The organism is Flavobacterium psychroterrae (genome assembly GCF_018380615.1).
In the GTDB taxonomy this organism is placed as follows: domain Bacteria; phylum Bacteroidota; class Bacteroidia; order Flavobacteriales; family Flavobacteriaceae; genus Flavobacterium; species Flavobacterium psychroterrae.
Window position 1 is genome coordinate 75,260 of sequence record NZ_JAGYVZ010000009.1, and the last position, 50,830, is coordinate 126,089.

General features: G+C 33.9%; 42 protein-coding genes and 2 riboswitches. Of the genes, 17 read left to right on the forward strand and 25 right to left on the reverse strand.

The window, feature by feature from the left end; translation table 11 throughout:
* Positions 1-706: 706 nt before the first annotated feature.
* From KHA90_RS11050 to KHA90_RS11085, 8 genes are all read right to left on the reverse strand, one after another.
* Complete coding sequence (locus tag KHA90_RS11050; RefSeq protein ID WP_213299271.1) at positions 707-2,101, reverse strand: aldehyde dehydrogenase family protein; 1,395 nt, start codon at positions 2,099-2,101, stop codon at positions 707-709.
* A gap of 139 nt (positions 2,102-2,240) precedes the next feature.
* Complete coding sequence (locus KHA90_RS11055; RefSeq protein WP_213299274.1) at positions 2,241-2,549, reverse strand: putative quinol monooxygenase; 309 nt, start codon at positions 2,547-2,549, stop codon at positions 2,241-2,243.
* A gap of 424 nt (positions 2,550-2,973) precedes the next feature.
* Positions 2,974-3,768 (reverse strand): type 1 glutamine amidotransferase domain-containing protein, encoded by a 795-nt coding sequence (locus KHA90_RS11060; protein ID WP_213299277.1) that lies wholly within the window; start codon positions 3,766-3,768, stop codon positions 2,974-2,976.
* Between the two features lie 128 nt (positions 3,769-3,896).
* Positions 3,897-4,466, reverse strand: coding sequence for a Crp/Fnr family transcriptional regulator (locus tag KHA90_RS11065; RefSeq protein WP_244860300.1), 570 nt, complete (start codon positions 4,464-4,466; stop codon positions 3,897-3,899).
* 386 nt (positions 4,467-4,852) lie between these two features.
* On the reverse strand, positions 4,853-7,135 hold the full coding sequence (locus KHA90_RS11070; RefSeq protein WP_213299279.1) for a T9SS type A sorting domain-containing protein: 2,283 nt from the start codon (positions 7,133-7,135) through the stop codon (positions 4,853-4,855).
* Positions 7,136-7,203: 68 nt separating this feature from the next.
* Complete coding sequence (locus KHA90_RS11075) at positions 7,204-8,418, reverse strand: cell surface protein (protein WP_213299282.1); 1,215 nt, start codon at positions 8,416-8,418, stop codon at positions 7,204-7,206.
* 70 nt (positions 8,419-8,488) lie between these two features.
* Positions 8,489-9,634 (reverse strand): YncE family protein, encoded by a 1,146-nt coding sequence (locus KHA90_RS11080; protein ID WP_213299285.1) that lies wholly within the window; start codon positions 9,632-9,634, stop codon positions 8,489-8,491.
* The gene (locus KHA90_RS11085) at positions 9,631-11,676 is read right to left on the reverse strand and encodes a TonB-dependent receptor (protein WP_213299288.1); all 2,046 of its coding nucleotides are present in this window, start codon (positions 11,674-11,676) and stop codon (positions 9,631-9,633) included. The genes KHA90_RS11080 and KHA90_RS11085 overlap by 4 nt, the downstream gene beginning before the upstream one ends.
* A 115-nt stretch (positions 11,677-11,791) precedes the next feature.
* Positions 11,792-11,997: riboswitch (cobalamin riboswitch) on the reverse strand.
* A gap of 463 nt (positions 11,998-12,460) precedes the next feature.
* Between KHA90_RS11085 and KHA90_RS11090 the strand changes: the two genes are divergently transcribed.
* On the forward strand, positions 12,461-13,381 hold the full coding sequence (locus KHA90_RS11090) for a phytanoyl-CoA dioxygenase family protein (protein WP_213299291.1): 921 nt from the start codon (positions 12,461-12,463) through the stop codon (positions 13,379-13,381).
* Positions 13,382-13,440: 59 nt separating this feature from the next.
* On the opposite strand, the gene KHA90_RS11095 is transcribed toward KHA90_RS11090, so the two are convergent.
* A complete protein-coding gene (locus KHA90_RS11095) occupies positions 13,441-14,469 on the reverse strand; it encodes a rod shape-determining protein (protein WP_213299294.1) in 1,029 nt (342 codons plus the stop codon).
* 281 nt (positions 14,470-14,750) lie between these two features.
* Between KHA90_RS11095 and KHA90_RS11100 the strand changes: the two genes are divergently transcribed.
* The 3 genes from KHA90_RS11100 (at position 14,751) to KHA90_RS11110 (ending at position 18,267) form a co-directional block, all read left to right on the forward strand.
* The gene (locus KHA90_RS11100; RefSeq protein WP_213299296.1) at positions 14,751-15,128 is read left to right on the forward strand and encodes a hypothetical protein; all 378 of its coding nucleotides are present in this window, start codon (positions 14,751-14,753) and stop codon (positions 15,126-15,128) included.
* 417 nt (positions 15,129-15,545) lie between these two features.
* Complete coding sequence (locus KHA90_RS11105) at positions 15,546-16,283, forward strand: hypothetical protein (RefSeq protein ID WP_213299299.1); 738 nt, start codon at positions 15,546-15,548, stop codon at positions 16,281-16,283.
* Between the two features lie 442 nt (positions 16,284-16,725).
* Entirely contained in the window at positions 16,726-18,267 is a 1,542-nt protein-coding gene (locus KHA90_RS11110) for a hypothetical protein (RefSeq protein ID WP_213299302.1), read from the forward strand.
* Between the two features lie 491 nt (positions 18,268-18,758).
* Here KHA90_RS11110 and KHA90_RS11115 read toward each other — a convergent pair whose 3' ends face one another.
* Both KHA90_RS11115 and KHA90_RS11120 read right to left on the reverse strand, forming a co-directional pair.
* Entirely contained in the window at positions 18,759-19,358 is a 600-nt protein-coding gene (locus KHA90_RS11115) for a murein L,D-transpeptidase catalytic domain-containing protein (RefSeq protein WP_213299305.1), read from the reverse strand.
* Positions 19,359-19,490: 132 nt separating this feature from the next.
* Positions 19,491-20,354 carry a LysR family transcriptional regulator gene (locus KHA90_RS11120; protein ID WP_213299307.1) on the reverse strand — a complete coding sequence of 288 codons (864 nt, stop codon included), beginning with the start codon at positions 20,352-20,354 and terminating at the stop codon, positions 19,491-19,493.
* An 89-nt stretch (positions 20,355-20,443) separates the two neighbouring features.
* On the opposite strand from KHA90_RS11120, the gene KHA90_RS11125 reads away from it, so the two are divergent.
* The 3 genes from KHA90_RS11125 to map all read left to right on the forward strand — a co-directional run bounded on the left by KHA90_RS11125 (position 20,444) and on the right by map (position 22,962).
* Positions 20,444-21,421 (forward strand): alpha/beta fold hydrolase, encoded by a 978-nt coding sequence (locus KHA90_RS11125; RefSeq protein WP_213299310.1) that lies wholly within the window; start codon positions 20,444-20,446, stop codon positions 21,419-21,421.
* A gap of 245 nt (positions 21,422-21,666) precedes the next feature.
* A complete protein-coding gene (locus KHA90_RS11130) occupies positions 21,667-22,029 on the forward strand; it encodes a nuclear transport factor 2 family protein (RefSeq protein ID WP_213299313.1) in 363 nt (120 codons plus the stop codon).
* A gap of 168 nt (positions 22,030-22,197) precedes the next feature.
* Positions 22,198-22,962, forward strand: a complete 765-nt coding sequence (gene map, locus KHA90_RS11135) for a type I methionyl aminopeptidase (protein ID WP_213299316.1) — start codon at positions 22,198-22,200, stop codon at positions 22,960-22,962.
* Positions 22,963-23,043: 81 nt separating this feature from the next.
* Here the strand turns inward: map and KHA90_RS11140 are convergent, their stop codons facing one another.
* On the reverse strand, positions 23,044-23,397 hold the full coding sequence (locus tag KHA90_RS11140; RefSeq protein WP_213299319.1) for a winged helix-turn-helix transcriptional regulator: 354 nt from the start codon (positions 23,395-23,397) through the stop codon (positions 23,044-23,046).
* A 103-nt stretch (positions 23,398-23,500) separates the two neighbouring features.
* Between KHA90_RS11140 and KHA90_RS11145 the strand changes: the two genes are divergently transcribed.
* Together KHA90_RS11145 and KHA90_RS11150 are read left to right on the forward strand one after the other, a co-directional pair.
* Positions 23,501-24,256 carry an SDR family NAD(P)-dependent oxidoreductase gene (locus KHA90_RS11145; RefSeq protein WP_213299322.1) on the forward strand — a complete coding sequence of 252 codons (756 nt, stop codon included), beginning with the start codon at positions 23,501-23,503 and terminating at the stop codon, positions 24,254-24,256.
* 32 nt (positions 24,257-24,288) lie between these two features.
* Positions 24,289-25,059, forward strand: coding sequence for an SDR family oxidoreductase (locus KHA90_RS11150; RefSeq protein WP_213299325.1), 771 nt, complete (start codon positions 24,289-24,291; stop codon positions 25,057-25,059).
* A gap of 168 nt (positions 25,060-25,227) precedes the next feature.
* On the opposite strand, the gene KHA90_RS11155 is transcribed toward KHA90_RS11150, so the two are convergent.
* Entirely contained in the window at positions 25,228-25,476 is a 249-nt protein-coding gene (locus tag KHA90_RS11155; RefSeq protein ID WP_213299327.1) for a hypothetical protein, read from the reverse strand.
* Between the two features lie 773 nt (positions 25,477-26,249).
* Between KHA90_RS11155 and KHA90_RS11160 the strand changes: the two genes are divergently transcribed.
* Positions 26,250-27,719, forward strand: a complete 1,470-nt coding sequence (locus tag KHA90_RS11160; RefSeq protein ID WP_213299330.1) for a glycoside hydrolase family 130 protein — start codon at positions 26,250-26,252, stop codon at positions 27,717-27,719.
* Positions 27,720-27,908: 189 nt separating this feature from the next.
* Here the strand turns inward: KHA90_RS11160 and KHA90_RS11165 are convergent, their stop codons facing one another.
* Positions 27,909-30,143: a DUF6055 domain-containing protein gene (locus KHA90_RS11165; protein WP_213299333.1), complete on the reverse strand. Its 2,235-nt coding sequence runs from the start codon at positions 30,141-30,143 to the stop codon at positions 27,909-27,911.
* A 387-nt stretch (positions 30,144-30,530) separates the two neighbouring features.
* Between KHA90_RS11165 and KHA90_RS11170 the strand changes: the two genes are divergently transcribed.
* A complete protein-coding gene (locus KHA90_RS11170; RefSeq protein ID WP_244860301.1) occupies positions 30,531-31,115 on the forward strand; it encodes a DinB family protein in 585 nt (194 codons plus the stop codon).
* Between the two features lie 36 nt (positions 31,116-31,151).
* On the opposite strand, the gene KHA90_RS11175 is transcribed toward KHA90_RS11170, so the two are convergent.
* Positions 31,152-31,991, reverse strand: coding sequence for an SDR family oxidoreductase (locus KHA90_RS11175; protein WP_213299336.1), 840 nt, complete (start codon positions 31,989-31,991; stop codon positions 31,152-31,154).
* Between the two features lie 60 nt (positions 31,992-32,051).
* Positions 32,052-32,435, reverse strand: coding sequence for a nuclear transport factor 2 family protein (locus tag KHA90_RS11180; RefSeq protein WP_213299339.1), 384 nt, complete (start codon positions 32,433-32,435; stop codon positions 32,052-32,054).
* A 205-nt stretch (positions 32,436-32,640) separates the two neighbouring features.
* Here KHA90_RS11180 and KHA90_RS11185 point away from each other — a divergent pair, with 205 nt between their 5' ends.
* A complete protein-coding gene (locus tag KHA90_RS11185) occupies positions 32,641-33,537 on the forward strand; it encodes a helix-turn-helix domain-containing protein (protein WP_213299341.1) in 897 nt (298 codons plus the stop codon).
* A 29-nt stretch (positions 33,538-33,566) separates the two neighbouring features.
* Positions 33,567-35,141, forward strand: a complete 1,575-nt coding sequence (locus KHA90_RS11190; protein WP_213299344.1) for a Na+/H+ antiporter — start codon at positions 33,567-33,569, stop codon at positions 35,139-35,141.
* 13 nt (positions 35,142-35,154) lie between these two features.
* Here the strand turns inward: KHA90_RS11190 and KHA90_RS11195 are convergent, their stop codons facing one another.
* A complete protein-coding gene (locus KHA90_RS11195; protein WP_213299347.1) occupies positions 35,155-35,901 on the reverse strand; it encodes an IclR family transcriptional regulator in 747 nt (248 codons plus the stop codon).
* Between the two features lie 71 nt (positions 35,902-35,972).
* Here KHA90_RS11195 and KHA90_RS11200 point away from each other — a divergent pair, with 71 nt between their 5' ends.
* From KHA90_RS11200 to KHA90_RS11210, 3 genes are all read left to right on the forward strand, one after another.
* On the forward strand, positions 35,973-36,923 hold the full coding sequence (locus tag KHA90_RS11200) for an aldo/keto reductase (protein ID WP_244860302.1): 951 nt from the start codon (positions 35,973-35,975) through the stop codon (positions 36,921-36,923).
* Positions 36,924-37,198: 275 nt separating this feature from the next.
* Positions 37,199-37,633, forward strand: a complete 435-nt coding sequence (locus tag KHA90_RS11205) for an META domain-containing protein (RefSeq protein ID WP_213299350.1) — start codon at positions 37,199-37,201, stop codon at positions 37,631-37,633.
* Positions 37,634-37,861: 228 nt separating this feature from the next.
* Positions 37,862-38,458 carry a hypothetical protein gene (locus KHA90_RS11210; RefSeq protein WP_213299353.1) on the forward strand — a complete coding sequence of 199 codons (597 nt, stop codon included), beginning with the start codon at positions 37,862-37,864 and terminating at the stop codon, positions 38,456-38,458.
* Between the two features lie 111 nt (positions 38,459-38,569).
* On the opposite strand, the gene KHA90_RS11215 is transcribed toward KHA90_RS11210, so the two are convergent.
* The 8 genes from KHA90_RS11215 to KHA90_RS11250 form a co-directional block, all read right to left on the reverse strand.
* Positions 38,570-39,619 carry a beta-ketoacyl-ACP synthase III gene (locus KHA90_RS11215; RefSeq protein ID WP_213299356.1) on the reverse strand — a complete coding sequence of 350 codons (1,050 nt, stop codon included), beginning with the start codon at positions 39,617-39,619 and terminating at the stop codon, positions 38,570-38,572.
* 235 nt (positions 39,620-39,854) lie between these two features.
* On the reverse strand, positions 39,855-40,301 hold the full coding sequence (locus tag KHA90_RS11220) for a VOC family protein (protein ID WP_244860303.1): 447 nt from the start codon (positions 40,299-40,301) through the stop codon (positions 39,855-39,857).
* 77 nt (positions 40,302-40,378) lie between these two features.
* Positions 40,379-41,881, reverse strand: a complete 1,503-nt coding sequence (locus KHA90_RS11225) for an aminotransferase class V-fold PLP-dependent enzyme (protein ID WP_213299359.1) — start codon at positions 41,879-41,881, stop codon at positions 40,379-40,381.
* Between the two features lie 361 nt (positions 41,882-42,242).
* A complete protein-coding gene (locus KHA90_RS11230) occupies positions 42,243-43,229 on the reverse strand; it encodes a TlpA disulfide reductase family protein (RefSeq protein WP_213299362.1) in 987 nt (328 codons plus the stop codon).
* A gap of 280 nt (positions 43,230-43,509) precedes the next feature.
* Positions 43,510-43,609: riboswitch (SAM riboswitch) on the reverse strand.
* Positions 43,610-44,094: 485 nt separating this feature from the next.
* Positions 44,095-45,510: a TolC family protein gene (locus KHA90_RS11235; protein ID WP_213299365.1), complete on the reverse strand. Its 1,416-nt coding sequence runs from the start codon at positions 45,508-45,510 to the stop codon at positions 44,095-44,097.
* Positions 45,491-46,843 carry an HlyD family secretion protein gene (locus KHA90_RS11240; RefSeq protein ID WP_213299368.1) on the reverse strand — a complete coding sequence of 451 codons (1,353 nt, stop codon included), beginning with the start codon at positions 46,841-46,843 and terminating at the stop codon, positions 45,491-45,493. Before KHA90_RS11240 ends, KHA90_RS11235 begins: the two co-directional genes overlap by 20 nt.
* 2 nt (positions 46,844-46,845) lie before the next feature.
* The gene (locus KHA90_RS11245; protein ID WP_213299370.1) at positions 46,846-48,501 is read right to left on the reverse strand and encodes a peptidase domain-containing ABC transporter; all 1,656 of its coding nucleotides are present in this window, start codon (positions 48,499-48,501) and stop codon (positions 46,846-46,848) included.
* 302 nt (positions 48,502-48,803) lie between these two features.
* Positions 48,804-49,208 carry a hypothetical protein gene (locus tag KHA90_RS11250; RefSeq protein ID WP_213299373.1) on the reverse strand — a complete coding sequence of 135 codons (405 nt, stop codon included), beginning with the start codon at positions 49,206-49,208 and terminating at the stop codon, positions 48,804-48,806.
* 456 nt (positions 49,209-49,664) lie between these two features.
* Here KHA90_RS11250 and KHA90_RS11255 point away from each other — a divergent pair, with 456 nt between their 5' ends.
* Positions 49,665-49,925: a hypothetical protein gene (locus KHA90_RS11255; protein WP_213299376.1), complete on the forward strand. Its 261-nt coding sequence runs from the start codon at positions 49,665-49,667 to the stop codon at positions 49,923-49,925.
* Positions 49,926-50,830: the final 905 nt, after the last annotated feature.

The window sequence follows — 50,830 nt, forward strand, 5'->3', positions numbered from 1 at the left end:
AGTGTTGAAAAACACAAAGTTCACAAAGCTTTGTGTTGATCTGGCTTTGTGAACTTTGTGTTTACTAACCCGCAATTTGAGACGAAATCTTTGTGTCCTTTGTGGTTAATTTTTTTGCGTCCTTTATGTTATATATACTGGGTGATTTTTACCGCAGAGAACGCAAAGTTTTTTATAGTAAAGCGTGTTGAAAAACACAAAGTTCACAAAGCTTTGTGTTGATCTAGCTTTGTGAACTTTGTGTTTACTAACCCGCAATTTGAGACGAAATCTTTGGGTCCTTTGTGGTTAATTTTTTTGCATCTTTCATGTTATATATACTAGGTGATTTTTAACGCAAAGAACGCAAAGTTTTTTATGGTAGAGGGCGTTGAAAAACACAAAGTTCGCAAAGCTTTATATTGATCTAGCTTTGTGAACTTTGTGTTTACTAACCCGCAATTTGAGACGAAATCTTTGTGTCCTTTGTGGTTATTTTTTTTGCGTCCTTTATGTTATATATACTGGGTGATTTTTACCGCAGAGAACGCAAAGTTTTTTATAGTAAAGGGTGTTGAAAAACACAAAGTTCACAAAGCTTTGTGTTGATCTAGCTTTGTGAACTTTGTGTTTATATTCATAACGCTTTGTAAAAAAACTTTGCGCTCTTTGCGGTAAAATTTTTGCGTGCTTTGCGGTAATTTTTTTTTTCGCTATTTAATTAAATTTATAAAGATTTACTTTTAAAAACAGTTAACTTTTCTCTGGTCATTTCGTTTATGGTATAGGATATTCCGCCCATTCCTAAGCCTGAAGCGTCTCTTCCGCCAAAGGGCATCCAATCTACCCGAAACGCTGTATTATCATTAATCATAACAGCGGTTGCGTTTAGTTTTTTGGCTGTTTCTAAGGCAATATCAAGGTTTTTTGTAAAAACAGCTGCTTGAAAATGAACTTCTAATGCATTTGCTTTTTTAATTGCTTCGTTGCGATTTGTAAAGGGATAAATACATACAACGGGACCAAAAATTTCATGTGTTGAAACTTTAGAATCTTCTGATGGATTGAACAAAATTGTGGGCTGGAACGTAGTATCCGAAATTCTTTTTCCGCCAGTTATTATTTTTGCTCCTTCTGCAACGGCTTCATTTACCCATTCTTCGACCCGATTGACTTCTTTGGGAGAAATAAGCGAACCTACATCTGTGGTTTTATCAAACGGATTACCGACGATTAATTTTTTTGTTGCTTCAGATAATTTTTCAATAAAACGATCGCAGATTTCCTGATTCACATACACTTTCTGTACGGAAACACAAACTTGTCCTGCGTGATAAAAACCACCTTTTACAAGATCCGGAATCATTTCGCTAAAATCAGCGTCACTTTCTACAATTACCGGTGCTGCTCCGCCATGTTCTAACGCGCATCTTGTTCCGGGAGCTAATTTACTTTTTAAGTACCATCCTACTTTGGCTGAGCCAATGAACGATAAAAAGTGAACTCGTGGATCTGTAACCAGTAATTCTGAAGTTTCATTGTCGCATAACACAACCTGTAACCATCCGGAAGGTAATCCGGCTTCTTTTAAAATATCGGCTAAAGCCAAACCTGATAAAGGAGTTGCACTCGCAGGTTTAAAGATTACAGGACAACCGGCAGCAATTGCGGTAACCACCTGATGAACTGCTAAATTTAACGGATGATTAAACGCGCTAACCGCAGCAACAATTCCAATAGGTTCTTTTGAAGTAAAGGCAATCCTGTTTAATGAAGCTTCGGTAAGTCCCATTGGGATTTGTTCTCCTTTTATTTGCGAGATATGTTCTGCTGCTAATTTTACGCCTTTAATCGCTCTGAGTATTTCTGCTTTTGAATCCTTATAGGGTTTTCCGCCTTCGCTTATCGCGATATGAATAAGTTCCTCGCTTTTATCGTTCATTATAAAAGCTGCTTTTTCGAGTATTTCAATTCTTTTGTAAGCAGGAATCCAATTGGCTTGATCTTCAAATAAATTGTGAGCGGTTTGAAGTACTTTTTCAATATCACTTTTATCAATCATCGGAAGTTCTTTTACTACGCTTTGATCAAATGGGAATATTATTTTTGTGGTCTTTTCCATAATGCTTTTCTTTTTATCAGCTTAAAATCATGATATTAAAGTTGTATTGAAGTCATTTTTTCATGATTTGTCCTTTAAATTTAGGCAAATTATTAATGACTACAATATCCTGTTAACACAATATTGAGTATTTACTTTTTTAGAAAAAATCAACAGGCGTTGTCAAAACAATTTCTCTGGTGTCTAATAAAGGAACAATTTTTCCTAAAACGATATCTTTAAAATAGTCAGAATTTCTGTGATCTTCTATCGCTTTTTCATTGGTATATCCTTCAAATACTACTATTGTATTTAAATCTGAATGACCTTGATGAATTTTATAAAACAAATTGCCTTCTTCTTTTATACTTTCGTCGTGAACCGTTTTTAGTAAATTTAAAACGTTTTCAGCCTGACCTTCTTTTACTTTCCATGTTGCAAAAACATGTATTGGATTTTGATTTTTCATTTTGATTTTTTTATTGGGATTTATTATTTTAACACAATCTTTGTTATTCCGATTTAAAAATAAATCTTTTTGATACGGGATTTGGTTTTTATTTCTCGCAGATTTTGCAGATTAAGCAGATTTTATTTGTCAAGATTGGGTTCTGATTGCGAATGATGGATTAAAATCCATCCCTACAATATATTTTGTTCCTACGGAACTTCTTAAAAAAAATCAAGAAGAATGATTTATATTGTAGCAATGGATTTTAATTTATTGAAACGAATAAAAATTAGTTTTTAAAAATCCGGAAGACAAAAATGCGCTACTAGTTTAAGATTATATTATTATTTTTTTATTCTCTCGCAAAGACGCTAAGATGCAAAGAAAAAACCTATGTAACTTTGCCCCTTTGCCCATTTGCCCCTTTGAACCTTTTTAAAAATTACTTTTTAGCAGCTTCTAAGATAACAATCATTTTTTCGGCAACACCTTTTGCAGAAGCAGGGTTTTGTCCTGTTACTAAATTACCGTCTGCAATACTGTGATCTGACCAAATTGCTGCTGCGTGAAATTTTGCTCCTTGTTTTGTCAATGCACTTTCAAGTAAAAACGGCACATCTGCAATAGCGTAACCTCTTTCTTCTTCATCTGTAAACGAGGTGATGTTTTTACCGTTTACTAAATAAGATCCGTTGCTTAATTTTACATTTAGTAAGGAAACCGGACCGTGACAAACTGCTCCTACAACTGCATTGCGTTCGTACGTTTCTTTAATCACTTTTTTAAGTAATTTATTTTCCGGCATATCCACCATTGGTGCTAATCCGCCTGGTACAAAAATGGCATCGTATTTACTTACCTCAACATTCGATAATTTAACGGCTTTTTGCATGGCTTCCCATCCTTTTCCGGTTAGAAACGCAAGGTTATCCGGATCATTTGCTAAGTTAAGCGCATCTAAATATGGTGTATCTCCTGTTAAACTTGCAAAATCTATTTGGTAATTTGCTTTTTCAAATTCGGCATAAGGATGTGCTACTTCTGGAAGAAAAGTTCCTGTTCTTCTGTTGTTTGGTCCAATTGCATTGGCATTTGATACGATAATTAAAATTCTCTTGTTCATTTTAGTTTCATTTTTAAGGGTTGTTTTTTCTTTTACTACTGTGTTTTCCTTTTTATTTTGTCCATAAGAAGAAAAAAAGGCAAGTGCCAATGTGGCGATCATAAGTTTTTTCATTGCTATAAATTTTAAGTGGTTATGAATTATTTATAGGGCAAATTTATGCCAGCTCTCCTCTTCAATACGAGGAGGAAAGTCACAAAAAAAGTGTGATTTCGATCACACTTTAGTAGTAAATAGGGTTCTTATTTTGTGCTAGAATAAAGCCTGCTAAGGGTTTCGCGGCTTACGCCAAGATATTCTGCGATATATTTCTTGGGAATTTTTTGCATTAAATTGGGATAGAGATCTGCAAATTCTTTATATCGCTGCTGCGGATTATTCGAAAGTAATGAAATAACGCGTTGCTGAAGTGCTAAATAACCTTTGGTGAGTTTTACTCTAAAAAAGTGTTCCATTTTATGAAGGGTTTCTGAGAGTTTTTCCCTTCCGTCAAGTGTCAGGCACAAAACTTCTCCTGCTTCCATACAAACCACATTCATATTTGCCTGCTTTTGATTGAAGTAGGCTATATAATCCGACATCCACCAATTTTCTGTGGCAAATTGCACGATGTGTTCTTTTCCGTCTTCATCAAGATAAAAAACCCTGAAAATACCGCTCATAATAATGTATTCGTATTTTGCATCATCACCTTGCTGAATTAGATATTGATTTTTTAATACCTTTCCGATGGTGAAAAAGGGTTTGATTGATTCAAATTCTTCGTCACTAACCGATATAATTTCTTCAATATGCTTTCTAAGCTTTTCCATAATTATTTTTTATCCGAATCAAAGATAAAAGATTTATTGTTGTTTTTAAGTTCTAATGTTTGTTAGGAAGAAATGAATTTTGCAGAGAAAAAGTGAAGGGATTTTGGAAATAAATAACCCCTTTACCAAATTGATAAAGGGGTTAATTTAAATATTGAGAAATCAGTATTTTTTGAATTAATAACTTTTTCTGCAATTTATTTTAATACAGAGATATAGATTTTGTATTGTATAAAAAAAGATGTTTCACTTTGTTTCAAAACACAAAGAGAAGCTATGCTAAGAAATATATTTCCTAATAGAATCTCCTTTATAGCTCTATAATCTATGTCCCGAGAACTATCGGGACTATGTGTTAAAAATATTTTTTTGAATTATCATTTTAATTATTTCTTAATAAATTTCTGAACATAATTAGCCTTGTCAGTCACAACATTAATAATGTACATTCCGTTTATGAAATTGCTTACGTTGATCTGGTTATTCTCCACTCTTGCGTTGATGGTTTTTCCTGAAACATCATAAACATTTACGCTCAAAACTTCATCCTGAGTTCGAATATTCAGAACATCAGAAACCGGATTAGGGTAAATTGCTAATTCTAATTTCTGGAAATCGCCTGTTCCTAAAGTAGTTGATGTATTGACTTCGATAGCTTTTTCGACTACTTTTCCGTTAGAATTAAAACTTACTACAACAGTTGCGTTTCCTAGTGCCTGAGGTGTTAAAACCAATTCGTCATTTGCATTTATTAATGCCGAAACAACTCCTGTATTACTATTTGATTTTACCGATTTCAAAATTGCAATCGATAAATTATCTGTATCTGAAACTACGTTTTTTAAATCAATTACTGTTGTACCTGTAGCTGAAACCTGCGAAGGCAAAGTAGCATTGACTACCGGCGCGGCATTATCAGGAAAAACCGTTACGGCAGGAAACCAGTAATAATCATCTAAAATTTTCGTATTTGTTAAGGTTCCTGTACCATTAAAAGTATGGATCCAGTTTTTTTGATAATGCGCTCCATAGCCGCTTTCGGTTGTATTCAGAATCAAATTATCCGATACCGGATCAATTCGCAACGCTGCTCCATACGGAATTTGCTTGTAAGTACCTGTTTGTCCAGGAATTGCTGCAAAATTCTCATTGAATGTTTTTGAAGTCACATCAAATCTCACAATTTGAGTACCTGAACTAAAACTATTGATAGAATTTATCCAGAACAAAGCATTTTGCTGGTTGCTGTACGTAAAGCTTCCTGCATTCCAGGCTCCCCAAGATCCTATATATTTTGTAGTAGGAATTGCATATTCTGTCACGGCAAAAGTTGTCGCATTGATATTGAATAATTTCTGGTTTTGAATTGCCCAGATACTTCCGTCTTTTGCCTGAACAACTGAATCATATGAACCTGTGATCGTTTTAACTACAGTATTTGTTTTTGGGTCAATTACTAAAATTCCTTTAGTTTGTTTTACGGCAAATACATATTGAGATGTACGAATCATGTTCCCTATTTGTCCGGAATATTGACTTCCACCGCCTGTTTCTGCGATTATACTTCCTACTTTCATATTAGCAATATCAAATAAATAAATTCCGTTTGATGCTCCAATATATCCTGTATTTTCGTCAATCCCTAAAAATGAACGTCCGTCGCCTCCACCGATATTATCAAATCCGGCAATTTTTTCCATGGTTTGTGCATTGGCTACGACCAATCTTCCACCAGGAGTATATTGACTATCTCCTCCATCAGCAGCTTGTTTTGAAATAAAGTAAAATTTATCTCCGTAGATTGTTCCGTTTTGTGTCGTTGCTCCAAAAGCCTGATTGCTATTTGCAGCACTATAAACGCGATAATTTACATTTCCGGAATTATTGATAAAATTCACAGATCCGTTTGTGTGCCCAAACCATTCTTCGTTTACTACAAAATATCCGTTTGTAAATCTTGTTGTAGCAACATAAGCCGGAACCGGAGTAAATGTTGATGCAATGTCAATTTGCTCAAATGCCGGGTTATAATTCCAAACATCCCAGGAACCATTCACTAAAGCACGAGTACTTGCTCCAACACCAGAATAGCCAAAAGCTGGATCAGTAGGGTCTTTTACCCAATATGACCAATATCCGTTAACTGTCCATCCTGATTGCCAGTGATCTGCAGGATCTATCGCTGTATATTCATCAAAATCATAAGAGGTAGTATTCACGATCCCATTTACAGGATAATAAGGATATGTTACGTTTCCGCTTTTATAAAGTCCGTTAGTATTTGCTCCATTTAAATCATAGCCAAACCCTCCTATCGCAGATCCAAATTGTGTTCCCTGATAAAGCAGAGAGAAAAATCTGGGATCAGCTTTGAGGATTGCTTTCATCATATCTTCGCCAGTTGCAGTTCCGTCCCATCTAAAACCCCACATTAAGGCATCAGCACTTTTACCATCATTCCATTGTAATACAAAAGCTGCCTGATTAGCACCTGTACCCACCCAATATTGAATATCATTAAAACTTGCAGCATTTGCAGCACTTTTTTTAAGTTGTTTTTGGGTGGTTGATTGCTTAATATCATCTCGATATATGCCCTGAACTGTTACTTGCGCATTCGTCAGGAACGCAAAAAACAACATTATTATTAAAAAGTAATTTTTCTTCATGTTTGATAAATTTTAATTTTTATGGTTTAAAAGGGTTAATTGTTATTGTAAATTGTTAAAAAAATATTTTATTTAATATATAAATCATAAGCTCCGGCAACTTCTGTTGAAACTTCCCCCAGCCAGCCCGCTTCCTGATTGATTGCCGTGTATACTTTGATGAAATCTATTCCGGGAAGTTTTACATAGTTTCCGTTTTTATCTACTGCCCATGCGATATCAATATTGGATGCTTCGTCATTATTTGGTGCATTATCGGCATAGCCAAATTCAAAAGACGCACCAACCCAATAATTTCCGGTGCCGCTTTGATCGTAAAAATTATCTTTTATCCTAGTTCCTTTCAGAGTGTACGATGCTTCAGCAATCCATGATGGATAATAACTCTGGTCGTGAAATGCATTTTTTGATTTAAATCCTGATTTTCCCTGATTGTCTTCCCACTTAATATATTCCGAATCAATTTGCCAGAATTCCTCTCCCGTTACAGCTGATTTATTAAGATCCGGTTTAAAATAAGTTACGCTGTAATTCTTGATTGTAGTATTTTTAAAATATTCACTTCCTGCAATTTCATACCATTCATCATCATCGGGTTTTCCGTTTTTATTTTTGTCGAAAGCCACAAGAATAATTCCGGCTTCACAAGATCCTGAACGGGCTTCACTGGCTTCACTTCCCCAAAATGCATTTCCTAAAATTTTGAAATCCCTTCCCGCCATATTGGGGATGGTGTGATCAAAACCAAATACCACATAACCGCCAAAACCTCCTAACGAAATCATGCTTGTATTCCCGCCAACAATCGCTTTTTTTGCTGCGCTGATAAGATTGGCTTCTGTATTTCCGGGCAAAAATTCCGGAATTCCGTTTGTAAACTGACCTACGCCCGGACGAAAATCGAATACATTTGAGATGTATTTACTATACGTTCCGGCTTCTTTTGTTACATTAATTAATGAGGTGTATGTTTTTACCACTCCGTTGCTTTCTACCTTTAAAGTCAAAGGATAATTTTTTAAATAGGGAGTAATAAAATCTAATTGTGCATTTTGTGAAATTACCGAATCATTAATACTCCAGGTCAATTGTGAAGTAGCCGGAAGATTCGTGATAATATTCAGCACTTTAAAACGCTCAATTGTATAAGAATCTTTCAATATTACTGTTGGCGGTTCTTCAATACCCAACTCTTCTTCCTTATCAGTTCCGCAGGAAATAAATCCCAGTATAAAAATGAAGACCAATGCTGTTTTTAAAATTTTAAAAGTGTTTTTTTCCATATTCATAAATTTTAAATTAATTGCTGGTAATTGTAAATGTGTAAAGTTTTCTTTCCATGGTTTTTTGATATTATTTTTTAGTTATAAAGGCAATATGTGCTGGAATATTTCCCGCGGTTGTTTTCCATTTTAATTTTCCTTCGGGCGTAAAACAATAGATATATCCGGTTACCACATAATTTTGTGCATCGGTTATATAAATTTCTTTGGTTTCGGGATTTACCTGAAGTCCGTACGGAATCATGATTTGCTTATCTGTGCCGTCTGTAATGAGTTTATCGCTGATAATTTTTTTGGTTTTAGTATCTAATATTCCGTAAGTAACTTTATTGCTGTTCGTTAAATAACTCCACGAAACACTGTAGAAATACAGTAAATCATCAACAAGACACATTCCCGAAACTGGAATATCAAGCTGCATTTTTTTTTCTTCTGTCTGGGAATCTATCACAAAAAGATTAGAAGGTACAGTGTAATAATCTCCTCTCGAACTCACATAAATATCGCCGCGAGAGTCTATTTCCATTCCGGAAAGATTAATGCCAACGTCTATTTTTTTTGTTTCAGTAAAGGTTTCAAGATCTATTACAGATACCGTTCTGTCATAATTAGGCACTCTGTAACCGCCTGAATTCGCTACATATAATTTTCCGTTATGAACCACCATTTGTTCGGGCTGATATCCTACTGTAACTTTCCTTTTTATTTCTAAAGATGTCGTATCGATTTCGGCAACAAAACCAATCTCTGCATTAGGGTTTATGGCAACAGGACCAGAATAGGAACTTACATAGGCTTTGTCTTTATAAAAAGTGACATACCTACAATTGGGAATGTCTATTTTTTTGATGCGTTTCGCCGACCATTTGTCTATTACTTCAACTTTGTTAGAACAATTAATTACCGCATACACCTTGTTGCCGTAAATTTTTATATCATTGCCTACATCTCCTAATTCTTTTACAACGGCGGGATTTCGTTCAGAATAAATATCTGTTGTATAATTTCCTGTCCTGTAATTGAATATATCAATACTGGCTCTGTTCATTCCCATATTCCCTTCGTTTAAAAGATAAAAACCTTCTATTTTACCGTCGCTTCTGGGCGCAGCAACGCTTTGATCTGATGACGGAAAAATGGTTTCATCTTCCCGACAGGAAAAGAAAGCAACGGCTATAAATAGACTGAGGATTAATTTTGTGGTGATCTTTTTCATAGCTCAATACTTATTATGAATTTTAATGTTCGACCCGGCATGGGATAATTATAAATTACCTCGTATTGCTGGTTGAAAGCATTGTTTAATTCTATTGCACCTTTCATTTTGTAATGCTGAAACGCAAATGATTTTTGTACCGCTAAATCGTGCGTGTACCACGGCTGAACTTCATTTACTTTTATATTGTTGACATTTCCGTTATAACGTTTTCCCACATATATAAAGCTGTAATTAAAATTCCAGGTTTTATAATCGGCGTTTAAAATTCCTGATCCGCTATGCCACGGTGTGTAAGGAATCTGATCTCCGTAAGATGATAATTCCAAACCTGCAAATTTGGTGTAATCTCTGTTTTGTGAATACGTATACGTTAGATTTGTGCTTAGGTTTACTGTGCCAATGTGCATTCCAAGATTCACGACAGATTCTATTCCCTGCCCTTTTACCTGCCCAATATTCGTCATCATCCATCTGAATAAATTTCCGGTTGGAGCAGCTACAATTTTATCTTTGGTATTGGTATAATAACCATCCACCTGAAAAGATAATTTATCCAGAATTCCTTTTTCTATAAGAAGATTATAGGTAAAACCAACATCATACTGATTCATATATTCCGGTCGCAGCGTACTGGATCCCACCATTGTATAATACAAATCATTAAAAGTGGGCATTCTGAAAATACGTTTGGCGAATGCTCTGATATTAAAATCGTAATCTTTAAACGGAGTATATCCGAGAAATAATGCAGGAGTAAATTCGGTTTTATCCGGCGCCTTTGCATTGTATCGTACTTCCTCCTGAACATGAGTTCCTACAACACTTCCTAAAGCTTTAAACGCGCCAAGTCTGTACGAACTTGCAAGTGCAAATAATGCCGTATAACGCTGTGGAAAAGAGAATAAAGTCTGAATTCCTTTTCTCGTGGCATTTAATTTGTTGTATTGAAAGTCTGTAGATAACGAAACATCCCAGGTTGATGATATACTGTACATATTTACTGCCGAAACATAATATTCCTGCTGAAAATAACTATCATCAGATTGTGCTCCTTCGGTTACTATTTCTCCTAAAACATTCGTGGTGTCTCTGGCAACATAATGAGTATAATCATAAGCATATTTTGCTTTTGCCTGAAATTTATATTTTTCGGTAAAATCCTTGATTAAAGTTCCCTGTGTGAAAAAGTTTTTGTCATATTGCCTGAAACCATCAGAAAATTTATTTTCTACAATTGCTCCCGGCGCTCCTCTTTCTGAATCATAATAATAGACTTTAGCATCCCAGGAACCGTTATTTATTTTTCCGTAAAGACCGGATTCAAATCTCAGGGCTTCAATATCACTATTATGTCTTGTTGCGGTTGTATCGTAGGCAACAGTTCCATCAAGATTGTTTCTTTTATACCTGTATTTGTATTCTCCATTCGATTTTATGTATTCAGAACTTACACTCAGACTTACTTTATCGCTCAGTTTTTGTTCCCATCTAAACGAAGGATCGATATAATTAATAGACATTGTTTTATACCGAACTAATAAATTTGTCTTTTTTCCTCCAATAAAAACCGGTCGCTTAGTTCTTAAATAAATGGTAGAAGCCGCCGCATAATCTTTAGCCGACTGGAATATTTCGCTTTTTTGTCCATTATACATCGTCAGGGATTCCATATCATCTAAGGAATATTTCCCTAAATCCGTCACTCCGTTTTGTGCATTTCCTAACTGAACGCCATCATAAAAAACACCTACGTGATGCGTTCCCATATTACGAACATCGACAGTTTTAAGTCCGCCAAGTCCGCCGTAATCTTTTATTTGAGTTCCTGCAAAATACCTTAAAGCATCGGCAACGTTATGACTGGCTAAATTTTCAAGTAATTTGCCTGATAAACTTTGTACGGGAATAACTTCCTGATACGGTTTTCCTTTTAGAATTACTTCTTTTAAAACGCGTAAACTATCGTTTGATACTTGCGAATGAAGTAAAAACGGAGCAGAAAACAATAGAATAAATAAGAGTAATTTTTTATTATACATCACTGATTTAATTAAATAAATTTCGCGGATGTACTAATCAAAAAGCAATAAGAGAGAATCCCGTTATACAAATAACAGGTCAATTCTTGTTGTTCAACTTTATTCCACGAAAGTCTTAAACTATGTGATTGTGGCAGGTCTCCTGACTTGTTCCATCTTTAAACAACCTTCTCATCCGCCGTGGCGAACAATGGCATTAGTAACGTTTAAAGACTTATATAGAACTTACAGTAGCGGGTCTGTTCAGGATTTGCACCTGATTCCCTTTTAACCGATTTTCTTAAAATTATAAAAAAACGGACCAAAATCTGGTGCAAATGTACTTTATAAAAACTTAATTGTAAACAGATAAATAAGATTTAAACTTGAAAAGAGAAAAAATTTGTTAATAATATAATTAATGAGATGAAAAATGTAAACATTTAGCAGAATTCTTAAATCAGGTATTTATACTTTTAAATGAGAATTTTAAATGTGCTATTTTTGAATGAGCTGGACAATATATTTTAACACATAGAAAAATAGTTGGAGAAAGGCTCAAAGAGGCAAAGTTGCAAAGGTTTTTCTTTGCGTCTTTGCGTCTTTGCGCGAGGATAAATAGAAGTCAAATAAATTGAACACATAGAAACATAGATTTTACATATGCCAAAGAGATAGCGTCAGGAAATATATTTCTTCTCATAGTTTGTTTGTGTGTTTAAACAAGTAAAATGGCCTTTTAAAGTCCTAAAATCTATGTTTCTATGTTTAAAAATAATATACTAACCATTAATTGCCAAAACTTATGCCCTGGAATATTCTTGAAAATTTATGGAAACGTACTTTGAATCCCACCAGTATTTCTGATGGAGATAATACTCAAACCTGGGACAATGAAATCAAAACTTTGTATCGTTTAGGAATTAGTATGGAAGATACTTTGCAGTTTTTATATTTTGAGAAACCGGACTTTGAATCTTTTAAAATCTGGATCAACGACAAACAGAATATAAAAACTAATGACGAAGAACATTTAATAATTGATGTTTTATCAGATGAAGATCTTCAGTTTTGGAAGGAGAACGGTTATGTGATTGTAAAAAATGCAATTTCAAAAAAAGATTGTCAAGATACGCAACAAGCCATTTGGGATTTCCTCAAAATGGATCCCAACAAAAAGGAAACCTGGTATAACCGACACGAAAACCAAAAGGGTTTAATGCTTAATTTTTCGGATCATGAAACACTAAATAGAAACAGGTTTTCACCCAGGATAAAAAAAGCATATGAACAACTTTATAATTCAGCCAAAATATACAAAACGATTGACAAAGTAAGTTTTAATCCACCTGAAAATGAACGATTTACTTTCTTGGGAAGTCCGCTGCATTGGGATATTAGTTTGAAACAGCCTATTACATTTGGATTTCAGGGATTATTATATCTTACGGATTGTGGCATTGATGATGGTGCTTTTCATTGTGTTGCCGGATTTCATAATAAAATAAATAATTGGCTGGATCAAATTGAACCAAATGAAAACCTCAGAGATAAAGCGATTGAAACCTTAAAGCCAATTGCTATTCTTGGTAATGCGGGCGATTTTATCATTTGGGATAATCGATTACCGCATTGCGCATCGCCTAATAAAGGCGAAAGTCCCAGAATCGTTCAATATCTTACCTATTTACCTGATGATTATACTACTTTAGACGAATGGATATAATTACTTTAACACATAGTCCCGATAGCTATCTGGACTATGTGTTGAATATTTTTTTAAACTTACTTCACCAATACAGTTTTATACTTAGCAATATTTTTTAATACAATTCCGGTTCCTCGAACTACGGCTCTTAAGGGATCTTCGGCAATATAAACCGGTAAATCTGTTTTTTGGGAAATTCGTTTATCAAGTCCGCGAAGCATTGCTCCTCCTCCTGCAAGATACAAACCTGTATTATAAATATCTGCGGCGAGTTCCGGCGGTGTTAATGAAAGCGTTACCATAATCGCATCTTCGATCCTTAATATTGATTTGTCTAATGCTCTTGCAATTTCTCTGTACGTAACTTTGACTTCTTTTGGTTTTCCGGTCAGTAAATCCCTTCCGCGAACCATCATATCGTCCGGAGCTTGTTCAAGTTCTTCCAATGCAGCGCCAACTTCAATTTTTATCATTTCTGCAGAAGCATCTCCTATATATAAATTATGCTGAGTTCGCATATAATATAGTATATCATTGGTAAAAACATCACCGGCAATTTTTATCGATTTGTCGCAAATGATTCCGCCAAGCGCAATAACCGCAATTTCTGTAGTTCCCCCACCAATATCTACTATGATATTTCCTTTTGGTAACATTACATCTAAACCAATCCCAATTGCTGCTGCCATTGGTTCATGAATTAAAAATACTTCCTTACCATTTACACGTTCGCAGGATTCCTTAACGGCTCGCATTTCAACCTCAGTAATTCCGCTTGGTATGCAAACCACCATTCTAAGTGCGGGCGTAAAAAAGCTTTTCTTGATTTGGGGTATGTTTCTTATAAACCAGCTGATCATTTTTTCCGAAGCATCAAAATCGGCAATAACACCATCTTTCAGCGGTCGGATTGTTTTAATATTCTCATGTGTTTTACCTTGCATTAAACTGGCTTCTTTGCCAACTGCAATAATTTTTCCGTTTCTAATATCTCTTGCTACGATAGAAGGACTGTCGACTACTATTTTTCCATCATAAATTATCAAAGTATTCGCTGTTCCTAAATCCATAGCTATCTCCACTATCATAAAATCAAATAAGCCCATAATATAGTTTTTGTTTAAATAACGAACGCTTTTGTTGCTGTTTTATTCTCTACAAAGACTAAAATTCTAATTCAAAATAAAAAGAGCGTTTGAAATCAAACTTGGTATTTGCGGAACAAAATTTAGTCATTTTAAACTTAAATAGCTATTAATTATGCAACTATAATTTATTTTTCTGTAATAAATCACATTAACAATCCGGCTAAATTTGTAAAAACACAACTTTTAAATAATAAAGTTAATTAGAAACCAGAATTTAAATATTCTAAAAAAATAATATTATGGAAAAGCAAAATCAAAATGAATACGGTCATACAGATCCGGATTTTATCGATCAAAATACTACCGTTGACGGAACTAATATTCAAAACGAGGAATTTTTTAAAAAAGAAGTTAGTAAAGAAGATCCACTGGAATTTGGAGAAAGCGATCCCGATTATATCGATCAGGAAACTCCTGTAGATAATGATAATTATGCAAGAGAAGAAGATCCTTATCAATATCAGGAAGAATTTATCGAAGATCTAAAACATCCGCAAGGCGATGCTGCAAACAGTACAAATGTCAAATCTGACCAAAGTTCTAAACAAGAGCAAAGCATTAACAAAGAGAAGCTTTACGGCAATGAGGATCGGGAAAATAATCGTGAAGAAAAGTAAAAAGTTCGCCACGAATTAGCACGAAATAATGCTAAATATAAAAATCCAATTTCACGAATTTAAATAGTGAAGTTGGATTTTTATTTTTCTAACAATCCATTTTAAATTCGTGATAATTCGTGCGATTCGTGGCAAAAAAACGTGAATTATTTGTATCAGATTTAAAATCATAATTATCAAAGAATTACTATTGTTTTCTCTTGAAATTCTTTAGCAAATCTGACCCAATTGAAGCAGAAAAAAGACTTTTAAAAGTAATTAATGAACTAATTTCAACGTAAAGGTTTCTAAAATTTGTCTTTTTTAAGAAGTATTAGAAAAGTATAAATCCCTATATTTACTTTCTGGTTGACAAAATTACGATGTAAAACAAGATAATTTCTGCATCGTTAAGCCAATTAATTATAAGTAGTCAAGATGGAAAATTATACCGTATCAGTGGCATCATTACCTTTAAGTGATAATCCAATACCGAATAATAAGATAACAAAAGCTGATTTATTGCCTGATCCTGAATCAAGCTTAAATTCGATGGAAATGAAAGAAAAACCTATCGGGGATTCTACAATTCCGTTCAGAGATTTGACCAATCTTGCCACAAAAAAAGAAACTATTGCCAGAATAATCGATAAACTGGACGTTGAAAATAATTTAAGATATCAAAGAACGGTTGAAGATACCTATTGCAATGTGTATTCTTATGATTACTGTTATTTTTCTAAAGTATATCTCCCAACAGTTTGGTGGACGGATGAATCTCTTGAAAAAATATTAAACGGAGAGGAAGTCGAAGCTGTTTTTGAAGAAACTGTTGATCGCATTTATTCCAGCGCTATTCACGATTGGTTTTTACAATGGGGCGCCAGTTTTGGCTGGAAAAGAATGCATACTGTTGAAGAAATTCAAAACAAAGTAAACGCTAATGGCGGTGTTGGAATAATTTGTGCCAAAAGAAAAGAAAAAGGACTTTCAGGACATATTGTGCCTGTGGTTCCTGAAAGTGATTTGCATACAGCATATCGTGAAAATGGTATTGTAGTATATCCGCTGCAATCACAAGCCGGAAAGGTGAATTATAATTACTTTGCAGAAGTTAGAAAAGACTGGTGGAATGATGAATTATATTCGTCTCACGTCTTTTATTACCATGAATAAATAAAAAAAGTGCATAATAGTTTGAACACCTAAAAAAAATATTGATTTTCAGCGTGTTAACTACTTGTAAATGACATAATAAAAAACTACTTTTGCAACTTGGAAAAAACAAGAATAGCAAAAGTGTACACAACAGCTATTCATCAGCTTAAATTATTGATATAAAAGTGATTAATGCCAAATAGCAATTTTATAACCTTATTATAAAATTTTACTTTTTCAGCTATCTTTTTGTCGGTATAAGTGCAAAATTTCTGAGACCAGAATAGAATTTCATACAATTTTAAAAGTAAAGCAAAACTTTTTTAATGGATGCAACAAATTATGTTTAATCCGTTAAAAGCTTTTTTGGCTCTGAATTGCAACAGATTAAAATTGTATTTCCAAATAAAAATAGTACCATTAAAAGTTTAATCACCATAAAAAAAGAAAGTTAGTATAAATGAAAGACAATCAGACAAAAAAATATTATTGGGGTATAGGATTAGAAAACGAAACCTACATGCAATTTGAAGAATCCCTAATAGTTACTGGTGAGTTTATACAAGAAAAAATTGGTTTTGAAAAATACAGTATTGATTATAGAAAATGCTATAAACCGGAAAGCTTAGCTCCTATTTTGCAAAAAGCTTTTGGTTTAAATGACAACTATAAAGTAAGCCGAATGATGAATAGTCATTCCCTTGAAAAACTGGATATCAATTACCAGCACAAAACATTATCGCCTATAAAACCATTAATCGATACCGAAAATGGTGAGGTAGTCGCACAACCACTTGAAAATCCTGATTATTTAGGAAAATCTATCATGGAAATTTTCCTTGAAGATCAGCCTTACAATATTCAAAGTATGATTACCCAACGAAATAAAACAATGGGATCTGTACATTTTGATGGAGATTCTATTGAATTTGTGACGAAATATTTTGAAAACAGAACAATCGCAGAATCCTGCAAAGAATTAAAAGCTACAAAAAAATTGTTTCTGGATAAAATCAATGAATCATCTGTTCTAAACGGTAAATTGAGTTTTCCGGATTACAATAACGGACTGAATATGTTCATGACCAATCAGGAAAACCTGGTTTTGTTTAATAACGGAACGTATCATTTTCATATTACTTTACCATCTTTAACCGAAGATAGCAGAATTGTTGATTATAACGATTTTGAAAAAACACACGCAAACGCCATTTATTTATTACAATGGTTTGAGCCGTTTTTTATAGCAACACTTGGAAGTCCGGACATTATGGGCGTGATAAGTGACAAATACAGCTTAGACAAAAAATTTACTTTAGGTTCTATGAGAAACGCAATGTCTCGTTACATAGGCGTAGGAACTTATAATAAAGCAATGCCAAAAGGTAAAATTTTAACCTATAATGTTGACGATTTTAGAAAATTACTAAAATTTGAAAAAGAGGAAAATGTTTGGTGGCGCGATCAGATTGAAGCTGACATGGAATATGAAATGCTCTCTGAAGTTGGTCTTGATTTTAATCAGGAAAAAATGTACCAAAGCGGTTTTGAATTCAGAAGCTTTGATGAGTTTCCGGCTGAATACTTAAATGATGTACTTTTTTCTATCATCTTAATTTGTGAGCATTCTTTAAATCTTCCTGATGTTCAATGGGCACATGACAGTAAAGCGTGGAATAATCTGGTTTTTAAAACTTTAAAAATGGGTTATTCAACTGAAATTGATGAAGCTGAAAAGAAAGAAGTTTTAGATTTATTGCAATTACTAAATCAATCAGACAGTAATTATGAGACTTTAAAATCAGAATTTGAAGCTATTGTACTTTTAGATGAATTCTTCTTTAAAATTCTGGCTGTTTTACATGATAAGTACAAAGACAATAATGTTTGTTTGGATGCGATGTACGGACAAAAAACAAGTGCTCCGCCAAAATGGGACAACTTCAATAAATACCAAACCGAAAGACATTTACAACAAATAGGATCTTTCTCTGATAATTAGAAATTATATTGAACGTTAGTGTTTAAATAATTAAACACTAACGTTTTAAACATATATACTAAGAGTTTAATATCATACCTATCAAGATTTGAAAGTCTACAATTTGTGCCTGTAGGCACTAAATATTGGTAGTTAATAGGGAATCGGAATAAATCTAGCTTGCCGTAGGTGCGCAATAGTTATCATTTTGTTGCTACCTACGGCACGCTAACATATTTTCTAATCTATATTGGCTACCAATATTTAGTACCTAACTGCACAATTTCGATTCTTGGTTTCACTTTTTTTTGTGTTTTCTACTAACATACAAGTCTTAAAGGAATAAGGGATTATAAAACATTGTAGATATCTCGTAGAGATTATATATTGGTAGAAAAAAATAAATCAGTAGTAAAATTGTCCCGTAGGGACTACACTTTTGGATATTTAATTATATAAAAAAAAAGAGCTATAGCTCTTTTTTTTTATGTAATATGTAGAAATTTACTCTCTTAATAATAAACGTACATCATAATTTTTGAGTTTGAACTCTCAATTACTTTTTCAAGTCTTTTAAAAAATACTTCGTTTACCATTGGGCAACCGTGACTGTTTGAGATGTAGTAATCCTGCTCATCATAAGGAACAGCTGAATACTGATGTAAAACAATCGCTCTTTTTAAAGCATTGTTATTCGTTTCATCCAAACCAGTTAATCGAAAAGCTTTTCCGAAAATACCTTTATATGATTTCTCTACAGAATATCTGCCTAATGAAGTACAATTAGAATTTGGCTCATTGCTGAATTTAAGATCACCTCTTACACTCGTTTCTGAACCGCTGCCATGAGCAACTAATCCCTGATCCAGTATAGTATTGTTTTGAAGGTCATAAACAAAAAAGCGGTTTTTACCTGATTTGATTTTCATATCAACTAAAAAAGCAATTTTTGTGTTGTATTTATGATCACTGTTTATCATTGATTTGATCTCGTTAACGTGATCAGTAAGGCGCACAATCTCAAGTTCTGATAATGCATCATATTTATTAGTAGCATTATATGTGGTAAAAGAACTCAGGCAAACAAACAAAACCATAAAAACTATTTTCATACGCAAATGATATAAAGTAAAACAATTAATGATTAATTCTTTGAAATCCAAAATGTGATTTTTGATGTTGCAAAATTATACTTTATTTTTATAAAATTCACACTTCCAGTATGTTAAAATTTAAATAATTTTTTATTTTTTTGTATATTCTTCTAAAAATGCCTTTAAAGCTTTAGATGGAAGCTCATCATTTCTATAAATTAATAATGTCGTCATAGTAGCAAGTTCCTTACTTACTGGAAAAGTTTTGATGTTTCGACTGCTATAATAAAGGTTCACGACTTCTTCAGGAAGTATACTAATACCTAATCCTGCTTCAACAAAATTTATAATTCCTTCTATAGAATTGAGTATTGTACTTTTGTAACGCAATATTCCTTTTGATCCCAGCCAGGTTTCAAGTCTTGCCCTAAAAAAACATCCTTGTCCAAACACTACAATTTTTAAGGGATCTTGTTTTAATATTTCTGTTAGTCTTGTTACATTACCCGCTGTAACTATCACCAATTGTTCATCACGCACAATAAGCTGTTCAAGTCCCGGAATATTAATTGGTGCCGCCACAAAAGCCGCATCCAGTTTATAATCAAGTACATCCCGAATCAAAGTTGGCAATACGGCAGAAAAAAACTCCAGTTCAACCGCCGGATAAAGTTCTCCAAAACTTTTTATAATTTCAGGTACTTTTAACGCCATTGTAGTTTCAATACAACCTATTTTAATCGTTCCTCCTACTTTATCTACATTCTGGATATCGCTTTTTGCATCATCCATTAAATGGCTTATTTTCTTGGCATATTGCAACAGTGTTTCTCCAGCTTCGGTAAGAACTACTTTACGGGAAACCCTTCTGAAAAGTTCGGCGCCAAATTCCTCTTCAAGACTTTTTATGCGTGCCGTAACATTCGATTGAACAGTAAAAGTTGCTTCGGCGGCTTTTGTAAAACTTCCGAGTTCAGCGGCAGCTTCAAATATTTTAAGATCATTACTATTCATAGTATCACAATTAGTGATTAATCACATCATAATATATCGTTTTCAATTATCAAATATAGAGAGTAAATTTGTATTAAACAATTGATACTATGAAAAATATAATTAAATCAGCAGCGATCGTACTTAGCATCGCAGCACTGCCTTCAACAGCTGTAAATGCGCAGGTAAAAAGTGCTTCAACAGATAAAAATGACAAATCTGAAATTCAGGCAACGCATTATAACAATTTGCAAGTCAACGGTCTCAAAATATTCTATCGTGAAGCAGGACCTAAAAATGCGCCTGTACTATTGTTATTGCACGGCTATCCTACTTCATCTCATATGTATAGAAATCTTATTCCTGTTTTGAGTAAAAAATACCATGTTATTGCGCCGGATCTTCCGGGTTTTGGTTTCTCAGATGCACCGGATCATCTTAAGTTTGAATATACTTTTGATAATTTAGCCAACACGATGCAGGGATTTATCGATCAGCTTGGTCTTAAACGATTTGCTCTTTATGTTTTTGATTATGGTGCACCAACCGGTTACCGACTGGCACTTGCAAATCCTGAAAAAATTACGGGAATAATATCTCAAAACGGAAACGCGTATGAAGAAGGTCTAAGTACTGGCTGGAACCCAATCCAGAAATACTGGAAAGATCCCTCACAAGCTAACAGGGATTCACTCAAAGATTTTGTATCGAAAGAATCTACCTGGTTTCAATATCATCAAGGCGCTTCTGATCCTTCACTAATTGCGCCGGAAACTTATACATTAGACCAATATTTTCTGGATCGTCCGGGAAATATAGAAATCCAGCTTGATCTTTTAAAAGATTACAGAACAAATGTTGCTTTATATCCTAAATTTCAAGCTTATTTTAGAGATAAAAAACCTATGACGCTGGCGGTTTGGGGAAATCAGGATCCTTATTTTCTTCCTGCAGGTGCCGAAGCTTACAAACGTGATAATCCCAATGCTACTGTAAAATTTTATAAAACAGGACATTTTGCCCTTGAAACGCATTGTAATGAAATTGGTGCTGATATTTTGGCATTCCTTTCTAAACTGCCTAAATAAGTAGAATTAATTTTGATAACTTTTAATAGCGGCCAATAGTGCCGCTATTTTTTTTGCAGTAAAAATATTTACTATATTCGTTTAGCGATATATAATACCTTTAAATAATCTAGCAACCCGTTGGGTGTAATTATTTTTAACACATAGTCCCGATAGCTATCTGGACTATGTGTTTAATTGGACTTTTATTAGTTACACTCAACGGGTTAATCTATCAATTAGAAACTAATCTAAAAACCACAACAATGGCAAAACAATTCGAAGACGTAATCAAAAAAGCTTACACTGCTTTTAACGAAAGAAATATTGACAATGCACTTTCAACAATGCAACCGGATGTACAATGGTCGAAAGCATGGGAAGGCGGTTACATTAGCGGACATAATGAGATTAAGGAATACTGGACAAGACAATGGAGTGAGATTAACCCAAAAGTAGAACCGGTGGGTTTTGATGAAAGGGAAAACGGAAGTCTGGAAGTTAAAGTAGCTCAAAATGTAAAGGATTTGCAAGGCGGTTTGGTGTTTGACGGACTGGTAAAACATATTTACACTTTTCAGGACGGATTGATAAAAACTATGGATATTGAACTGGTTGAGAGCAATTAATGGTAAGTTTTAAATTAAACATGCTATAAAATTGCCTTGAAGATTCTTTTTAATAACTTTGTTTTGTCACTCTAATACTTCTTCGTTGCTAAATTCCGGCAACAGGCTGTGGGAAGTTATTTAGCGGTCAGGCTAAAAAACATACAACTTTAATTAAAAAAAGAAGACATGTCAATAACAACAGAGTCGGAATTAACAGGAATGAAAAAGGCGAGCGAAGCTGTTGCCTTTACTTTAAAAGAAATGAGAAATTATGCCCAGGCGGGTATGACAACAAAACAATTAGACGATTACGGCGGACAAATCCTGAATGACTTAGGCGCAAAATCAGCTCCATATGTAACGTATGGTTTTCCGGGATGGACGTGTATTAGCGTAAATAATGAATTTTGCCACGGAATCCCATCTGATAAAAGAATCCTTAATGAAGGTGATTTAATCAATATTGATGTTTCGGCAGAACTTGATGGATTTTTTTCAGATAATGGCGGTTCATTTGTTATTGGTACAGATGTAAACCAACATCAAAAACTCGTACAGGCTTCAAAAGAAATTTTACAAAAAGCGATTTACAAAATAAAGGGCGGTGTCAGAATTTCTGACATTGGATTTTTAATGGAAACCGAAGCTAAAAAAAGAGGTTACAAAGTCATTAAAAACTTAACCGGACACGGCATTGGAAGAAGTCTTCACGAAGCACCGCACGAAATTGCCAATTACAGAGATAAATTCAATCTGACACGTTTTAAGAAAAATTCTGTAGTAGCGATTGAAACATTTATTGCAACGACATCAACAATTGCCGAAACTTTGCAGGATGGCTGGACAATGGTAGGAAACAAAGGCGGTTTTATGGCGCAACATGAACATACAATTGTTGTGACAGATGGTCAACCCATTATTTTGACAGCAATGAATGAAATCTGGAATTAAACAAGCTCAACAAAGCTGTTTTTTAAACATACAAAATCCCTCAAAATCAATGATTTTGAGGGATTTTATTTTTATGTCTAATTATGATTCGATAATTTTTTTACGGTGTTCAATTCCCCAAGCTGTCAGATTGTTGATTATCGTTTGTAATGTTTTACCATGTTCCGTAAGCTCATATTTTACTGTTATAGGCTGGGTATCAAGAACCGTTCGCTTGATTAATTTATTGATTTCCAGTTCTTTTAATTCCTTGCTCAGCATTTTGTTCGAAATTCCCACAACATCATTCAAAATGTCCGAAAATCTTCTTTTATTATACAAACAAACAGAGGTAATAATCGAGATTTTCCATTTCCCGCTCAATACATCCATAGAATCCTGAATCGCCCTCATCTCCTTTTTGTGCTGCTCTTTTTCAATTGTATTACACTCCATAATGTTACTTTGTTACCTCAAGGTTACTGTTACTTTTAGTTACAAAGTTACTAAAATAAATTAATCCGTTATAGATTTGCACCATAATTTAAAAATATATAAAATGAGCAGATTAAAAAATAAGGTAGCAATAGTTACCGGAGCATCAAAAGGAATTGGAGCAGCAATTGCCAAAAATTTTGGATTAGAAGGTGCAAAAGTGGTTGTAAATTATGCATCAAGTAAAGAAGATGCTGATAAAGTAGTAAAATCCATAACTGATAACGGAGGAACAGCAATTGCGGTTCAGGCAGATGTTTCAAACGAATTAGATGTGACAAGACTTTTTGAAGAAACAAAAAAGGCATTTGGCACATTAGATATTTTGGTAAACAATGCAGGAATTTATCAATATCAGGCAATTGAAGAATTAACAATAGCATCATTTCATAATCAATTCAATACGAATGTTTTGGGATCACTTCTTGCTATTCAGGCATCTTTAAAATCATTTGGTGAAAACGGCGGAAACATTATCAACATCAGTTCTGAAGCAAGTAAAAGTCCGCTTCCTACAGGATCTGTATATTCTGCAACCAAAGCAGCTTTAGACGCGATTACCATTGCTTTATCTAAGGAATTCAGCGGAAAAAATATCCGCATCAATTCAATTTTACCTGGTGTTGTAGAAACCGAAGGTTCTCATACTGCAGGTTTTATAGGAAGCGATTTTGAAACCAAATTAATTGCCACTACTCCGCTTGGGCGTACAGGTCAGCCGGATGATATTGCAAAAGTTGCCGTATTTCTTGCGTCTGATGATGCGGGTTGGATTACCGGAGAAAAAATTTCGGTTTCAGGTGGAATTTACGGCGTATAATTTTATTGGATAAATTTAAAAATAACAAAAAAATGAGCAGATTAAAAAATAAAGTAGCCGTAATTACTGGCGGTAATAGCGGAATAGGATTTGGAATTGCAGAAGCATTCAAAAACGAAGGAGCGTCCGGAACTATTACAGGACGAAATGAAACTACACTAAATAGTGCTGTCGAAGCTTTAGGAACAAACTTCATCAGTATTAAAGGTGATGTTACAAATAACAGTGATTTAGAAAATATCTTCAAACAAACCGCTGATAAATTTGGTAATATTGATGTATTGGTGGTGAATGCCGGCGGTGTTGTAGATGGCGTTCCATTGGGAACAATAGATAATGTTGACGAAGCTAATTATGACGGGTATATGGATCTGAATTTAAAAAGTGTCTATTTTACCGTTCAAAAAGCGCTTCCGTATTTAAATGACGGTGCATCAATCATACTTATCGGGTCGAGCGCTGCGCATCGTGCCGCGCCCGGAATGGCTATTTACGGAGCAGCAAAAGCAGCTGTGATATCATTGGCAAAAGGATTGTCGCTGGATTTACTGCCAAGAAAAATACGTGTAAATACACTTTCGCCAGGATCAATTGATACGCCGGTATTTGGGAAACTAGTACCAGAGGAACATTTGGAACAGGTGAAACAAATGTGGGTTGATATCACGCCTGTTGGCAGACAAGGACTTCCGTCTGATATTGGGAACGCAGCGGTATTTTTAGCATCAGATGAATCGTCGTTTATAGTTGGTACTGAAATTCTTTCTGACGGAGGTTTGACAAATATCAGTTTGATGAAATAAATTTAAGTTTAAAGTAAATAATCAAATCAGAATTTCAATATCATGATTTTCATTATTTATTAAAATAAAAAACCTCCAAAGTCATTTGATTTTGGAGGTTTTGTATTTTGTGATTTATGGCGAATTCGATGCACAAAAGTTGCAAATATTTAGTGGGGGAAAAATAAGCTACTTAAAAAGCGTTATGGTATCTGTGAGGTTTTCTCTAGTGATAAATGCCTTAATAAATTCCTGAACCTCGTTTTTTGATTCTGGTGTGGTTTCAAAAGAATTAATATGAAAATCATCATCCTGGTCCAGAATATGTATTATCTCTGTATATCCTTTAGAAATTAAACTACCTTTTAATTTAATTATATTTTGCTGTTCCTGACCACTCAGCTCCTTCCGAACTTTTAGTTTTATAGCTTTTTCCATTTTAGATAAATTTTAAATTATAATAGAGAATATCTGTTATCAAATATAAATATTAATTTGTTGCATATACAAGTAATTCTTTCAACTTAAACAACTACTTATCAACATTTTACTACATTAAAATTATCATTTATGTTAAAATTTCAATTTTAACAAAACCGCGTACTTCTAAATTATTATGTAATTTTTCCAAATTAATTACTTAATTTTAAAATTAATTCGATTAGTAGTTAAAAAACAGATTATATCATTTTTAATCTTCAAATAAACGTTACAGATTAAAAAGCTGATTAATTGGTTTACAAATAAAGTAAAAAAATTTAGAACGCGGATAAAACAGATTTGCTTTGCAAAAACGCAGATTTTCGCAGATTTTTATATAGAATTTAAAAAAGATCCGTGTAAATCCGTGTCTTCGTGATAACGAATCCGTCAAATCCGCGTCGAAATATATGTTTTTTTAATTACACCAACCGGTTAAAAGTAATTATTGCAGAACCCGATTAAGCATTTCGTTGATTTGTAAAACTTATATTTTTAAGCTTTTTTGTGATTTATTTTTAAGGAAAAAGCAACGATTGAAAAGTAAATTTTGAGTAAAAGTTTTAAAAATAAAGTTTTTTTTAGATAACAAAATTACTAACTTGTATAGATCTAAATATACTAGATACTATAAAATCTAGTTTAAAACAGTAATAATGCTACATTCTTAGAATAAAAAGTAAGTAGCTAATCTGAATTAATTTTTCTAACATATAAAAAACAGACTTATTATGCGAGTATCCGTCATCCGAAAAAATATAAAATTTACCCCCGATTCCAGAAGAGTTGTTGCTAGATATTTTATGAATGGCGAAGAACGGACCAAACAAATGGTTGCCCGTATAATGGTGCTGAATGATAAACAGGTATTAGAAACATTAGAACAAACGCTTCGTGAGTTTGCAAGACGCCACCGAAATATTTCGGCGATTTTTTTCAGGCATTGTGAACAGATCAGAGATGTAATTGAATCCATGCAAATTGATTATGATGCAATTTCGCTGGATCGAAAAATGCTTATTGGTTCCTACTGTACTATGGAATATGCCATAGAATCTGCTGCTATTTTTAATCCTTCAATTGTAGAAGATTTTGATCAGTCCGGTCTTGAAGTTGGTGAAAAACGTGTAATTATTTCTTTTAGAGCAACAGGTGAAGGTCATATTTCATCGATTGTTTTTAGACGGGGAATTCTGGATAAAGACAACAATCTGCTGGTAATGAAAATTGGTCATAATATTGATAAGGCTGAGATTGAACATAAAACCTTATTCAATAAAGAACGCTTTTTATTGAAATTGTCCGAAATGCACACGCAGGACAAATACATTTCGCAGATTATGCAGGATTTACCAAGTGAATTTGAGTTTGCTGTATTAAAAAGTGTTGTAAACACAGCGTTAAGCGATCCATCGATTCGTCAGGAAAGACGAACTGCACTCGAAGAAATCATCTGGTTGGCTGATTCGTTTTATGATTTACAATTCAAACACGATTCGGATATTACGGAGCGCGTTATATTTCCAATTTCCGAATCTGAAAGCCGTGGTATTGAAGATGCCCGTTTTGTACGTTTTGATGATGACGATGATGAGTCAAGTCGCGTGATGGCAACTTATACCGCTTATAATGGTCATACAATTTTACCTAAACTTATTTCTACCGAGGATTTTTACACCTTTAGAGTAATGCCTTTGCATGGTGCCGGTGCCCAAAATAAAAATCTTGCTTTATTTCCGCGAAAAATTAAAGGTAAATATGCCATGCTTTCAAGAATCGATGGCGTGAACAATTATATTATGTATTCTGATAGAGTTACACAATGGAATAATCCAATTCTTTTACAGGAACCACGTTATACATGGGAATTAACTCAAATAGGAAATTGCGGATCGCCTCTCTGGACTTCAGAAGGCTGGCTTGTAATTACGCATGGTGTAGGTACAATGAGACGTTATTGTATAGGTGCATCATTGTTTGATCTTGATAATCCGTCTCAGGAAATTGGACGACTTAGCGAACCTTTGCTTTCTCCGCTTGAAGACGAGCGTGAAGGTTATGTGCCAAATGTTGTATATTCCTGTGGTGCAATAATTCACAACAATAGCTTAATATTACCTTATGCGGTATCTGATTATTCATCGACTTATGCCGTGGTTGATATGATAGAATTGTTAGATGCTCTGAAAAAGAGTAAATAGAAATCCTAAAACTATTTTAGATATAGAAAAAGCCCTGTCAAATGATACAAATGATAGGGCTTCTTTATTTAATATGTTTACGCATAAAACATTTAACACAAAGAAAAATAGGTGAAAAGATTACAAATTAAGAAATATATTTATATCTCATAGTTATCTGTATCTCAGTGAAATATTTTTTATATAAATCTACTGCTTTATAAATGTTTTATTTACAACACTATTTCCTGTTTGAATACGCAATAAATAAATTCCCGGAACCAAACGACTACAATTGTACTGAATATCAATTCTGCCGGTATCATAATTTTTATTTGTAATCACATCTAGTTTTCTTCCGTTCATGTCAAATAATGAAATGTTAACTTTTTCTTGTTGATTTTGTATAAATGAAATCGTCAGGTTGCCTCCTGTTGGATTTGGGAATACGCTCAGATTCACTTCTTCTACATCTAAAATTGAATTATTTGATGTAAGTGTTGCCGCTGTACAACTTGGCGTTGTACTAAAAGCCATTACCGCCGGAGAAAAATTCGTAAAAGCAGAATTTATATCAATATTAGAAACATCATTAACACCTTTTCCATCACATTCTGCACGACCATTTCTCCAATAAGGAAATTGAAGATAAACACCTGCAGTAGAACAGCTTCCTATTTCGGCATCTCCACCTACTACCACAGAACCTCCAAAATTACCTGCAAACAGCATCGCATTTCCTTTAATATTTGCTGTATTGGCAACAGAACCACCTTCCATCCAGGCATTTCCTTCAACAATAGCATTGCTGGACAAAGTTGTATTATAAACACATGCATTGTCACGAACAATAGCATTTCCCGTTATAGTTCCACCATCAACCATTGCATAACCATCAATACGCACGTTTCCTGAAATTGTACCACGTCTCACAATTGCATATGGTCCTACATAAACTGAGGCTGCGACACTTGCGCTATTAGAAACCCATCCTCCACCATTAGAATGCAGGCGACCATTTGTTTTAATAAATTTTCTAAAATCTGCAGCAGCTTGAAATCCCTCAGGATTAGCATTTGCAATTTTTAACTCATAAGGATATCTTCTTTGTTTAGGATAACCTACATCCATATTGTAATTCACATGCACTTTTGGAGCCGAAAATACTACCAGAAAAATACCTGCCTCTGTTGCTGAATTAAGTTCAAAGGATGCTTCGCCATCTGTATTATACATTGGGCTGTAGCGAGAAACTGTTCCATCCGTTTTTGTGGTTACAAAACCATATCGCCATCCTGCTTGGGTTGGATTCACTTCTGTATGCCCTTTAAATTTAATAGTCACTTTTTTCTGGGTTCCGGTACAAGTAGGATATAACGGAATTATATTCATGCCATAATCCTGTGGCGCCCAGTCATTGTTAGGATAATATTGATCAATTGTTCCTGCCACTTTAGTCAATAATGTATATTGTCTGCTGGTATATCGCGGCATATTATTTTTAATGGAAGTATATGTTTCTCTAATTTTTTTTCCAAAATTACTGGTTGTATTTACTTGAGAATTCCATTGAATAGGATAATCAAATGCCGGCTGTCTTTGCGCATAACCCCAAAGATAATCGTTGAGTTGTTCCTGCGTAAATCCTTTAAGCCTTTTGATGGTTTCCAGCGGATGTTCCTGATTTTTAGATTCAGCCCACATTCTTCGGGTAAAATCAAAACCGTCTTTTTCCTGCACATAATACATCAAATGAAAATTAGTATAATGATGGCGGTTTGAGGACCACATAAAATTTCTGGTCTGGATCCATCTCGTTAAAGTTCCGTCGATTTCTGCCCATTGCGGATACGCCTGACCACGCATAAAATTGGCATGACCTTCATAAAACGGACCTGCCCAGTCATATCCTGAAAATGCAGTTCCGTTACCGGGATTTTCCTGAATTCCCATCATCATTTGCAGTGTATGTGCAAATTCATGAGATAATGCGCCGCCATCTCTGGTGGCTTCAGGATGTACAAACATGGCACCAATAGTATTACTAAAGGAGCTCGCCTGCGCAAAAGCCTCTAAACGCGGATCTGTTGAGTTCCAGGTATTCATCATCATAATAATGATTTTATATTTCCCGAAATTTGTTGTTGGTGAATTATTTATGAATTTTAAATCAGTTATAAAACGTTTAAAACTGTGTTCCAGAGTATCAGCAACTGATTTAGGCGTAAATCGCAACGCTGCATCAGCATATGCAGCGGGATTCGTGCCCACTTTATCTCCCCAGTAAAGCACAAAATTTGTCGATTCGTATTTTCTGGAGTTGGACACATTATTATAAAACTCATTGTTGGGATTGCTCCATTCTGTAGGTGTAAAGAGCGTTTTTTGCCCCATTGCAAAGTAACTGCAAAGGAAAAGGGCGACTTGTAATAAAAGTTTTTTCATATAAAAATTATTTGGGGGTTTAATTTTCTTATCAATAATCTGCTTTTTACTTCAATCAACTCCATTATTAAAGCCCTCACAACTTCAATTCTATCTCTAACTTTTTATGCGGATTCCTAAAATTCAATTCTGTTTTAAATCATTAAGTTTTTAAATAAATCAAAACCAAATTTCTCTCCAATAAATGATCTCTTTTACCTAAAAAATGAATTCAAAATCCATGAAAATAATTTAAATGTAGTTGTAACATTTAAATTATTTTTTTTGCGAATATACGTATTAATATAAAGTAACCAAATAAAAAATAATCGACTAAATACATATTTATCCGATTAAGTGTAATTTAATTAAAATAAAAAAAAGGAAAATCTCAGGTAATAAAAGCAATTGGAAGATATTTACATTTCAGAAGTTTTTTTAAAAATTGATCTAATTGCTACTGAAAATAGTTTTATATTAGCACAAAAAGGACTTGTTTTTATGACTAAAATATACAGAAAAGGCGCTATTGGAGCTTTACTTGATGAATACGAAAGAGCTATTTTAGATTTAAGCCACACAATTGATGATATTACAAACAATGAACTGATTGCGATTGCAGATCCTGTTACAACAGACACAAGTTGCGTATCTGTGCAATCAGTTCTGGCTCATGTTGTAAATTCCGGTTATGCATATGCATTGTATATCAAACAATTATCAAATAAATCACTAGACTTTCCAGATGAGATTTTTAGAACGAATGTATCTGATTATCAAAAAGACCTGAGAGATTTTTTTGTTTTCACCGAGGCAACATTTCAAAATATTACTGATAATCAGCTTGAAGAATCTGACAACACTAAAAAAATAGTTACTTCATGGGGACAAGTCTATGACATTGAACAAATTACAGAACATGCAATCGTACATGTTTTACGCCATAGACGACAACTTGAAAGGTTTAAAATTATCTTACGCGAACGCAAATAACATAATTTGAAGAATCTTCTAAATTAAAATAGTGATTTATTCAGATTTTGGAGCGAGATCGCCATACCAGTAAGCAGATGTTACGCCGCCATCCATCAGGAAATCGCTTCCTGTAATAAACGCACCGTCACGTCCCATTAATAAAGCGCCTAAAACTCCCACTTCGTCAGGATTTCCGGCTCTTCCCACGGGTGAAATTTCAATCATTTTGCGGTAACCATCACCTCTTGGTCCGTTTAATTCATCATTTGCCAGTGGCGTGATAATAATTCCCGGACTTATTGTATTAATTCTTGCACCGCGTTTCCCCCAGCGTACGGCTTCTGCTTTTACCCGAAGTGAATTTCCTCTTTTTGATAATTGATACGCATTCAAAGAACTATCTACAGCATCAGATTGCAAAAACGGAAGTGCTAAAAGTTCTTCGGTTGGTGTTGTTGCCAGTGCTTTGTCTTCTTCCTGAGTTAATGATGGCAATCTGTGACCTGATTGTGAAGCGATTACCACACCTGATCCTCCGTTTTCGATCACATTTCCAAATTCTTCTAATACTAAAGCAGTTCCATATAAATCTACCTTGAATATTGTCGATGGCGATGCCTGCGAAGGTGAAACTCCGGCTGCGTGAATTAATCCGGTAATACCACCAATTTCCTGAGCTTTTGCAACAAGCGACTGAACAGATTCTCTTGATGAAATATCCACAATTGCAGTACTTACTCTGAATCCTGCATCTGATAAAACTTTTGCTGCAGCATCACTATTTTCCTGATGTAAATCTGCCAGAATAATGTGCATTCCTGCTCCTACTCGTCTTGCAATTGCCTGACCAATAGATCCCGCACCAATAACTACTATAACTGAATTGCTTTTCATAATTGTTGTTTTTTAAGTCTGTTTTTTTAAGGCTAATTTTTTTAAATCTATTCTAATAATTTAAAATGTAGTCGCAACAGATTGCAGTATAATCCACTTTCCGTTTCGTTTTTCAAATTGTATTTTTTGCTGTAAACGCCACTTATTTCTCGTTCCGTAAATTCGGGCATCTAAAATATTCTGACCTACAAATGTTCCTTTATCGCCTTCCATTTTTACCGAAGTTTTAACCTCTTCATAACCGTAATATTTCATTCGTTCACTTTCAATTTCTAATAACCATTCGTCTTTTGACTGCACATATCCAGTGATATGCGTGAGCGTGAAATCCTGATCTAAAATCTTGTTTAGTTCCAATATATCCTTGTCAATCATCAAATCAGTTAATTGACGGGTTATGGCGAAAATTTCTAATTCACAAGTACTTACTTTATCGGTTTTCATAGCAATCTGCGGTTTATCTTAATCATTGATTTTTTAATTTGAAATTTTATCAAAAGTTTTGACAGTACAAATTTCCTTCAATATCAAATGCTTTCCATGATATATATTACTGTAATTATTACCATTATTACTGATTTAATCATTTGAGTTAACCTACTACAAATCTGCATGCTATATTTGTAGTATAAATTTAAAGAATACAAGGATGGAACACATTATAAAAGTTGAAAAAATAACGCAATACAACGATTTGAAAGGTGTAGAAACATTACATCCTTTAATAAGTGTTTTTGATAATTCAGGCACAAAATCATTACCCAATAACAGTAAAATTCATTTTGGTTTATATGCAATCTTCCTGAAAGCCGGAAAATGCGGTGAATTAAAATACGGACGCAATAATTATGATTATGACGACGGAACAATGGTGTTTTTTGCTCCCGGACAAGTAATTGAAATCAATAATGAAGAGGATTATTTGCCTACAGGTCTTGCTTTACTTTTTCATCCTGATCTTATAAAAGGAACTTCTTTAGGAAAACAAATCGGTCAATATTCCTTTTTTTCGTATGAAACGCATGAGGCACTTCATTTATCTTTAAAGGAACAGCAGATTATTCGTGATTTATTTAGTAAATTAGAATATGAATTAAATCAGTCTATCGATAAACACAGTAAAAGTATTATAACCAATAATATCGAATTGCTTTTAAATTATTGTGTCAGATTTTATGACAGGCAATTTATAACGCGAGAGAATGTTAATACTGATGTTTTATCCAAATTTGAAAATGTATTGAATGAGTATTTTCAATCAGAAACTGCGCAGGAATCCGGTTTGCCATCCGTTAGTTATTTTGCTGATTTGTTGCATTTGTCTCCCAATTATTTTGGAGATTTAATCAAAAAAGAAACAGGGAAATCGGCACAGGAACACATTCAGTTAAAATTAATTAATTTAGCAAAAGAACGAATTTTTGATACCAATAAATCAATTAGTCAAATAGCATCTGAACTTGGGTTTAAATATCCGCAGCATTTTAACCGAATGTTTAAAAAAAATACCGGTTACACACCAATTGAATACAGAAGCTTAAATTAAAAATCACATCCAAAACCTTAACCAAAACAATGTTCAACAATTTTCCTTTTTATCTGGGTTTATTAGTCGTTATTTTATTGCTGATTATGCTGGCAAATAAAATAAAAATAGCTTATCCCATTTTGCTAGTATTAGCGGGATTAGCAATCAGTTTTATTCCCGGTGTGCCTCTTATAAAAATCGAACCTGACCTTATATTTTTTATTTTCCTGCCTCCATTATTATACGAAGCTGCCTGGACAGTTTCCTGGAAAGAAATGTGGCGCTGGCGACGTATTATTACCAGCTTTGCTTTTGTAGTTGTATTTGTATCGGCACTTTCGGTTGCATTGGTTTCAAATTATTTTTTCCCGGGTTTTTCATTGGCATTAGGATTTTTATTGGGCGGAATCGTTTCTCCGCCAGATGCCGTAAGCGCCGGAGCAATTCTGAAATTTGTTAAAGTACCCAAAACAATTTCATCCATTTTAGAAGGCGAAAGTTTATTGAATGATGCATCGTCCTTAATCATTTTCAGATTTGCGATGATTGCTGTCGCAACGGAACAGTTTATATTCTATAAAGCTGCGATGAGTTTTAGCTGGATGATTTTTGGCGGTGTTGGAATTGGTTTATTAATAGGCTGGCTTTTTATGAAAGCGCATAAATACTTGCCTACAGATGCGAATGTTGATATTGTCTTGTCCTTACTTACACCTTATATTATCTATCTTGCTGCGGAGGAAGCGCATAGTTCCGGAGTTTTAGCGGTGGTTTGTGGCGGATTACTTTTATCCAATAACCGACATCGATTTTTGAGCAGTAAATCGCGTTTGCAGGGAATTAATGTTTGGGAAAGCTTTTGTTTTATATTAAACGGATTGGTTTTTATGTTAATAGGTTTAGATTTACCGCAAATTACAAAAGGCCTTGAAGAAGTAAGTATTGTAACTGCAATAGGTTACGGCGTTTTAATTACGGTTGTTTTAATCGTCAGCAGGATATTATCCACTTACGCTGCTGTGGTGGTTACACTTATTGCCCGTAATTTTATCACTGTTGCTGATAGTAGAAATCCGGGATTAAAAGCTCCGTTTATATTAGGATGGACCGGAATGCGAGGCGTTGTATCATTGGCGGCAGCCTTATCAATACCTGTTTATTTAAATAACGGAAACGGTTTCCCGCAACGAAATCTTATCCTGTTTATCACTTTTGTAGTTATTTTGTTAACGCTTGTAATTCAAGGATTAACATTGCCTTATTTCATTAAAAAACTAAATTTCAAGATTGACAATGATGCTTTGCCACGCGAAGAAGCTTACAATCAATTACGAAAAGAATTAGCCGAATATGCTTTAGATTATATCAAAACGCATTATAACGATCATGTCGAAAGTAATACGTCGTTGCAGCAATTAATCATAAAGTGGGAACAGCATACAAATGAAATTGATAATGAATCAATTGGAAAAGATTTAAAAGAAATTTATCTTGATTTATTAAACAAGCAAAGAGCCTGGTTAATCAATAAAAATAGAGAAGATCAAACTTTAGATGAATCAATTATCAGGCGACAAATGCATTATTTAGACATTGAAGAAGAAAAATTAAGATATATCTAAAATTGCTCTTCTATTATAAATTCAGTTTGCTTTCATACTTTCCGTGTTCTTTAAGGAGTTTGTCAATTATTTTTAAAGATTCGATAAATTCAGGTTCTTTAAATCGAAACGAAGGTCCGGAAACACAAAGCACAGCGACTGGTTTATTTTTAAAAAATATTGGCATTGCCACACAATTTAAATCAGGATCATACGCCTGAACATCTAATGCATAACCATTTTCTTTTATAATCGCAACTTCGGTTTTAATGACTGAAAAAGCTTCTGCGGAATATTGTTTACTTAAATTAGTCTGCAAATGGTCTGAAAAAGCCAAAAAAGATTTGCCTATTGCCGTAGTAGCCATTTCATAATCTTTGCCGGTATTTAAGGTGATTTTCACAGCTCTGTTAGGTTCACTTTTAAGTTCGTGCCTGTAATAAGAGCCCATTTGTACCGCTAAATAAGCCGATTCATTAGTTAAAATTGTGATTTTTTCTAAAATGGGACGCAATTCCTTCTTGAGCTCATTTACAGAAAATGCAGGCGCATATAAACATTCCAGCTTAGCCGTAATCCTGTATCTGGGACTTAAATCATCCTGTTCTAAATACCCAATTTGCTTTAAGGAATCCAGAAAACCATGGGCAGTATTCTTTTTTATATCCAATGCTTTAGCGACATCGTTAAGTCTTACAAAATTGCCGTTTAAAGCAATATATTCTAAAATTTGAAATGTCTTTTTTACAGATTGATTCATAAGTTCGTATATAATGAACAAATTTACATTTTTTAAGTATTACAAATCTAAAAGTTCACAAAATAACTACATTTGATTAAAATATAATTATTATGATACAAAATAAAACCCTTGGAAATTCTACAATAGAAATTGCACCATTAGTATTTGGAACCAATGTATTTGGCTGGACAACAGATCAAAAAATGACTCAAAATTTACTTGACGTCTTTACAGATGCCGGATTTAATGCCTTAGATACTGCTGATATTTACTCAAAATGGGTATCAGGACATGAAGGCGGAGAATCTGAAATTGCAATAGGAAAATGGCTTAAAGAATCCGGAAAAAGAGACCAAGTTATTCTGGCTACAAAAGTAGGTGCAGAAATTTCTGAAACTAAAAAAGGACTGAGTAAAAAATATATCATTCAGGCGGCAGAAGATTCCCTTAAAAGATTACAAACAGACTATATCGATTTATATCAATCGCATTATGACGATCTTAATACGCCCATCGAGGAAACTCTTGAAGCGTATGATACGCTTATAAAAGCCGGAAAAGTGAGAATTATTGGTGCTTCAAACTTTACGCCTGAACGTCTTGAGGCTTCGCTTAAAATTAGTGCCGAAAATAATCTTCCATCCTACCAGACTTTTCAGCCGGAATATAATTTATATGATCGTCAGGATTTTGAAACGAACATTCGACGAATTACTTTAAAAAATAATCTAAGCGTTATTAGTTATTTTTCACTGGCAAGCGGATTCTTAACTGGAAAGTACAGAGATAAAACTGGTTTAAAAGACAGCAAAAGAGGCGGATTTGTAGAGAAATATCTTGACGAAAAAGGCTTTAGAATTCTTAAAGCACTGGATCAAACCGCATCAAAACATAATTCGGTTCCGGGAACAATTGCTTTAGCCTGGATTATGAACCAATCCGGAATTACGGCTCCAATTGTAAGCGCAACAAATCCAGCACAATTAGCCGAAATACTTAACGCAACATCAATAAAATTAGATCCTCAGGATCTTGCTTTACTTGATACGGCAAGTTTATAAAATTTCTTATTATAAGAAATCTAAAAATTAAGATAAATCAAAAATCCCATTTCATGACGAAATGGGATTTTTTTTATTCTGAACTAAAATGCAAAGGCTAATTTTTAATAATTTTTCTGATGCAAATAGTTTGGTATGATTTTAGAAACCTATTATAATTAGATAAACTTGTCCTTAAATCGATTCTATTTTTAAATCAATAATTAAAAATAAGTCAGATTTAAAAGGCAAATTCTATTAAAAATCTTTAAATTTATGTTCTAAAATCTTATTTTATGAAAAATTACATCCTACTATTTGTTTCTGTTTTGGCACTATCTTTTAATTCTTGTAACACAATGAAAGACACTACAAAAACTGATGATCTTTACAATACATCTTGGGAACTGGAATATATCTCTGGTCCGCGTATTGCTTTTGAAGGTTTATATCCTGATAAAAAACCATTTATCAAATTTGATAAAAATAACAATCAGGTATTTGGAAACGCAGGCTGCAACGGTTACAGCGCTCCATTTACTTTAAAAGGAAATTCTTTGACGTTTGGTGAACAAGGTCCAACAACAATGATGTTTTGCGAAGGTGGCGGGGAACAAACCTTTTTACAAACTATTAAAAAAACCGACAGTTATTCTATTGATAAAGACGGAAAACTTAATTTAATGGTAAAAGATATCCCAATGATGCGATTTAAAAAAGTGACTAAATAAAAAACTGAATTACATCTATAAAAGTTACAACATCAAACCCGACAGGTTTTAAAACCTGTCGGGTTTACTATTTAAAATATCTTTATCAATTAAAAAAAACACACATTTCATCGTAAATTGTATCCATGAAGGGCAATAAATACTCAAATTAAATGTTTTATTTAAACGAGTTAACGCGTTTAAATTTAAATGCGTAACTTCTATTTTATTTATTAATATTTACGTTTTATGAAAAGAATATTGTTTCTGGCTATTATAATGACCGTTTCTATACAAGGATATGCACAAAAAGAAGTTAATAGCAAATACAAACCTATTAATTCTAAAAATCCCGAACTTAAAGAACCTTTGGCGCCGCCTACAGATACTCCGCCAAACACAGATCCTGCACCTTTAAAAGATGAAACCGTTTTGAAAATTAATCCGGATGAACTTTTTAAAAATAATATCCTGTACAAACAGGAAGCTAATGTTGAGGGAATTTTTTACAGAAGAAATGAATATTTAGGTGGTTTTGTGACCAATTCATCTGTTTCAACAGTTCGGTATCGTGATGCTGCTTTTGTAGATGGAGATAAAATTAGAGTATATCTTAATGATAAAGTCATTGAGAAAGAAGTGAACTTAGACGGCGAATTTAAAGGATTTAAAATAACATTGGTAAAAGGAATCAACAAAATTGATTTTGAAGCCTTAAATGAAGGTTCTGCATCACCAAATACAGCAGAATTTCAGGTTTTTGATGATAAAGGAGTTGTTATTGAAGCAAGTCAATGGAATGTAGGTACGGGATATAAAGCAACTATTATTCTATACAAAGAATAAAGCGCATATTAAAAATATTCTCCTGCATCAATTCTGTAGTAAAAAATAAAATGCGATGAGTTTTCAATTAAAATTGAAACTCATCGCATTTTTATGCAGAAATTAATATTTTTATTGATACATTAAATCATGTTTTAACAATTCTCCATTTGCTGAATATTGTACTGCTTTAAGCGCTCTCATAACGCCCCATTTTATACAAGTTGCGCCCCATGAAAAACCAGCACCAAAAGTAGTAATCAATATATTTTGACCTTCTTTAAAATCATTTTTAAAATCCCAAAGACATAACGGGATTGTTGCAGATGTTGTGTTACCGTATTTGTGAATATTTACTTTGACTTTTTCAATACCTATATTCAAATGCTCGCTAACGGCTTTGATAATTCGCAAATTTGCCTGATGTGGTACAACCCAGTCAATATCTTCTACACTTAAATCATTAGTTGCAAGAGCATCCTGAGAAACGCTGCTCATTGATTCAACCGCTTTTTTAAATACAAATGCACCTTCTTGTTTGATAAAATGTTCTCTGTGTAAAATACTTTGCATTCCAGCAGGCACTTTAGAACCTCCTGCAGGAACATATAATGCAGATGTTCCGCTTCCGTCTGTTCTTAAAATACTTTTCATCACTCCAAATTCGTCATCCGTTTTTTCTAAAAGAACAGCTCCTGCTCCATCACCAAAAAGAATACAAGTATTACGGTCTTCATAATCTACAATAGAACTCATTGTATCTGCGCCCACTACCACCACTTTTTTATAACGGCCACTTTCAATCATAGTCGTAGCCATTTCTAAGGCATACAAAAAACCACTGCAAGCACCATTAAGATCAAAACCAAAAGCATTTGTAAATCCGCTTAGTTCACATACTTTACTTGCTGTAGGAGTTAAAAGATGATCCGGAGTTGCGGTTGCTAAAACTAAACCATCGATTTCTAAAGGATCAATTTCGTAAGTTTTTAATAAATTTTGAATTGCGGCACCGGCAAGATCTGATGTTGACAAATTTTCACTTGTAGCTAATCTGCGTTCCTCTATTCCGGTTCTTTTTTGAATCCATTCATCTGTTGTATCAACCATTTTCGAAATCATCTCATTACTAAGTACATAACTAGGTACAAAGCCACCGATAGCTGTAATTGTTGCATTCATCCTTATCTAGATTTTTTGTTTTTGTGCTCTCTTTTTATATAGCAAAAAAGAATTTACAAAATAACGCTAACAATTTGGAAAAGACAATAGCATTATGCCCAAACATGGGGGTTAAAATCATAAATATAAGTTAAACAATTGGTCAAAGAAGGTTAACGAATTAATTATTCGAAAGTTTTAGACCGTTATTTTAGAAAATAAAGCACAAAATCATCCTATTCTTTTTATCTAAAAACTAAAAAACAACCGATTCCAAAAATTCAATTACTTCCCCATTCGGACTATAAACCAAACTATTGCTAACTGTTATTTTTTTTGCAGCATTTTTCAGCTCCAGTGTTTCTTTATCAGATAAAGCCCGGGCACCATTTTGTATTGCTTCGTTATACGCTTGTTTAGCATCGTTAACTATAAAGCAAATATGTAAAAGTGCATTTTCGACATATGGATCGCCTTGTTTTCGCTTTCGGCCCTGCGTTGGAAAATTAGCATTGCTGTCACATATTTCGATGAAACAATCAAACTGCGTATTTTTCATCATTACACATTTTTCTAAAGTAAATTCAGGCAAACTCCAACTGTGTACTATTTCAAAATTTAGTGTTTGGTAAAATTGTACTGTTCTTTCAAAATCCTGCGCTTTAATAGCAAAATGATGAAATCCTTTAATGTTATTATTCATTATGATATTTTTATATTCGCTGATGCTTCTTTTTTAATAAGATGTTTAAATTTAAAACTTCTTACTTATAATTCCTTTTATTCAAGCGTAAACCATTCTTTTACATCATCAGCAATAGTTTCTTTACTTACAATACTTTCAAACTCATTTGTAGCATTGTTATGAATATAATCTTTTTGCCATTCTTTATAATTTAAAACTACTTTTTGTATGGCGTTGCAAATAAACAAAAGATCCTCATTTGTCATTATCGGATGCAATGATAAACGCACCCAACCCGGTTTATTGCTTTGGTTTTTTTGAAGAAGTTGCTCTGTTAATTCATTAGATTTTGTTTCATCAATATCAAATAAATAATGTGCATATGTACTCGCACACGACCATCCGCCACGAACCTGAATTCCAAAACGATCATTTAAAAGCCTCACAATTAAATTATAGTGAATATCATCAATCAAAAAAGAAACACAACCAATTCTGTCCGTTTCAACATCTCCCAAAATAGATAAACCCGGAATCTTTTGAAATTCTGAATAACATAAATCGAGCAATTCTTTTTCCCTTTTTTTTATATTCCCTACTCCCATTTGATCCTTCAATTCCAGAGACAAAGCCGTTCTTATAACTTGCAAAAATCCCGGAGTTCCGCCATCTTCCTTTACTTCTATTGAATCACTGTAATGATATCGTCCCCACGGATTTGTAGCTTTTACATTTCCTCCGCCGGGATTGTCCGGCACATTACTTTTATATAACTTTTCATTAAAAACCAAAACACCGCAGGTTCCGGGTCCTCCCAGAAATTTATGTGGCGAAAAGAAAATTGCATCTAATTGTTCTTCAGGATCTTCAGGATGCATATTAATTTGTACATAAGGTGCCGAAGCTGCAAAATCCACAAAACAAAGTCCGTTATTTTGATGCAGGATTTTAGCCAGTTTGTGATAAGGCGTAATAATTCCCGTAACATTTGAAGCTGCTGTAAACGAACCAATTTTCACCGTTCTGTCGGCATATTTTTCAAGTAATTCTGCAAGTATTTTAGGATCAACCAGATTGTTTTTATCCGGCGGTAAAACTACCACATCAGCATTAGTTTCATACCAGGAAACCTGATTAGAATGATGCTCCATGTGTGTGATAAAAACTACTGGTTTATCGATAATATTAAGTTGAATATTCGATTTATTATCTGCCGAACGCAAACCTGTAAAGCGCTGTAATTTTGATAAAGCAGCCGTCATTCCGGTTCCGGTTGTCACCAGAACATCAGATTCATTTGCGTTTACATGCTTTTTAATCAATTGTCTGGCATGATTGTAAGCATAAGTCGAAGTCTTGCCGGTTTCGCTCGAAAAAGAATGTGTATTGGCAATCATTGGACCTATTTTATTGAGCATAATATCTTCAATTGGCACATATAATCTACCGCTCGCAACCCAATCAGCATATAATAAATTTTGCTTACCGTAAGCCGATTCGAAAATATGATTTACTCCAATTGTATTTCCTCTAAACTTTGAAAAATAGTGCTCTAACTGACTCGGTTTTGTTATCTTCTCAATTGCATTTATTTCCATATCATTTTTATTAACTGAATTTTTATTTTTGACTGAATTGTTTTGTATGATTATTTTTTAAAACACGTCTGTTTGTCATTCCGATTTCTATGATAAAACAAAATCTTTTTTAAGGAGCTAATCCCGCTTCCCGATAGCTATCGGGACGGGGCTATGACAATCATTTTCATAACACTATTTTCGCATAGTTTGTCATTTCGAGGAACGAGAAATCTCCGCAAGTAACTCCGGTAAGTTTGTCATTTCGAACAACGAGAAATCATACTTGTAAATAGACAAAGATTGACACATTTAGGAACGGAGTTTCTTATGTAATTTCTCCTTTCGTCGAAATGACAAACAAGCGTGGAATTACTAACATTTAACTCCTGTTCAAAAGCGTTTTAAGCGTAGCCTGAAGTTCTTCGCCACGAAGATTTTTGGCTACAATTATACCTTTTGAATCCACCAGATAATTAGCAGGAATTGCTCTTACTCCGTATAATTTCGCAATTTCACTATTCCAGAAAAGTAAATCCGAAACTTGTAACCAGTTTAGATTATCATCTTTAATTCCTTTAATCCAGTTTTCTTTCTTTTTATCTAATGAAACTCCCAAAATATTGAAACCTTTATCGTGATATTCTTTATAAGCGGCAACAATATTCGGGTTTTCTTTTCTGTAAGGTCCACACCATGAAGCCCAAAAATCAACTAATGTATATCCGTTTAAATTTTCAGAAAATTTAATATCTTTTCCTTCCGGATCTTTAGAAACAAAATCCGGTGCTTTTTTCCCAATCTGTAATCCGTTTAAAACCGTAACCAATGCCTTTAATTCTTTTACATAAGTTGAATTTTGCTGACTTTTATCTAAAAGCGCAATGTTTTGCGTAATCTGATCCGGAGTTAATCTGTAGGACCAATTCCTATACAATACATAAGCCGAAACAATAGAGCCGGGATGTGCTGTGATAAATTTACTTATATCAACGTTCTCGGTTTTTTGATAAATATTGAACAAATCCTGTGAGGCAGAACCTTCAACAACCGAAGTACTGTAATATTTAACCGGACTTAATTTTACTGTAATTGGTGTTTTTTCAAGAAAGATATACAACGGACTATTTGCTGTATTAACGCTTAATCCATAAAGTTCCGGAAGTTTTACTTTTGTTTTAAAACCAAATTTCCCATCTACTACTTTTACTGAATCTATTGTGGTAAACATCTTGTTATGAAACTTTTGCAGATACACATATTTTACAATCGTGTCTGCTACAGTTCCTTTTAACTGAATATTTGAATCTTGCGCATGGATTGCTGTTGCAGAAAAACATACGGCTAGAAATACTATTATTTTTTTCATTTTATGGAGTTTAAGCTGAACTTTGTCAAAGTTCATGTAGTTGTTTTTTAATTGAACATAAGAATTCCCCTAGCCAATTTAAACGGCATAAAGCTAATGTTGAAAAAGTGGGAAAAGAGATTGTAAAAATTAGCGGCTACGCATTCGGAAAACTAAGACTTCATTTTTTGGTAAAGGCAATTGATTGTAAAAGGCGTTTAATTTGAATAGTTTAATTTTCATTTTAATAATAAAAAAGGTTTTAACATAATGACCTTATTCAGATTTACTAAAGAAATCTTTCTTATCTGTCCGCCTTAGCGGAAGGATTTAGCACCTTATTTGGCAACAGGTTTCTAAGACTTCACAGGGCCTAATCCCTCAGTCTTTCTGGATAAGTTCACGCAGAAATATTCTGCTGATGCAAATATATATAAATTCTATCAAATTAGTATAGTTTAAAATAATATTTTTTTAAAATAAATAAAATATACCCTTAAAAATCAATGTTCATTCCGAGGGAAGAGGACACGAGCGATGAGAACTGGCTAAGCAATCTCCGTAATAAACTCCGTAAAGTTGGGCAACGAATATTGCGGTTGCATTATATACAAGTGATTAGAATCCCCAGCTACAAAATAAATCATTCCTCCGGAATTTCCATAGGACTTCCGGAGGAACAAACATATTGTAGGGATGGATTTTAATCCATCATACGCAAACAAAATCGACAAAGATTGTCGTTACGTTGTGTTCCAGGGATTAAACTCCCTGGCTACAAAATAAATCATTCCTCCGGAATTTCCATAAGAGTTCCGGAGGAACGAAACATATTGTAGGGATGGATTTTAATCAATCATAGACAATCCAAATTAACAAAGATTATTTAATCCGGATTCGCCAATATTTTATACAACTCGGCATTCGAAATATAGAATTGATTCTCTATACTTATTTGCGACAGTTTTGCGCTTACCAGATTATTTTCCCTTGAATTAATCAAAAATATTGAACTTTCTCCAAACGAAAACAACTTTTCCTCTGAGCTTAACATCACCATATAATCTTTTACGAGATTGTCAATAACTGTTTTTTGTCTTTTTAGAGATGCAATTTCGGTTTGCTGTGCTTTTATTTTATTTTTAAGTTCCAGTCTTTGCTGATCGATATCAAATTTTAAATCCTGCATTTTAAGTTTCGCAATCTTTAGGTTCCCACGTTCTTTTCTTAAAAAAATCGGAATGCTGAAATCGATGTTAAACTTATAATCATCAGCATTAAAGGAATCAAAATAAGCAGGTTCAGAGATATAGTTATAACCCACATTTACTTTCGGAAGCAGTAAATTGGCCTTTAGCTGCCTGTTGATTTCCAGCATTGATAATTTAGTTTCAAGTGCCTGAATTTTAGGATGCGACTCTAAGGTTTCAACATTTACCATCATCGAAGATGTTTTTAATGTTTCTTCAAGGGTCTGGATTAGGTCTTGCTCCGGTTTTACATTATCTGCCAGTTCAACAGGAACATTTTCTATCCATAAATAATTCGAAATAGCAAGTTTGGCTTTTGCCAGTTTCAGGTTTCCGTTTTCAACGTTCAATTCCCTGTTTCGAACTGTTATTCTTGCTTCAACGCTGTCAATAGCAGGAGAATCACCATATTCTATTAATTTTTTAACACCCGCAAAACGAGTACTTGCAAAACCAAGATAATTTTTATAAAGTTCGGCCTCATTAAAGCTTCTTCTCCATTCAAAGTACGCTTCACTTGCTTTGTACAAAACCTCAATCGCTTTAAGTTTTCGTTGTGCATCGCTCAGTTTGATCTGGAGTTTTCCTTCTCTTACATCTGCCATTCGCTGGTTGATAAACAAACCCTGCCCTAACGCAACACTTATTCCAAGTGACGTTAATCCGGCATCCGGCGTTCGGTTTTGCGGATTGTAATATTGCCCGTCTGTTTCATCAAAACCGGCTTTTATTTCAACACCATACCAGGTTGGGATTTTGAAACTGCTGTTTAATAACGAATAATATTCAGTTCCCTTAAATTCTTTTTTATTGTAATCTACTTCAATTTTCGGATCAAATCCTCCACGAGCCACCATAAGCATTGCCTGTGCAGTACTTACTTCAAGATTAGCTTGTTTCACCAGCGGATGGTATTTTTTTACATATCCTAAAAATTCGCTGTAGCTTAGCTCCTCTTTATTAAAATCCTGACCGTATGATGTAGAAAAGCCAATAAGAAATAAAAAAGAGAACAATGTGATATATCGTATGTTACTTTTTACCTTTTTCATTTGTTGCTTTATCATCTGAATTATAATAATTTGGTGGAAATCCGTTCAGGTTACGCCATATTTCATAGCCAACAGAAACAGTTTCCAGTAAAGCAATACTCTGCGCACCTGCGCCTATGCTTAGTTCTTTTGGCCATTTGCCTTCTTTATTATCCGGCGCAATCAGGATTCTGTATTTGCCATTTGTGCTAATAAAATTTTCTATTGCCACTACTCTGCCGCCAAAAGTTCCATAAGATAATCCCGGCCATCCTGAAAATACGATTCTTGGCCACCCATCAAACCATACACGCACTTTTGCGCCACGGTGCACTAACGGCAAATCAATAGGTTCTACATACGTTTCTACTGCAATATCATAACTTTCCGGCATGATGCTTACTACAGGAGTTCCTTCTTTAATTGTTTCACCAATACCCGCCAGTAAAGCACGATTGACATAACCGCTTTGTGGTGCTGTGATATAATACAAACCGTTTCTTAATTTATAGTTCACATATTGATTTTGAAGCTTATTTACTTGTGCTTCAGTATCATATTGTGTACTTAAAGCGGTAAATTTATCACTTCTGGATTTAGAAATTTTCTCAGCATATTCAGCCGTAATTCGATTTATTTCTACTCTGGCATTTATCAATTCATTTTTACTGCTCAAAAGCTTGTTTTGCTGTGTAATAATATAAGCTTCAGACTCTTGCTGTTTTAGTCGTTTTTGCTCAACGTCGGTCATTGGCTTTAAACCTTCTTTATTAAGAGCTGTTGAACGATTGAATTGAGTTGTAGCGATTCGTAATTGCGTTTTTACCGCTTCAAGATCCATACTGTCACTTTTAATTTTTAAATGTGCCTGTTTGATCTTGTTTTGAGCCTGCTGCAGTTTTAATTCTCTTTCAGTATTAAGTGATTGCGCCTGAACATCCAGTGAATTTACTTTATCGCCATAGGATTCTACCGCCATTTTTTTTGCATCGACCTGATCTTTGGTATTTCCAACAAGATTTGGATCTAAATAATCTTCTTTAGTTTCTGAAATAAAAAGAATCGTATCGCCTTTTTTTACAAAATCACCTTCTTTTACAAACCATTTTTCAATTCGTCCCGCAATGGTATTATGCACCGTTTGAGGTCTTTGATCCGGTTTTAAAGTGGTAACGGAACCGCTTCCTGAAATATTTTGTGTCCATGGAAGAAAAAGACAGCCAATTAAAAAAATTAAAAATCCAATGATGATTTTATTCAGGATTTTATAGTGAGGCCTTCTGGCAACGCTGGTTATCGAAGCATATTTACCCGGCGTTATTAGTATATTATTATCTTTAGAAATATTGAGCATAATTAAAGCTTTGTGTCGTTAATAATTTTTCCGTCATCGATCGTTATCATACGGTTGCACTTGTTTTTCCAAATGTCATTTTTAGAAGTAACAATCACCGTCCAGTCATTTTGATCAGAAAGTAAAAAATCAATTATTTTGCCCGAAGTCATTTCGTCCATTTTATCAACAGGATCTTCCAGAAACAATATATTTGGCTTGTGAACAATGCTTCTGGCAAGCAATATTTTTTGCACATCTGAAGCCGAAAGTTCGCTTCCGCCGGGATGAATCTGATTTTCAAGTCCGTTAGGGAAAGTCTTGATATATGGTGTCAGGCAAACATTATCCAGCGCCCATTTCAGGTCATCATTATTAATATCGCTGTTGCCAAACAATACATTTTCTCTAATTGTTCCCGCAAAAAGCGTATCGCCCTGCATAAATGTTCCGGCTTGCGCTCTGTAAGTATCTTCATCAAGTCGGTTCATGAAATTATCTGTCACATACATGGCACCGCTTTCGGGTTCCAGTAAACCTGAAAGTAAACGCAATAAGGTACTTTTTCCGGCACCATTTGTTCCTTGTACCAATATTTTTTCGCCTTGAGCGATTTTCAGATTTATATTTTTAAGCGATTTTTTATTATAACCCGGATAATTATAGGCAATACTTTCAGTTTCGATATTTATTCCGGTTTCAGTTACGTCTGATGTTTTAGGAATACAGGAAATCTCCATATCTGTAACTTGCCCAATTTTTTCTACCGATGTAAGAACATCATAAAAAGATTCGAGCCCGAAGATGATTTTTTCTACCGAATTAATCAGCAATACAATTACAATTTCTGCCGCTACAAACTGCCCAATGTTCATTTGATGATGAATTACCAAAAAACCACCAATAGACAATAAGGCAGCAGTAACAAGAATTTTAAAAATCGTAAGTTGGATATATTGCTTTTTCATTACCTGAAAATGCTTTTCACGATAATTAATATATTCGCTTACATAACCGTCATTTCGTTCTAATGCATATTCAAAAGCTCCTTTTTTACGGAAACTTTCGCGATTACGGGCAATTTCCTGAAGCCAGGCTGCGACTTTATATTTAAACTTTGATTCGTTAAGACTTGTTTCCAGTCCGTCTCTATACGAAAATTTAAAAATTATGTATAAAATCACGATAAACAAAAGCCCGATTACAGTGAAAAAGGAATGGTATAAAACCAATAATATAATCCCCAAACCAACTTGCAGAAACGCAGTACAAAAATCCAGCAAAAGTTTTGCCGTTCCTTTTTGAACCATTAGCGTATCAAAAAATCTGTTGGCCTTTTCAGGAGCATATTCAGAATACATTTCTTTAAATTTAATTAAAGGCATTCTGTAAGCGAACTCAAATGAAGATCTGACAAAAATTCGCTGTTGCAGATTTTCTACAATCCGAAGCTGCAAAATGACCAAAACTCCTCCAAAACCAACACCAATAGTTACCAGAAATACAAGTACTATCCAGGAAACACTAAGTTGTCCGCTTTGAATAAAATTAATAATCGCCTGAATTCCTAAAGGCAGTGAAAGATTTACTAAACCGGCAAAAGCGGCGTAAAATATAATTTGATATACATCGCGCTTATCGAGCGCAAGTAAATTATAAAAGCGTTTTAATGGTGTCATGAATTTATATATAAATACAAAATTAACAGAATAGATATTAAGATACGGTAAAAATCATGTAAAGGATTACAGAAATTAATATAATCTTTTAAAATAATTACTTTTTATAACATTAGGCATAATAAATTTAACTGCGGCAACATGGATTTTGTGTTTTCAAAAAAAAACACACTTCAGTATTTAAACGCACAAAGACACGCTATTGTAAAGAATATATTTCTTTTTTGCGTTCTCTTAGCCTTAATGACTATGTTCCTGTCTATTATTTTTTATTATGAAATAATATCTAATGAGATAAAAATTTATATAATAAATTGGGGAGGTCGCAAATGAATTTTACCATGAAAACCAAAGGAGAAAATGGGGTTTTCGATATAATTTCTTTGCTTGTTTTCTATTTCAAAATATAATCCTGCCAACGAAGTATCCATAGGAATCAAATAATCCAATAAAGGAATTCCTTTTGCCAGTTTTGTAGTTTTGCTATCTTTTGTTTCGTAATCGTCGATTTCTTCAGGAACTGAATTACATTTGAACACTTTTTTTAGAAAATTACAAGTAAGTCCCGTAACGGAATGTATATCAGCATTATCATAAATAATTCTAACAAAACTGTTGGATACATTTATACTGCTGATTAAAAAATAACCAATCAGCAATACTTGAAGGCATTTGCTAAAAAGACTATTTTTAATTGTATTCAACATTGCTAAAAAAATAAAAAGTTATGCTATTACTTAAATCATAATCTGTAGAAAATCAGTACGAATATTGAAGTAATTTCTTAAAATAAAAATTATTAGCGCGCAATGTAAATCTAAATTTTCGGCGCTACATTAAAATAACATTAGAATTTGTTCCGCCTCAAACAAATATTTAACTATCAAATAGTTACAAACAAACAGTAACTATTTTTTGTGGTATTTTTTTAGTTTTTTATGCATTTATAAAAAAAAAGAGACAATTAATTAGTAATAAATATTGAATATCAAAGCTTTTCTAATCTTGTTAATCATTTAAAAAAATTATGAAGTAAAGTTTTACGAAAACATTTCATATATCTAAAAATCAACAAATTAACTATTATAAATAATTATTTTATTAAAAAAAATCTTAATTTTAGTATTCCTTGTAAATATTTTATCATAACTAAATTGAATAGTATGAAATTTAAAATTTTACCTCTACGCCTATTTTTTTTAATCTTATTTGCCTTCGTCTCAACAAATACGTTTTCTCAATGTTTTGAAATTCAGAGTATACTGGTCGATGCCTGTGGTGGAATAGATGAAGGTCGTAATGAAATGGTACGTTTTAAGGTTGGAACTTCCTCTTTAAATACAAATGTTCTTACTGTTACGTGGCCAAATAATTCCTGGCAAGGAGTTGTTCAAAATGCTACAACAGCTTTAAAAGTGGTCTGAAAATATTTATATGATTTTTCAAAATAATGCCAATAATAGCGTTGGGCATTTTGCTAATTTTGGACCGGCACCAGGTCCTCGCACATTTTCGATGAATTTTGTGGGAAGTTGCAGTGATACCGTCATTTACGACAGAACATTGCTAACGGATACAAACGGAAATAATGTAGCGGCAGATGGAGCAACCGTAAATTTTACTCCAGCCGGAGATGCTACATATTCTAATTCAGGATGTAAAGCTCCAACACCACCTTTTACCGTTGATGCCGGACCACTTAATTTAACAGCTTGTGCAGGAACAACCATTACCTTAAACGGTGTTGCGCTGGGACAGCAATCTGTTGTTTGGTCATCGCCTTCGGGAATTTTTTCTTCGGCAACTACAACAATTACAGATTATATAATTCCGCTTGCATCCGGAGGAACAACTCTGGTATTGACATTAGAGGCGACAAATAGTTGTGGTTTTAAAATTTCTGATGTTATCAATTTATCTGTAACAACGAGCGTAACGCCGGATTTTGCAACAACACTAACTTTGTGTCCAACGGATATTCCGCCAATTCTTGCCACAACATCGCCTAACGGAATCACGGGAATTTGGAATCCCACAGCAATTAATTCTTCGGTTAGCGGAAATTATATTTTTACCCCAAATACAGGACAATGTGCCACGACTTCAACTTTGTCTGTTACCATTACACCTGAAATAATTCCTGACTTTGATACAAGTTTGACTTTGTGTCCAACGGATATCCCGCCAATTCTTGCCACAACATCGCCTAACGGAATCACGGGAATTTGGAATCCCACAGCAATTAATTCTTCGGTTAGCGGAAATTATATTTTTACCCCAAATACAGGACAATGTGCCACGACTTCAACTTTGTCTGTTACCATTACGC

What these genes read in the sequence shown, in the direction of transcription:
- KHA90_RS11210 (WP_213299353.1), top strand. Translation starts at nt 37,862, where the DNA reads ATGAAAAGAATATTGTTTCTGGCTATTATAATGACCGTTTCTATACAA.
- KHA90_RS11215 (WP_213299356.1), bottom strand. Translation starts at nt 39,619, where the DNA reads ATGAATGCAACAATTACAGCTATCGGTGGCTTTGTACCTAGTTATGTA.
- KHA90_RS11095 (WP_213299294.1), bottom strand. Translation starts at nt 14,469, where the DNA reads ATGGGCTTATTTGATTTTATGATAGTGGAGATAGCTATGGATTTAGGA.
- KHA90_RS11160 (WP_213299330.1), top strand. Translation starts at nt 26,250, where the DNA reads ATGCGAGTATCCGTCATCCGAAAAAATATAAAATTTACCCCCGATTCC.
- KHA90_RS11100 (WP_213299296.1), top strand. Translation starts at nt 14,751, where the DNA reads ATGGAAAAGCAAAATCAAAATGAATACGGTCATACAGATCCGGATTTT.
- KHA90_RS11185 (WP_213299341.1), top strand. Translation starts at nt 32,641, where the DNA reads ATGGAACACATTATAAAAGTTGAAAAAATAACGCAATACAACGATTTG.
- KHA90_RS11190 (WP_213299344.1), top strand. Translation starts at nt 33,567, where the DNA reads ATGTTCAACAATTTTCCTTTTTATCTGGGTTTATTAGTCGTTATTTTA.
- KHA90_RS11230 (WP_213299362.1), bottom strand. Translation starts at nt 43,229, where the DNA reads ATGAAAAAAATAATAGTATTTCTAGCCGTATGTTTTTCTGCAACAGCA.
- KHA90_RS11250 (WP_213299373.1), bottom strand. Translation starts at nt 49,208, where the DNA reads ATGTTGAATACAATTAAAAATAGTCTTTTTAGCAAATGCCTTCAAGTA.
- KHA90_RS11110 (WP_213299302.1), top strand. Translation starts at nt 16,726, where the DNA reads ATGAAAGACAATCAGACAAAAAAATATTATTGGGGTATAGGATTAGAA.
- KHA90_RS11225 (WP_213299359.1), bottom strand. Translation starts at nt 41,881, where the DNA reads ATGGAAATAAATGCAATTGAGAAGATAACAAAACCGAGTCAGTTAGAG.
- KHA90_RS11150 (WP_213299325.1), top strand. Translation starts at nt 24,289, where the DNA reads ATGAGCAGATTAAAAAATAAAGTAGCCGTAATTACTGGCGGTAATAGC.
- KHA90_RS11245 (WP_213299370.1), bottom strand. Translation starts at nt 48,501, where the DNA reads ATGACACCATTAAAACGCTTTTATAATTTACTTGCGCTCGATAAGCGC.
- KHA90_RS11175 (WP_213299336.1), bottom strand. Translation starts at nt 31,991, where the DNA reads ATGAAAAGCAATTCAGTTATAGTAGTTATTGGTGCGGGATCTATTGGT.
- KHA90_RS11255 (WP_213299376.1), top strand. Translation starts at nt 49,665, where the DNA reads ATGAAATTTAAAATTTTACCTCTACGCCTATTTTTTTTAATCTTATTT.
- KHA90_RS11200 (WP_244860302.1), top strand. Translation starts at nt 35,973, where the DNA reads ATGATACAAAATAAAACCCTTGGAAATTCTACAATAGAAATTGCACCA.
- KHA90_RS11075 (WP_213299282.1), bottom strand. Translation starts at nt 8,418, where the DNA reads ATGGAAAAAAACACTTTTAAAATTTTAAAAACAGCATTGGTCTTCATT.
- KHA90_RS11140 (WP_213299319.1), bottom strand. Translation starts at nt 23,397, where the DNA reads ATGGAGTGTAATACAATTGAAAAAGAGCAGCACAAAAAGGAGATGAGG.
- KHA90_RS11080 (WP_213299285.1), bottom strand. Translation starts at nt 9,634, where the DNA reads ATGAAAAAGATCACCACAAAATTAATCCTCAGTCTATTTATAGCCGTT.
- KHA90_RS11165 (WP_213299333.1), bottom strand. Translation starts at nt 30,143, where the DNA reads ATGAAAAAACTTTTATTACAAGTCGCCCTTTTCCTTTGCAGTTACTTT.
- KHA90_RS11050 (WP_213299271.1), bottom strand. Translation starts at nt 2,101, where the DNA reads ATGGAAAAGACCACAAAAATAATATTCCCATTTGATCAAAGCGTAGTA.
- KHA90_RS11125 (WP_213299310.1), top strand. Translation starts at nt 20,444, where the DNA reads ATGAAAAATATAATTAAATCAGCAGCGATCGTACTTAGCATCGCAGCA.
- KHA90_RS11060 (WP_213299277.1), bottom strand. Translation starts at nt 3,768, where the DNA reads ATGAAAAAACTTATGATCGCCACATTGGCACTTGCCTTTTTTTCTTCT.
- KHA90_RS11180 (WP_213299339.1), bottom strand. Translation starts at nt 32,435, where the DNA reads ATGAAAACCGATAAAGTAAGTACTTGTGAATTAGAAATTTTCGCCATA.
- KHA90_RS11090 (WP_213299291.1), top strand. Translation starts at nt 12,461, where the DNA reads ATGCCCTGGAATATTCTTGAAAATTTATGGAAACGTACTTTGAATCCC.
- KHA90_RS11070 (WP_213299279.1), bottom strand. Translation starts at nt 7,135, where the DNA reads ATGAAGAAAAATTACTTTTTAATAATAATGTTGTTTTTTGCGTTCCTG.
- KHA90_RS11085 (WP_213299288.1), bottom strand. Translation starts at nt 11,676, where the DNA reads ATGTATAATAAAAAATTACTCTTATTTATTCTATTGTTTTCTGCTCCG.
- KHA90_RS11055 (WP_213299274.1), bottom strand. Translation starts at nt 2,549, where the DNA reads ATGAAAAATCAAAATCCAATACATGTTTTTGCAACATGGAAAGTAAAA.
- KHA90_RS11145 (WP_213299322.1), top strand. Translation starts at nt 23,501, where the DNA reads ATGAGCAGATTAAAAAATAAGGTAGCAATAGTTACCGGAGCATCAAAA.
- map (WP_213299316.1), top strand. Translation starts at nt 22,198, where the DNA reads ATGTCAATAACAACAGAGTCGGAATTAACAGGAATGAAAAAGGCGAGC.
- KHA90_RS11220 (WP_244860303.1), bottom strand. Translation starts at nt 40,301, where the DNA reads ATGAATAATAACATTAAAGGATTTCATCATTTTGCTATTAAAGCGCAG.
- KHA90_RS11130 (WP_213299313.1), top strand. Translation starts at nt 21,667, where the DNA reads ATGGCAAAACAATTCGAAGACGTAATCAAAAAAGCTTACACTGCTTTT.
- KHA90_RS11115 (WP_213299305.1), bottom strand. Translation starts at nt 19,358, where the DNA reads ATGAAAATAGTTTTTATGGTTTTGTTTGTTTGCCTGAGTTCTTTTACC.
- KHA90_RS11235 (WP_213299365.1), bottom strand. Translation starts at nt 45,510, where the DNA reads ATGAAAAAGGTAAAAAGTAACATACGATATATCACATTGTTCTCTTTT.
- KHA90_RS11205 (WP_213299350.1), top strand. Translation starts at nt 37,199, where the DNA reads ATGAAAAATTACATCCTACTATTTGTTTCTGTTTTGGCACTATCTTTT.
- KHA90_RS11120 (WP_213299307.1), bottom strand. Translation starts at nt 20,354, where the DNA reads ATGAATAGTAATGATCTTAAAATATTTGAAGCTGCCGCTGAACTCGGA.
- KHA90_RS11240 (WP_213299368.1), bottom strand. Translation starts at nt 46,843, where the DNA reads ATGCTCAATATTTCTAAAGATAATAATATACTAATAACGCCGGGTAAA.
- KHA90_RS11065 (WP_244860300.1), bottom strand. Translation starts at nt 4,466, where the DNA reads ATGGAAAAGCTTAGAAAGCATATTGAAGAAATTATATCGGTTAGTGAC.
- KHA90_RS11155 (WP_213299327.1), bottom strand. Translation starts at nt 25,476, where the DNA reads ATGGAAAAAGCTATAAAACTAAAAGTTCGGAAGGAGCTGAGTGGTCAG.
- KHA90_RS11105 (WP_213299299.1), top strand. Translation starts at nt 15,546, where the DNA reads ATGGAAAATTATACCGTATCAGTGGCATCATTACCTTTAAGTGATAAT.